General features: G+C 60.4%; 49 protein-coding genes. 28 read left to right on the plus strand and 21 right to left on the minus strand.

The annotated features are described in order from the left end of the window. Positions 1 to 109: 109 nt before the first annotated feature. Positions 110 to 1,456 carry an aromatic acid/H+ symport family MFS transporter gene (locus ACW9HW_RS07805; RefSeq protein ID WP_457399258.1) on the minus strand — a complete coding sequence of 449 codons (1,347 nt, stop codon included), beginning with the start codon at positions 1,454 to 1,456 and terminating at the stop codon, positions 110 to 112. A 123-nt stretch (positions 1,457 to 1,579) separates the two neighbouring features. After that, positions 1,580 to 2,422: a pca regulon transcriptional regulator PcaR gene (gene pcaR, locus ACW9HW_RS07810; protein ID WP_095195401.1), complete on the minus strand. Its 843-nt coding sequence runs from the start codon at positions 2,420 to 2,422 to the stop codon at positions 1,580 to 1,582. A gap of 688 nt (positions 2,423 to 3,110) precedes the next feature. Here pcaR and ACW9HW_RS07815 point away from each other — a divergent pair. Both ACW9HW_RS07815 and ACW9HW_RS07820 read left to right on the plus strand, forming a co-directional pair. After that, complete coding sequence (locus tag ACW9HW_RS07815; RefSeq protein ID WP_008056863.1) at positions 3,111 to 3,311, plus strand: hypothetical protein; 201 nt, start codon at positions 3,111 to 3,113, stop codon at positions 3,309 to 3,311. A gap of 376 nt (positions 3,312 to 3,687) precedes the next feature. Continuing rightward, a complete protein-coding gene (locus ACW9HW_RS07820; RefSeq protein WP_095195400.1) occupies positions 3,688 to 5,163 on the plus strand; it encodes an inorganic phosphate transporter in 1,476 nt (491 codons plus the stop codon). A gap of 263 nt (positions 5,164 to 5,426) precedes the next feature. Here the strand turns inward: ACW9HW_RS07820 and ccoM are convergent, their stop codons facing one another. The 3 genes from ccoM to ACW9HW_RS07835 all read right to left on the minus strand — a co-directional run bounded on the left by ccoM (position 5,427) and on the right by ACW9HW_RS07835 (position 6,301). Next, positions 5,427 to 5,543: a cytochrome c oxidase subunit CcoM gene (gene ccoM / locus ACW9HW_RS07825; RefSeq protein WP_008056860.1), complete on the minus strand. Its 117-nt coding sequence runs from the start codon at positions 5,541 to 5,543 to the stop codon at positions 5,427 to 5,429. 142 nt (positions 5,544 to 5,685) lie between these two features. Further along, the gene (locus ACW9HW_RS07830) at positions 5,686 to 5,901 is read right to left on the minus strand and encodes a hypothetical protein (RefSeq protein WP_457399300.1); all 216 of its coding nucleotides are present in this window, start codon (positions 5,899 to 5,901) and stop codon (positions 5,686 to 5,688) included. A 58-nt stretch (positions 5,902 to 5,959) separates the two neighbouring features. Beyond that, entirely contained in the window at positions 5,960 to 6,301 is a 342-nt protein-coding gene (locus tag ACW9HW_RS07835; RefSeq protein ID WP_095195399.1) for an aspartate-semialdehyde dehydrogenase, read from the minus strand. Between the two features lie 218 nt (positions 6,302 to 6,519). Here ACW9HW_RS07835 and rapA point away from each other — a divergent pair, with 218 nt between their 5' ends. Continuing rightward, positions 6,520 to 9,366 carry an RNA polymerase-associated protein RapA gene (gene rapA / locus ACW9HW_RS07840; RefSeq protein WP_095195398.1) on the plus strand — a complete coding sequence of 949 codons (2,847 nt, stop codon included), beginning with the start codon at positions 6,520 to 6,522 and terminating at the stop codon, positions 9,364 to 9,366. 151 nt (positions 9,367 to 9,517) lie between these two features. Here rapA and ACW9HW_RS07845 read toward each other — a convergent pair whose 3' ends face one another. Continuing rightward, a complete protein-coding gene (locus ACW9HW_RS07845) occupies positions 9,518 to 10,867 on the minus strand; it encodes a spinster family MFS transporter (protein WP_457399261.1) in 1,350 nt (449 codons plus the stop codon). 290 nt (positions 10,868 to 11,157) lie between these two features. Between ACW9HW_RS07845 and ACW9HW_RS07850 the strand changes: the two genes are divergently transcribed. Next, positions 11,158 to 13,374 (plus strand): putative bifunctional diguanylate cyclase/phosphodiesterase, encoded by a 2,217-nt coding sequence (locus tag ACW9HW_RS07850; protein WP_457399298.1) that lies wholly within the window; start codon positions 11,158 to 11,160, stop codon positions 13,372 to 13,374. Here ACW9HW_RS07850 and ACW9HW_RS07855 read toward each other — a convergent pair. Further along, a complete protein-coding gene (locus tag ACW9HW_RS07855) occupies positions 13,331 to 14,227 on the minus strand; it encodes an NAD(P)-dependent oxidoreductase (RefSeq protein WP_457399263.1) in 897 nt (298 codons plus the stop codon). The two genes, ACW9HW_RS07850 and ACW9HW_RS07855, sit on opposite strands and share 44 nt — an antisense overlap. 197 nt (positions 14,228 to 14,424) lie before the next feature. Between ACW9HW_RS07855 and ACW9HW_RS07860 the strand changes: the two genes are divergently transcribed. Then, positions 14,425 to 16,620 (plus strand): hypothetical protein, encoded by a 2,196-nt coding sequence (locus ACW9HW_RS07860; RefSeq protein WP_095195395.1) that lies wholly within the window; start codon positions 14,425 to 14,427, stop codon positions 16,618 to 16,620. 268 nt (positions 16,621 to 16,888) lie between these two features. On the opposite strand, the gene ACW9HW_RS07865 is transcribed toward ACW9HW_RS07860, so the two are convergent. Further along, positions 16,889 to 17,194, minus strand: coding sequence for a DUF2288 domain-containing protein (locus ACW9HW_RS07865; protein ID WP_095195394.1), 306 nt, complete (start codon positions 17,192 to 17,194; stop codon positions 16,889 to 16,891). Positions 17,195 to 17,543: 349 nt separating this feature from the next. Here ACW9HW_RS07865 and ACW9HW_RS07870 point away from each other — a divergent pair, with 349 nt between their 5' ends. The 5 genes from ACW9HW_RS07870 (at position 17,544) to ACW9HW_RS07890 (ending at position 22,546) form a co-directional block, all read left to right on the plus strand. Then, positions 17,544 to 18,671 (plus strand): branched-chain amino acid ABC transporter substrate-binding protein, encoded by a 1,128-nt coding sequence (locus ACW9HW_RS07870; RefSeq protein WP_095195393.1) that lies wholly within the window; start codon positions 17,544 to 17,546, stop codon positions 18,669 to 18,671. A 232-nt stretch (positions 18,672 to 18,903) separates the two neighbouring features. Further along, positions 18,904 to 19,827, plus strand: coding sequence for a high-affinity branched-chain amino acid ABC transporter permease LivH (gene livH / locus ACW9HW_RS07875; RefSeq protein ID WP_095195392.1), 924 nt, complete (start codon positions 18,904 to 18,906; stop codon positions 19,825 to 19,827). Continuing rightward, positions 19,824 to 21,080 carry a high-affinity branched-chain amino acid ABC transporter permease LivM gene (locus tag ACW9HW_RS07880; protein ID WP_095195391.1) on the plus strand — a complete coding sequence of 419 codons (1,257 nt, stop codon included), beginning with the start codon at positions 19,824 to 19,826 and terminating at the stop codon, positions 21,078 to 21,080. The genes livH and ACW9HW_RS07880 overlap by 4 nt, the downstream gene beginning before the upstream one ends. Then, positions 21,077 to 21,844 carry a high-affinity branched-chain amino acid ABC transporter ATP-binding protein LivG gene (gene livG, locus ACW9HW_RS07885; RefSeq protein ID WP_095195390.1) on the plus strand — a complete coding sequence of 256 codons (768 nt, stop codon included), beginning with the start codon at positions 21,077 to 21,079 and terminating at the stop codon, positions 21,842 to 21,844. Before ACW9HW_RS07880 ends, livG begins: the two co-directional genes overlap by 4 nt. Continuing rightward, a complete protein-coding gene (locus tag ACW9HW_RS07890; protein ID WP_057716104.1) occupies positions 21,845 to 22,546 on the plus strand; it encodes an ABC transporter ATP-binding protein in 702 nt (233 codons plus the stop codon). It begins immediately after the preceding gene. Between the two features lie 183 nt (positions 22,547 to 22,729). Here ACW9HW_RS07890 and ACW9HW_RS07895 read toward each other — a convergent pair whose 3' ends face one another. Further along, a complete protein-coding gene (locus ACW9HW_RS07895; protein WP_457399266.1) occupies positions 22,730 to 23,638 on the minus strand; it encodes a LysR family transcriptional regulator in 909 nt (302 codons plus the stop codon). A gap of 105 nt (positions 23,639 to 23,743) precedes the next feature. Between ACW9HW_RS07895 and ACW9HW_RS07900 the strand changes: the two genes are divergently transcribed. The 3 genes from ACW9HW_RS07900 (at position 23,744) to ACW9HW_RS07910 (ending at position 26,912) form a co-directional block, all read left to right on the plus strand. Beyond that, complete coding sequence (locus tag ACW9HW_RS07900; RefSeq protein WP_095195388.1) at positions 23,744 to 24,343, plus strand: short chain dehydrogenase; 600 nt, start codon at positions 23,744 to 23,746, stop codon at positions 24,341 to 24,343. A 194-nt stretch (positions 24,344 to 24,537) separates the two neighbouring features. Beyond that, complete coding sequence (locus ACW9HW_RS07905) at positions 24,538 to 25,203, plus strand: COG3650 family protein (RefSeq protein WP_457399268.1); 666 nt, start codon at positions 24,538 to 24,540, stop codon at positions 25,201 to 25,203. Between the two features lie 95 nt (positions 25,204 to 25,298). Next, positions 25,299 to 26,912 (plus strand): NAD(P)/FAD-dependent oxidoreductase, encoded by a 1,614-nt coding sequence (locus ACW9HW_RS07910; RefSeq protein ID WP_457399270.1) that lies wholly within the window; start codon positions 25,299 to 25,301, stop codon positions 26,910 to 26,912. A 118-nt stretch (positions 26,913 to 27,030) separates the two neighbouring features. Here ACW9HW_RS07910 and ACW9HW_RS07915 read toward each other — a convergent pair whose 3' ends face one another. Further along, positions 27,031 to 28,125, minus strand: a complete 1,095-nt coding sequence (locus ACW9HW_RS07915; RefSeq protein WP_137807052.1) for a PLP-dependent cysteine synthase family protein — start codon at positions 28,123 to 28,125, stop codon at positions 27,031 to 27,033. Positions 28,126 to 28,363: 238 nt separating this feature from the next. On the opposite strand from ACW9HW_RS07915, the gene nhaA reads away from it, so the two are divergent. Then, complete coding sequence (gene nhaA, locus ACW9HW_RS07920; RefSeq protein WP_457399272.1) at positions 28,364 to 29,551, plus strand: Na+/H+ antiporter NhaA; 1,188 nt, start codon at positions 28,364 to 28,366, stop codon at positions 29,549 to 29,551. Between the two features lie 85 nt (positions 29,552 to 29,636). Here the strand turns inward: nhaA and ACW9HW_RS07925 are convergent, their stop codons facing one another. Next, positions 29,637 to 30,101: an outer membrane lipoprotein gene (locus tag ACW9HW_RS07925; protein WP_095195383.1), complete on the minus strand. Its 465-nt coding sequence runs from the start codon at positions 30,099 to 30,101 to the stop codon at positions 29,637 to 29,639. Between the two features lie 166 nt (positions 30,102 to 30,267). Between ACW9HW_RS07925 and ACW9HW_RS07930 the strand changes: the two genes are divergently transcribed. Next, a complete protein-coding gene (locus ACW9HW_RS07930) occupies positions 30,268 to 30,504 on the plus strand; it encodes a hypothetical protein (protein ID WP_457399274.1) in 237 nt (78 codons plus the stop codon). A gap of 5 nt (positions 30,505 to 30,509) precedes the next feature. Here the strand turns inward: ACW9HW_RS07930 and pdxH are convergent, their stop codons facing one another. The 5 genes from pdxH to dinG all read right to left on the minus strand — a co-directional run bounded on the left by pdxH (position 30,510) and on the right by dinG (position 38,531). Then, the gene (pdxH, locus tag ACW9HW_RS07935) at positions 30,510 to 31,157 is read right to left on the minus strand and encodes a pyridoxamine 5'-phosphate oxidase (RefSeq protein ID WP_457399276.1); all 648 of its coding nucleotides are present in this window, start codon (positions 31,155 to 31,157) and stop codon (positions 30,510 to 30,512) included. 24 nt (positions 31,158 to 31,181) lie between these two features. Next, positions 31,182 to 32,297, minus strand: a complete 1,116-nt coding sequence (locus ACW9HW_RS07940; protein WP_457399278.1) for an OmpA family protein — start codon at positions 32,295 to 32,297, stop codon at positions 31,182 to 31,184. A 115-nt stretch (positions 32,298 to 32,412) separates the two neighbouring features. Further along, positions 32,413 to 33,558, minus strand: coding sequence for a serine hydrolase domain-containing protein (locus tag ACW9HW_RS07945; protein WP_457399280.1), 1,146 nt, complete (start codon positions 33,556 to 33,558; stop codon positions 32,413 to 32,415). Between the two features lie 225 nt (positions 33,559 to 33,783). Next, a complete protein-coding gene (locus ACW9HW_RS07950) occupies positions 33,784 to 36,291 on the minus strand; it encodes a beta-galactosidase (RefSeq protein ID WP_457399282.1) in 2,508 nt (835 codons plus the stop codon). Positions 36,292 to 36,386: 95 nt separating this feature from the next. Continuing rightward, a complete protein-coding gene (dinG, locus tag ACW9HW_RS07955; RefSeq protein ID WP_207262809.1) occupies positions 36,387 to 38,531 on the minus strand; it encodes an ATP-dependent DNA helicase DinG in 2,145 nt (714 codons plus the stop codon). Between the two features lie 99 nt (positions 38,532 to 38,630). Here dinG and ACW9HW_RS07960 point away from each other — a divergent pair, with 99 nt between their 5' ends. Beyond that, complete coding sequence (locus tag ACW9HW_RS07960) at positions 38,631 to 39,095, plus strand: CopD family protein (protein ID WP_457399283.1); 465 nt, start codon at positions 38,631 to 38,633, stop codon at positions 39,093 to 39,095. 118 nt (positions 39,096 to 39,213) lie between these two features. On the opposite strand, the gene ACW9HW_RS07965 is transcribed toward ACW9HW_RS07960, so the two are convergent. From ACW9HW_RS07965 to ACW9HW_RS07980, 4 genes are all read right to left on the minus strand, one after another. After that, entirely contained in the window at positions 39,214 to 39,972 is a 759-nt protein-coding gene (locus tag ACW9HW_RS07965; protein WP_457399285.1) for a collagen-like protein, read from the minus strand. Further along, positions 39,965 to 40,243 (minus strand): DUF1145 domain-containing protein, encoded by a 279-nt coding sequence (locus ACW9HW_RS07970; protein ID WP_095195374.1) that lies wholly within the window; start codon positions 40,241 to 40,243, stop codon positions 39,965 to 39,967. Before ACW9HW_RS07970 ends, ACW9HW_RS07965 begins: the two co-directional genes overlap by 8 nt. Positions 40,244 to 40,390: 147 nt before the next feature. Then, positions 40,391 to 41,104, minus strand: a complete 714-nt coding sequence (locus ACW9HW_RS07975) for an OmpA family protein (RefSeq protein ID WP_095195373.1) — start codon at positions 41,102 to 41,104, stop codon at positions 40,391 to 40,393. 89 nt (positions 41,105 to 41,193) lie between these two features. Beyond that, positions 41,194 to 41,889, minus strand: coding sequence for an OmpA family protein (locus ACW9HW_RS07980; protein WP_095195372.1), 696 nt, complete (start codon positions 41,887 to 41,889; stop codon positions 41,194 to 41,196). A gap of 190 nt (positions 41,890 to 42,079) precedes the next feature. Here ACW9HW_RS07980 and ACW9HW_RS07985 point away from each other — a divergent pair, with 190 nt between their 5' ends. From ACW9HW_RS07985 to ACW9HW_RS08000, 4 genes are all read left to right on the plus strand, one after another. Continuing rightward, positions 42,080 to 42,577 (plus strand): DUF6231 family protein, encoded by a 498-nt coding sequence (locus tag ACW9HW_RS07985; protein WP_095195371.1) that lies wholly within the window; start codon positions 42,080 to 42,082, stop codon positions 42,575 to 42,577. 4 nt (positions 42,578 to 42,581) lie between these two features. Further along, positions 42,582 to 43,058 carry a YchJ family protein gene (locus ACW9HW_RS07990; RefSeq protein ID WP_095195370.1) on the plus strand — a complete coding sequence of 159 codons (477 nt, stop codon included), beginning with the start codon at positions 42,582 to 42,584 and terminating at the stop codon, positions 43,056 to 43,058. 80 nt (positions 43,059 to 43,138) lie between these two features. Next, positions 43,139 to 43,633 carry an LEA type 2 family protein gene (locus ACW9HW_RS07995; protein ID WP_457399288.1) on the plus strand — a complete coding sequence of 165 codons (495 nt, stop codon included), beginning with the start codon at positions 43,139 to 43,141 and terminating at the stop codon, positions 43,631 to 43,633. Further along, complete coding sequence (locus tag ACW9HW_RS08000; RefSeq protein ID WP_034146774.1) at positions 43,630 to 43,830, plus strand: SEC-C metal-binding domain-containing protein; 201 nt, start codon at positions 43,630 to 43,632, stop codon at positions 43,828 to 43,830. The genes ACW9HW_RS07995 and ACW9HW_RS08000 overlap by 4 nt, the downstream gene beginning before the upstream one ends. Positions 43,831 to 44,033: 203 nt before the next feature. Here the strand turns inward: ACW9HW_RS08000 and ACW9HW_RS08005 are convergent, their stop codons facing one another. After that, on the minus strand, positions 44,034 to 44,588 hold the full coding sequence (locus tag ACW9HW_RS08005) for a cysteine hydrolase family protein (RefSeq protein ID WP_457399290.1): 555 nt from the start codon (positions 44,586 to 44,588) through the stop codon (positions 44,034 to 44,036). A 191-nt stretch (positions 44,589 to 44,779) separates the two neighbouring features. On the opposite strand from ACW9HW_RS08005, the gene ACW9HW_RS08010 reads away from it, so the two are divergent. The 8 genes from ACW9HW_RS08010 (at position 44,780) to ACW9HW_RS08045 (ending at position 54,707) form a co-directional block, all read left to right on the plus strand. Continuing rightward, a complete protein-coding gene (locus ACW9HW_RS08010) occupies positions 44,780 to 47,230 on the plus strand; it encodes a penicillin acylase family protein (protein WP_457399292.1) in 2,451 nt (816 codons plus the stop codon). 192 nt (positions 47,231 to 47,422) lie between these two features. Next, the gene (locus tag ACW9HW_RS08015; RefSeq protein WP_457399293.1) at positions 47,423 to 48,457 is read left to right on the plus strand and encodes a ligase-associated DNA damage response exonuclease; all 1,035 of its coding nucleotides are present in this window, start codon (positions 47,423 to 47,425) and stop codon (positions 48,455 to 48,457) included. Next, a complete protein-coding gene (locus ACW9HW_RS08020; RefSeq protein ID WP_457399295.1) occupies positions 48,454 to 50,142 on the plus strand; it encodes an ATP-dependent DNA ligase in 1,689 nt (562 codons plus the stop codon). The genes ACW9HW_RS08015 and ACW9HW_RS08020 overlap by 4 nt, the downstream gene beginning before the upstream one ends. A gap of 365 nt (positions 50,143 to 50,507) precedes the next feature. Next, a complete protein-coding gene (locus ACW9HW_RS08025; protein WP_095197438.1) occupies positions 50,508 to 51,290 on the plus strand; it encodes a transporter substrate-binding domain-containing protein in 783 nt (260 codons plus the stop codon). Between the two features lie 56 nt (positions 51,291 to 51,346). Continuing rightward, positions 51,347 to 52,075, plus strand: coding sequence for an ABC transporter permease (locus ACW9HW_RS08030; RefSeq protein ID WP_095197439.1), 729 nt, complete (start codon positions 51,347 to 51,349; stop codon positions 52,073 to 52,075). Further along, entirely contained in the window at positions 52,072 to 52,782 is a 711-nt protein-coding gene (locus ACW9HW_RS08035) for an ABC transporter permease (protein ID WP_095197440.1), read from the plus strand. Before ACW9HW_RS08030 ends, ACW9HW_RS08035 begins: the two co-directional genes overlap by 4 nt. 28 nt (positions 52,783 to 52,810) lie before the next feature. Further along, positions 52,811 to 53,929 (plus strand): succinylglutamate desuccinylase/aspartoacylase family protein, encoded by a 1,119-nt coding sequence (locus ACW9HW_RS08040; protein ID WP_095197441.1) that lies wholly within the window; start codon positions 52,811 to 52,813, stop codon positions 53,927 to 53,929. Positions 53,930 to 53,942: 13 nt separating this feature from the next. Further along, complete coding sequence (locus ACW9HW_RS08045) at positions 53,943 to 54,707, plus strand: ABC transporter ATP-binding protein (RefSeq protein ID WP_095197442.1); 765 nt, start codon at positions 53,943 to 53,945, stop codon at positions 54,705 to 54,707. Positions 54,708 to 54,768 lie beyond the last annotated feature (61 nt).

Consider the following 54,768-nt stretch of genomic DNA (forward strand, 5'->3'; position numbering starts at 1 on the left):
ATGTGGATAAGGGGAAGGGCTCGCTCCCACAAGGAAACGCGATCAACTGTGGGAGCGAGCCTGCTCGCGAAGAGGCCATCAAAATCACCCGAGATTCTGGATCAGCACCTCAAGTCGCATCCGCATGACTGACTACGCCCTTGATCACCACCGCCGCCGTCGCCAGCGCCGCCGGAATCACTAACGCCGTCAGCACTTGCTCGAAGTTCCAGCCCAGCCCCAGCAGCGTGGCGCCCATCCAGGCCCCGAGAATCGCGCCGAAACGGCCAATGCCGAGCATCCACGACACGCCGGTGGCGCGCCCCTGGGTCGGATAAAAACGCGCGGCCAGCGATGGCATCGCCGATTGCGCACCGTTGACACACATACCCGCCACCAGCACCAGAGTCGCCAACAGCGTGATACTGCCCAGGCTCTGCCCCACCGCGTAGGCAAACACCCCGGCCAGCAGGTAGAAAATGCCGATGACCTTGTGCGGATTGAACCGGTCCATCGCCCAACCCACGCCCACTGCGCTAAGCACACCACCGAACTGGAACAATGCACCGATGAACGCCGCTTGCTCCATGCTTGCGCCGCTGTCGCGCATCAGGGTCGGCAACCAGCTGGTCAGCAGATAAACGATCACCAACCCCATGAAGTAGGTCAGCCACAACAACAAGGTGCCGACGCTGTAGGTGCCTGAGAAGATCACCGCAAACACGTTGCGCGCCTTCACGGTTTTCTGTTCCGGCACGCTGAAGCTCGCGGCCTGGGCGACCACCGTCGGGTCGATGGGCGCCAGCGTCTTGCGCACTTTGTCGGTGCCGTGGTTACGGACGACAAGGTAGCGCGCCGATTCCGGCAGCCAGAACAGCAAAACGACGGCAAGGATCAGTGGCAGAATCCCACCGATCAACAGCAGGCTGTGCCAGCCGAACGCCGGAATCAGCTTGGCCGAAATGAATCCGCCACCGGCCATGCCGAGGTTGAAGCCACAGAACATGCTGGTCACCAGCAGGGATTTCTTGCGCTCCGGGGTGTATTCCGAGAGCAGTGTGGTGGCGTTCGGCATCCCGGCCCCCAACCCAAGGCCGGTGAGGAAGCGCAGCACCAACAATTGATCGACATTGGTGCTGTAAGCCGAAGCCAGGCTGAACGCTCCGAACAACAACACGGCGCCCACCAGTACGACTTTTCGTCCGAAACGGTCAGCCAACGGGCCGGAGCCCAGTGCGCCGAAAACCATGCCGATCAATGCCGCACTCATCACCGGGCCGAGGCTGGCGCGGTCGATGCCCCAGTCCTGAGACAGGGCCGGCGCGATGAAACCCATGGCCGCGGTGTCGAGGCCATCGAGAAAGACAATCAGGAAACACAGGATCACGACGCGCCACTGGTAGCGCGAAATGGGTTGAGCATTGATGAAGGACTGCACGTCGAGGCAGTTTCCTACAGCAGACTGAGGCTGGTTCATTATTTTTATTCCATGGATCGCAGTCGAACGGGGCCAGCCGACGCTGGCGCAGCCGCGACAGTAATAATCCAGAGGAAACAGCGTCAATTCAGTAAACGCGACTCTGTGCGTTTATCGAACAGCTTAGGCAAACAGCTGGGCGCTCAGATCGCGGCTTGCGCTTAACAAACCGGGGAGAAACCGCTGCTCCAGTTCGTTACGGCTGACCCGTCCTGCATGAGTGCTGACGTTGAGGGCCGCGACCACCTGACCGGAAGCGTCGTACACCGGAACGGCAATCGAACGCAGACCCTGCTCAAGTTCCTGGTCGACGATGCACCAACCTTGTTGCCGTACCTCCTGCAAACATTCGAGCAATGCTTCGGGGGTATGAATGGTGCGACTGGTCTTGGCCTGCAGGTCGGCGTGGTCGAGGTACTCCCCCAGCGACGTGTCGTCCAGGGCGGCCAGCAGGATCCTGCCCATCGACGTGCAATACGCCGGCAGCCGACCGCCCACCGAGAGGTCCACAGAAATCAGACGCTGGGTGGTCGCCGAGCGGGCTATATAGAGAATGTCGTCACCTTCCAGGGTGGCCATGTTGCAGGCCTCATGCAATTGCTCGCTCATGCGGTCCAGGTACGGCTGGGCAGAAACTGCCAGCGGCGTCGAGGAAACATAGGCATGGCCCAGGGTCAGCACCTTGGGCAGCAATGAGTAAGTGCGGCCGTCGGTGGTGGCGTAGCCGAGTTTGATCAGGGTATGCAGGCAACGTCTTACCGCGGCGCGGGGAATTTCCGTGCGGTGGCTGATCTGGGCAATGGTCAGGTGCCGCTTGCGCTCCTGGAACGCCTGCACGACGGCCAGCCCACGGGCCAGGGAGGTCATGAAATCCGGGTCACCGGTCAGGGCCTGGATCCGTTTGGCTGGCGATGCGACGATCGGCGGTGCCACTGAAGCGAAGGAATTGCGCAGTTGATCGTTCATATAAGGTCCTTTTCCCACACGGATCAGCGACTATTACAAGCGGCATGGGCCCGGCAAACAAGCCCGGCCAACCAAGATTGGGCGATTATCGAACCATCGACCGATAATCGCAATCGACTTCCACTACCTCCCAGCCTGCCAACGAGCCGGAATACGCACCTTTGCGTATGTTTTCGCGCAAACCTGAAGGCCGATTTAAAGGTGCATATAATTGCCCTAAGTTGTTCGACTTAATGGCGCCAGAAAGGCAGCGTCGCACACTGACATCAGCCAACGCACTAGTTGCCGGTAAAAGTTGCGGCCAACCAAAACAATCACACATCAAGATCTACTTTTAACTCTTTGGCGATAGTGTTCTGTGAATCGCTCGCTATAATGCAAATCAGTAGCCAGGCGATTTTTTACTCGCCGATCCCGCTACCCGGTGGCGCGATGTTCCATCGCTGCTGCCCCCGGCAAGCGTCCGACGCTGACTGCACCCGCATCGCCAACGCGCTCGCCGAAACAGGAAACTGATGCTACGTCAGCTATTTATCTCTGGTGCCGTGGCCGCCTGCAACATGGACGTACTGATCACCCTGCCGTAAAAACGATGCCTTTGTGGGCGTTGTCCTTCCGACGAGTGTGGTCAATACATTGAACGCAGCGCGTTTCACCAGAATTCATCTCAACTCAATCAGGTAGCACTGTGACGAAAGACGAACTGCGCGCGGAACTTGAGCGCCAGGAACAACGTTACAAGGAAGTTTACGGCGGGGAAGTCACCACCTACGCCGCCCAGCCCGAACCGGAACGCAAACCCTGGCGTAAACGCGCCACCGTTCAGGATCAGGTATTCAAGCAAGAACTGGAAAAAATGGAAAAGGAACTCAAAGCCGAAGAGCCATGAGCACCTCGGCTTGAATCCTTCCAGGGTCTGCGTTTGCTCCCGTTAAAAGCGGGGTGTATTGATGTTGCCTTTTGCGCCCGCTACGAGCGGGCCGCGGCTACCTTGCCCATCTGACAGGGTAAAAGGCTCATATCTGACTCTCTCTTCAGAAATTTCACACAAGCGTTCAAATCCCTCCTTCACACGAGTGAAACCCTTGTGGCGACAGCGTTTCCAAAGAAATTCAACGACTTGCAAGCCCCGAAAAATCACCGGGGCTCAGGGCGCGGCTGCAAAATAATTCGTTGAAGAATGTTACCGATGAGCAGCTAGTGCATCGATTGACAGTCTTTTCTGGCATAATCGCGCCCCCTTATGACCGGGTCAGAAAACCTTCATGATCGATTTATTCAGCGGACTGGATGCTTGGGTGCTTGTGAGCCTCTTGCTCGCCCTGGCTTTTGTCCTCGCCTTCGAGTTCATCAATGGATTTCATGACACCGCTAACGCGGTAGCCACTGTTATCTACACCAAAGCGATGCCGCCTCATCTGGCGGTGTTCTTTTCCGGTGTGTTCAATTTCCTCGGCGTGTTGCTGGGCGGCGTTGGCGTGGCGTATGCCATCGTTCACCTGCTGCCGGTGGAGCTGCTGATCAACGTGAATACCGGCCATGGCCTGGCGATGGTGTTCTCGTTGCTCGCCGCAGCCATCACCTGGAACCTGGGCACCTGGTACTTCGGTATCCCCGCCTCCAGCTCCCATACGTTGATCGGCTCGATCCTCGGCGTGGGCCTGGCCAACGCCCTGATCAACGATATTCCGCTGGCCGACGGGGTGAACTGGCAAAAGGCGATCGATATCGCGATGTCGCTGGTGTTCTCGCCAATGGCAGGTTTCCTGATCGCCGCGCTGGTACTGATCGGCCTCAAATGGTGGCGTCCGCTGTCGAAGATGCACAAGACGCCGGAACAGCGCCGCAAGATCGACGACAAGAAACACCCGCCGTTCTGGAACCGCCTGGTGCTGGTGATCTCGGCCATGGCCGTGAGCTTCGTGCACGGTTCCAACGATGGTCAGAAAGGTATCGGCCTGATCATGCTGGTGCTGATCGGTATCGTGCCGGCGCAGTTCGTTCTTGACCTGAACAGCACCACCTACCAGATCGAGCGTACCCGCGACGCCACCTTGCACTTGAGTCAGTTCTACAAGCGCAATGCTGACTCCCTGGGCGAGTTCCTGGCCCTGGGCAAAAGCGTTTCAGGCGATCTGCCGGAGAAATTCCGCTGCAACCCGCAACAGACAGAACCCACCATTGACGCCCTTCTGGGTACCCTCAAGGGTGTAGCTGACTACCACTCGCTGTCGTCGGAAAGCCGCATCGAAGTACGTCGCTACCTGCTGTGCCTGGACGATACCGCGAAGAAAGTCGCCAAGTTGCCTGGCCTCGCCCCCCGTGAAAAGGCTGACCTGGACAAACTGCGCAAAGACCTGACCACCACCACCGAATACGCCCCGTTCTGGGTGATTCTGGCGGTTGCCCTGGCCTTGGGCCTGGGTACCATGGTTGGCTGGAAGCGCGTGGTATTGACCATCGGCGAGAAAATCGGCAAGCAAGGCATGACCTACGCCCAGGGCATGTCGGCGCAGATCACCGCCGCGTGCATGATCGGCATGGCCAACATCTTCAGCCTGCCGGTGTCCACCACCCACGTCCTGTCCTCGGGCGTCGCCGGGACCATGGTCGCCAACAAAAGCGGCCTGCAAGGCGGCACCGTCAGAACCATCCTGCTGGCCTGGGTACTGACCCTGCCGGCCACGGTCGCCCTGTCGGCCGGCCTGTTCTGGCTGGCTTCAAAGGCACTGGGTAGCTGATACGCAGTTGTACGAAAAAGGCGCGCTCCGTGAGGACCGCGCCTTTTTTATTGCTGTCTGTCACCACGAAACAACTGTGGGAGCGAGCCTGCTCGCGAAAGCGGTCAAACAGACGCCATTTTCATTGCGACGACTTCCGTCTTCGCGAGCAGGCTCGCTCCCACAGTGAACTCTGCGAAGGCCGATAGATTTTCGCAGGCAAAAAAAAAAGGGCAACCGAAGTTGCCCAAAATGCCTTGCGTGCTCATTGCATCCAGAAAGACCTACGGTTTTTTCCGCTTGTGCGAATCCTTCCAGATAAAAAATCCGAACCCTGCAAAAAACACCAGCATGAGGCTGACGGTCAGCACTCCGGCGATCACCACGTTGTCGAAAAACATGACGCGTCTCCTGCAGTTGCCCTGTTGCGATGGGGTTAAGTTAACCAATCGGGCAGGAGAGAATATTGACCGGGATCAATGTTGCCCGGGACCGGGCATATAAGGAGGGGAAAACTGACCTGCATCAATCGATGCCGGGGGTTCAACGCTTTTTCGGCTTGTTCTTCGATTTGGTTTTTGGGCTTTTCTTCGCTTTCCCCAACGGCATGGCCTGTTCGAACGCCTGGCGCACTTCATTCAGGCGTTTGTCGTTAAGGTCATGGACACGCTTGGCGCGTTCGGCGTTGAGGTCGATCAGCTTGTCGTCTTGGCTCATGGCGTTCAGTGCATCGCTGGAAATGAAATTCAGCTGCCGCATCGTTCGGCAGGGTTGCGCCAATAATGAGGTCTGGCGACGGCGCTGACCAGCCACATCCTCAAATCTCGATATCGACCCACAAGCCCTGGCGCGGCTGGTCTTCCATCAGCGGCGCCACCGGTACGGTATTGTCGGCATTGAGTTCGTCTCCGGGGATCGCCAAGTGCGCTTCTGGATCATCATCAGCTTCACGCCGGCGCCGCTCGCGCTCTTGCTGTCGACGCTGTTCCTCGCGCAATAACAGAACGGCTTCTTCGCGGTCGCGGTTTTTCAGGTCGATGGTGCTGTCGGTGGAACTCTCCTGCATCGGCACCACAGGCGCGATGTCCGGGCGCGGGCGAACCGGGTCGTGCTGGGAAGTGATCGGCACGGCACTCAGGGGGAGCATCGGTGGCAGCATATAAATGGGTCTCCTGTCAGCAGGCTGTCGGCTGCGGGAATGGCGACTTGAGCCATCGGTCGCAAACTGTGACCCAATTGGCACTCGTGGGTGCCGCAGTCCACGCACCGCCTGTAAGTGGGCTAACGTAAACCCGAGAGTTTTTCTGAGAGTCCTTTGGCCCTCAAGCCCTCATTCCGTTAAGATAGCCCGCTTTTTCAAGGTGGGAGTCAGGCAGCATGGCGCAGCAGTATCAACCGGGGCAACGCTGGATTAGTGACAGCGAAGCCGAGCTGGGTTTGGGCACCGTTCTGGCACAGGACGGCCGCTTGCTGACCGTGCTCTATCCGGCCACTGGCGACACCCGCCAGTACGCGCTACGGAATGCGCCCCTCACTCGTGTAAGGTTTTCGCCGGGTGACAGCATCACTCACTTCGAAGGCTGGAAACTGACCGTTCGCGAAGTTGACGACATGGACGGCCTGCTGGTCTACCACGGCCTCAACGCCCAGAACGAAGTGGTCACCCTGCCGGAAACCCAACTGTCGAACTTCATTCAGTTCCGCCTGGCCAGCGACCGCCTGTTCGCCGGGCAGATCGACCCGCTGGCCTGGTTCTCCCTGCGCTACCACACCCTCGAACACACCAGCCGCCAGTTGCAGTCCTCGCTGTGGGGCCTGGGCGGCGTGCGTGCGCAACCGATCGCGCACCAGTTGCACATCGCCCGTGAAGTCGCCGACCGTATCGCGCCACGGGTTCTGCTGGCAGACGAAGTGGGCCTGGGCAAAACCATCGAAGCCGGTCTGGTGATCCATCGCCAACTGCTTTCGGGGCGCGCCAATCGCGTGCTGATCCTGGTGCCGGAAAATCTTCAGCACCAGTGGCTGGTGGAGATGCGCCGCCGTTTCAACCTGCAGGTCGCGCTGTTCGACGAAGAACGCTTCATCGAAAGCGATGCCTCCAACCCGTTCGAAGACACCCAGCTCGCGCTGGTTGCACTGGAATGGCTGGTGGACGACGAGAAGGCCCAGGACGCGCTGTTCGCCGCCGGCTGGGATTTGCTGGTAGTCGACGAAGCACACCACCTGGTGTGGCACGAAGATCAGGTCAGCCCTGAATATTCGCTGGTCGAGCAACTCGCCGAAACCATTCCCGGCGTGCTGCTGTTGACCGCAACCCCGGAACAACTGGGCCAGGACAGCCACTTTGCCCGTCTGCGCCTGCTCGACCCGAACCGTTTCCATGACCTGCACGCCTTCCGCGCCGAGAGCGAAAACTATCGTCCGGTCGCCGAAGCCGTTCAGGAGTTGCTGGACAAGGGACGTCTGTCACCGCAGGCGCACGAGACCATCCACGGCTTCCTCGGCAACGAAGGCGAAGCGTTGCTGACCGCGGTCAACGATGGCGACACCGAAGCCAGCGCCCGCCTTGTGCGCGAGTTGCTGGATCGCCACGGCACCGGCCGCGTGCTGTTCCGTAATACCCGTGCCGCGGTGCAGGGTTTCCCGGAGCGCAAACTGCACCCGTATCCGCTGCCGTGCCCGGACGAATACCTCGAACTGCCACTGGGCGATCACGCCGAACTGTATCCGGAAGTCAGCTTCCAGGCCCAGCCGGACGCCAACGAAGAAGAACGCTGGTGGAAATTCGACCCGCGCGTCGAGTGGCTGATCGACCAGTTGAAAATGCTCAAGCGCACCAAGGTCCTGGTGATCTGCGCCCACGCCGAAACCGCCATGGACCTGGAGGACGCCCTGCGCGTGCGCTCCGGCATTCCGGCCACGGTCTTCCACGAGGGCATGAACATCCTCGAGCGTGACCGCGCCGCCGCTTACTTCGCCGACGAAGAATTCGGCGCGCAAGTGCTGATCTGCTCGGAAATCGGCAGTGAAGGCCGCAACTTCCAGTTCTCCCATCACCTGGTGCTGTTCGACCTGCCGTCCCACCCGGACTTGCTGGAACAGCGGATCGGTCGTCTGGACCGCATCGGTCAGAAGCACACCATCGAACTGCACGTGCCGTACCTGGAAACCAGCCCGCAAGAGCGCCTGTTCCAGTGGTACCACGAAGCGTTGAACGCGTTCCTCAATACCTGCCCGACCGGCAACGCCTTGCAGCATCAGTTCGGCCCGCGCCTGCTGCCGCTGCTGGAAGAGGCCGACGATGGCGAATGGCAAACACTGATCGACGAAGCCCGTACCGAGCGTGAGCGCCTGGAAGCCGAACTGCACACCGGCCGTGACCGCTTGCTGGAGCTCAATTCCGGCGGTGCCGGTGAAGGAGAGTCGCTGGTTGAAGCGATTCTTGAGCAGGACGACCAGTTCGCCCTGCCGATCTACATGGAAACCCTGTTCGACGCTTTCGGCATCGACAGCGAGGACCATTCGGAAAACGCCCTGATCCTCAAGCCGAGCGAAAAAATGCTCGATGCCAGCTTCCCGCTGGGCGACGACGAAGGCGTGACCATCACTTACGACCGCAACCAGGCGCTGTCCCGCGAAGACATGCAGTTCATCACCTGGGAACACCCGATGGTGCAAGGCGGCATGGATCTGGTGTTGTCCGGTTCCATGGGCAACACCGCCGTTGCGCTGATCAAGAACAAGGCGCTGAAACCCGGCACCGTATTGCTGGAACTGCTCTACGTCAGTGAAGTGGTTGCCCCGCGCTCGCTGCAACTGGGCCGCTACCTGCCGCCGGCCGCATTGCGCTGCCTGCTCGATGCCAACGGCAATGACCTGTCGGCCCGAGTGTCGTTCGAGACCCTGAACGATCAACTCGAAAGCGTACCGCGCGCCAGCGCCAACAAGTTCATCCAGGCCCAGCGCGATCAGTTGACGCCACGGATCAACGCCGGCGAAGACAAGATCTACCCGCGTCACGCCGAACGAGTGGCGGAGGCGCAACGTCGCCTGGCGGCTGATACCGATGAAGAACTGGCACGCTTGACCGCATTGCAAGCGGTCAACCCGACCGTACGCGACAGCGAACTGGTTGCCCTGCGCAAACAACGCGAGCAAGGCCTGGCCATGCTCGACAAGGCTGCGCTGCGACTGGAAGCGATCCGGGTGTTGGTGGCGGGTTAACCCCCCTGCTCCACCGGCAAACAAGAAGGCCCGCAGCGATGCGGGCCTTTTTTTGTACATGACTTTTGTGATGTTTGTGATGGCCCCTTCGCGAGCAGGCTCGCTCCACAAGTCATTCCCCCTGTGGGAGCGAGCCTGCTCGCGAAAGCGATTACGCGGGCGCCGCAGAACCTTCAGGCTCAACCACAGCGACCAACCCCTCTTTCATCCGCTTGGCATCCCTTACAAAACACCGCGAAGCCAACACCAGAAACACCATGGTGAAAAACAGTGCCACCGGAATCAGGTACATCGCATCATGCAGACCGACCGCCTTGAACGCCTCGGTCATCTGCTCGGCACCCGCCGATAACATGGCCGTGTGCGCAAAGTGATCGGACAAGGCGCCGACCACCACCGGCCCCAAACCACCTCCCAACAGATACAACCCGGCGAAGAACAGCGCCATGGCCGTTGCCCGCAGACGCGGCTCGACCACGTCCTGGATCGCCGTGTAAACGCAGGTGTAGAAGTTATAGGCGAACAACCAGCCCACACTGAAAACGGCCACGAACACCCCGATCTCGATCCGCCCCGAATGCAGCGCCCACGCCGTGCACAAGGTAGAAATAATCAGACTGAACGCGGCGAACAGCAGACGACCATTGGCCACCCGCTGGTGGATCTTGTCCGCGATCCAGCCACCCAGGGTCAGGCCGACCAGTCCGGTTACGCCGACAATGACCCCGGTCGCCACTGCCGCTTCCTGCAATGGCATCAGGAAATAGCGCTGCAGCATCGGCACCAGAAACGAGTTACAGGCATAAGTCGCGAAGTTGAAGCACAGGCCGGCCAGCACCAGCCACAGGAAGGTCGGCACCGCCAGGACACGGCGAATCGGCCGGTCAACCTTCTCTTGCGACACCTGCACGCTTTCGGCGGCACCGCGCTTGGGCTCCTTGATGTAGAACATGAAGACCGCCAGGATCAACCCCGGCACCGCGGCGATGAAGAACGGCGCACGCCAGCTGTCGAACGCCTTGACCATCGCGCCGATGGTGAAGAATGCCAGCAACAGCCCCAACGGCAGCCCCAGCATGAAAATCCCCATGGCCCGCGCCCGGCGATGAGCCGGAAACAAGTCGCCGATCAGCGAGTTGGCAGCCGGCGCATAGCTGGCTTCACCGATGCCGATGCCCATGCGCACGATCAGGAAGCTCCAGAAGCTGCCGACCATGCCATTGACCGCCGTCAGTCCGCTCCATGCGGCCAGGCCCCACCCCATCAGTTTGCTGCGCGAACCGGTGTCGGCCATCCGCCCCAGGGGCAGGCCGGCGATCGCGTAAACGATGGTGAACGCCGTGCCGATGATCCCCAGTTGAAAATCGCTGAGGTGCCATTCCATGCGAATCGGTTCGATGATGATGGCCGGGATGGTGCGGTCGAAAAAGTTGAACAGGTTGGCCAGGAACAGCAGGAACAGAATGCGCCAGGCATTCGCCGCTTGGGTCGAGTTCTGCATGGGTCCGTCTCTTTTATTGTTATGGGGCTTCACTGCCAGCGCATCCGAGCCCGGAACCTGCAATCTAGTCAGGCCCGCCAACGCTGTCTGTAATTATTCGTAAAGCTGATACCTGTCCATGGCGCCCGGAGCTGCTCATGCAACGACTTATTTCCAAACGCTCTAACGTTCATTCCAAAATGGTAGACACCAATTTGCCACTACCGCTTGCGATCCGTACCTGACCTCTATACTTCAGGACATTCGCCGGCGTTGCTTGCACCGGTCAGGGAATCAACATGGGGCATGCTATGGAGTGGCTTGGTCTGCATTTCATTACCGAGCTGCCAGAGAGCGGGCAGGTCATACTCAATTGCATACATGACCCTTTTCTGGTGCTACTGGCTTATCTGGTCGCCTGTGCCGGCAGCTTTGCCACGCTGGACATGGCCGAGCGCGTCGCCCATGCGGAAAAACCCGCCTCCCGACGCCTATGGCGCTGGGTCGGTGCCGGGTGCCTGGCCGGCGGGATCTGGGCCATGCACTTCATCGGTATGCTGGCGTTCCAGGCGCCGGTCAATGTGCATTACCATCTACCCATCACCCTTGCCTCCCTGTTGATCGCCCTGCTGGCTTCATGGCTGGCGATGCACACGCTCAGCCGCCCGGCCTTGAACTTCTGGCAATGCCTCAAAGCTTCGATCTGGATCGGCCTGGGCATTGCCACCATGCATTACGTAGGCATGTCCGCCCTGCGCTCGCCAGCGATAACCTACTATCAACCGACCTTGTTCGCCCTCTCCATCGTGGTGGCGATTGGCGCCAGCCTCGCGGCATTGCTGCTGGCGAATTACTTGCGCAACGGCGCCGGGATGTTCCATCAGTTGCTCAAATACAGCGCCAGCCTGGTACTCGGGACAGGCATCATCAGCATGCATTTCACCGGCATGGCCGCCTTCAATCTGGTACTGCCCACCGGTAGCCTCGTGATCCAACCCGGGGAAAACAACCATCTGCAGTTGGGCCTGACGGTCGCGGTGATGACGCTGCTGATCATCGGCAGCAGCGTCAGTGCGGCGCTGGCGGACAAGAAGCTGCAACACAAGGAGCATGACCTGCAGCGGGTCAACTCACTGCTCACCCAACTGGATCAGGCCCGCATGTCGCTGCAACAGGTGGCGCACTACGACCCTTTGACCAACCTGATCAACCGCCGCGGTTTCAACCAGCTGTTCGCCGAGAAACTCATCGAGAAAACCCATGGGGGCGGCATGCTCGCCGTGTTGTTCCTCGACATCGACCATTTCAAGCGCATCAACGACAGCCTCGGTCACGACGCCGGCGACGAGTTGCTCAAAGTGATCGCCAGCCACATCAAAGGCTCGGTGCGCAGCCATGAAGACGTGGTGGCGCGCTTTGGTGGCGACGAGTTCTGCATGCTCATCAACCTGCATGATCGCGAAGAAGCGCGGCACATGGCGCAGCGGATCATGTTGAAAATGAAGGAGCCCATTGAGTTGGCCGGACGGCGCATGGTCATGACCACCAGCATCGGCATCAGCCTGTTTCCCGATGACGGCAAGACCTGTGACGAGCTGCTGAAAAACGCCGACCTGGCGCTGTACCAATCCAAGGGCAGTGGGCGCAATGGCCTGAATTTCTTCAGTGCCAATCTCAAGGCCCGTGCCACGCTGGAGCTGCAACTGGAGGAAGAGCTACGCCATGCCCTGCGCGAAGACACCGGCCTGATGCTCTATTACCAACCGATCTACGACTTGAAAACCGGCCAGGTGAGCAAGCTTGAAGCATTGATTCGCTGGCAACACCCGGTCCACGGATTCCTCGCACCCGACCGCTTCATCCCCCTCGCCGAGGCCAACGGCCTGATCACCGAACTGGACAACTGGGTGCTGCGCAAAGCCTGTGAAGACCTCGGTGAGTTGTCGCGCCAGGGATGCGAAGCCCTGAAGATCGCCGTGAACTGCTCGCCCCTGAGCCTGGCGCGCGAGGAACTGGCGGGGCAAATCGAACAGGCATTGCGCAGCGCGGGAGTCGCGCCGCAACGACTGGAGCTGGAGGTGACCGAAAATGCCCTGATGGGCAATATCGCCGACACCCTGGTACTGCTGCGACAGATCCGCGCCTTGGGCGTGTCGCTGTCGATCGATGATTTCGGCACCGGATACTCGTCCCTGGCCTATCTCAAGCGCTTGCCGCTGAACACGCTGAAAATCGACCGTTCGTTCATTCAGGACATTCCCAAGTCGACCCAGGACATGGAAATCGTCCAGGCGATTATCGCCATGGCCCACACTCTGCATCTGGACGTGGTCACCGAAGGCGTCGAAACCTTCGAGCAATACCAGTTTCTCGAATGCCACGATTGCGACTTTGTTCAGGGTTACCTGCTCAGCCGGCCGGTGCCGCTGGCTGAATTACGTCCGGTACTGAACGAAATCAACCAGCGCAGGCACACCTACACCCTTACCTCGTTGAATCTGCTGCACGGTACATCTGCACTAATGTAGACGGGTCTTTTTCCAGGAACCCCTGCCCGCCATGCAGTCGCATCAGCTGCGCCGCCAGGCCGCTGATCGGTGTCGCCGAACCCTGCTCGCGGGAAAACTTCACCGCCGTGTCCAGATCCTTGAGCAAGGTCCGCACATGCCATTTCACCGGTTCGAAACGGCTCTCGGCCATTTGCGGGGCGAGGATCTGCAACGGTTTCGAATCGGCAAAACCACCGGCCAGCGCCTCGGCGATCAGGCTCGCATCGACACCGGAACGCTCCGCCAGCGCCACCACTTCGGCAATCACCAGCGCATTGCAGGCGACGATCATCTGGTTGCAGGCCTTGGTCACCTGCCCGGCTCCGACAGCGCCCATGTGGGTCACGCGTTGGCCCAGATTCAACAACACGGGCTTGATGCGTTCGAGATTCGCCGCGTCGCCACCGACCATGATCGCCAGGCTCCCCGCCTCGGCACCGACCACGCCACCGGACACCGGCGCGTCAAGCCAGCCCATGCCGGTCCGGCTGGCAAGCTCTGTTGCCATTTCCCGCGTCGCGGTGGGTTCCAGGCTGGAGAAATCCACCAGCAACTGGCCGCTTTTCGCGCCTTCGACCACCCCGGTCGCGCCAAACACCACTTCACGCACCACCGAGGTATCCGCCAGGCACAACATCACCAGGTCCGCGTGCCGGCACAACTCAGCCGGTGTCGCGACCTGGCGGGCACCCGCCTCGACCAGCGGCGCGCATTTGGCCGGATTGCGGTTCCACACCGTCAGCGGATAACCCGCCGCCAGCAGGCGCCGACACATCGGCAGCCCCATCAGACCGATTCCGGCAAAACCCAACGAAGGTAGTGTTGACATCATTTTGCCTCTTTTTGATTAAAGATCGCCGAATATCGGCCGATTCATCATGACTCAGGAAAGGATTCCCCCGAGCGACGCTCAGGCCACGGCTCTGACGCTTGGGCCAAATACGCGCTGATAAAAGACGCGAGTTCTCATCCGTGACGGTTCGACGACAGCGTGTCGCCCGACCAACCAGCCCAGGTACATGGCGAACAATGACTTCCAAAAACAATCCGGCCACTGCGGTATCCGACCTGACCTTGAGCCCCGCGGCGAACAGCCCTTCATCGTCGAAGCCATTGCTCCCGTCACGCCCGCTGGCGACCCAGCAATACCTGTACTTCACCGAAACCAACACCGACCGCATCCTCGACAACCTCGACGGCCTGCGCGACATGGTGTTCCCGCGTCCACCGCACCTGGAAGGCGACAACGAACAGCACAGCGACCAGGAATTCCCGTCAGTGTGCCTGATCGGTCTGGGCCGCTGCGGTTCGAACATCGCGCTGGATGTCGCGGAGCTTGTATACAACGCCCGCAAGTTCTACCTCAACGAATTCAACAGTGAAGACCGCCTGTCGGCGGACAAGCGCTATGCCGAAAAAGGCTACAGCCCGGCCCAATGGATTCGCACCAACCTGCGCCTGATGCCGAACAAGGCGACCAAACCGGTGTTCCTGGTAGAGCCGCTGGTGATGCTCGGCGACCTCGACAAAGACATCGCCGGTCGCATCCGTTTCTCGCGCAAGGGTGAAAAAAGCGGTTTCCTGCGCGACTACAGCAAAATGAAAATCATGGACTTGTCGGAAGTCCACGCCGGTGGCGCCGGTAACGCGCCGATCCTCGGCCAATACCTGGCCAAGATCATCCTGAACAAGGACACCCAGCGCTTCTCCAGCCCTGACTGGAAGATGATTCACTCGTACCTGATCGACAGCTGCGGCATCAAGGCCAACCAATCGCGCCTGTACTTCTCGATCTTCAGTGCCGGTGGCGGTACGGGGTCGGGCATGGCTTCGGAATTCGGCCTGGCCCAGCAACACTCGTACATGAACAAGACCTTCGACACCAAGCCGATGGATGAGCACGACAGCAAGAGCGGTCACTCCTTCGTCTTCGAGCCGATTTTCACCAGCGGCATCTGCGTACTGCCGAACATTTCCGATCACCGCAGTGAAATGTCCGAAGCGCTGCACATCAACGCCGGTCGGCTGCTGTGTAAATACCTGTCGGAAGAGTGGGACTTCTCCTACAACTTCGCCAACGAAGACAGCAGCGAAGCCAGCGTCATGGGCCGTATCCGCCCGTGGAACGCGATGATGCTGATTTCCAACGACATCATGCGTTACGCCGAAGAAAGCGACGACGGCAACATCCAGAACATTGATGTCAATGCCATGGAGAAGCACGCCAACCAGTACATCTCGCAGCAGATCTTCAACATTCTGACGGCGCAAGCGGTAACGACCGACTACGACCAGAACTATTTCCGTCGCGCCGGCATCGACATCGGCGAAACCATTCGCCTGGACGCCAACGACCTGTTCATGAGCCTGGCCGGCCCGGTGGCGATTGCCTACGCCGAGTCCGTGGTTCCGGAAACCCCGGCGCCTACCAGCGACAAGTTCAAGGTGTTCGAGAAAGAGCCGCAGCGCCTGAACATCGACGATCTGTTCTTCCGCTCCATCGACCTGCCGCACTTCAACAAGGTCACCCAGGCCATCGAAGGCATCAGCCTGCTGCCGATCGAGTCCAAGCGCTATCGTGCGTCGCTGGAGCAGTACAAGAATTCCGGCTACGACGCGGCGGCCCTGCACGACCTGCACTTCTTCAAGAACTGCTCGTCGGTGGTGTCGATCGTTTCGCTGCCGAAGGACTACAAGCTGTCCTACATGGACCTGAACCGGTTGAAGACCCATCTCAACAACCTGTTCCCCAATACCACGCTCAAACGCTACGCACTGGTAATCGGTGCCTCGGCCAACCTGTCGCTGACCACCCTGATCGCCAAGAGCCCGTGCCTGTCGGACGACTTCCTGACGCTGATCGTGGCCTTCATCAAACGTTGCTTCGCACGCAGTCCGTACCGTTTCGACGAAACCCTGGATAACTCGATGCTGGACTTCATCGTCAACGAAGAGTTCGACGAAGCGCGGATTGATGACTTGCTCAACGAGTTCGAGAACCCGGCGAAGATCCTCGATACCAACTGGTACGCGATCAAACCGATGTACGAGAAGAAATACCGCGAGCTGATCAACGACAAGGACAAGTTTGTCTCGATCAACGACATTCGTTTGTCGCGCGATTGCGTGAAGAAAGCGATCAAATACCTGCGTGAGATCTACCGTCACCGCATCGGCAAGACCAAGGTTATTTCGCTGAATAACCACACAGGCAAAACCTTCTAAACCGCGTCGTTCCCTTCGCGAGCAGGCTCGCTCCCACAGGATTCAGTGATGATCTTGGGAGAGCGAGCCTGCTCGCGAAGACCTCCTCGGATTCACGCAATCCCAACATCCAGAAACAATTGAGCAGCCCTCAGGCTGCCCGCTCAACTGTTCCCGTTACGTTTACGTCACCGTGAAGCTGTGGCTTTTCTCTACGGCAACGTGCCATCACGCTACTCGGCTACACACTTTTGGTCAGCGGCGACGCGCACCAAACAAGTGCATGCATTCAGGCCTTTGCTCTTTCCTGGATCAGGATCCACGGCGAAACCACCACTGCCCACAACTGCGGATCCCGTTCGAAAAGATCCAGCGCCCGCGTTTCAGACAGCTTGGCGACCTTGTCGCAGGCCAGCCAGGCAGCGACTTTCTCACCTTCGTCGGTGGCCACGGCCTCGGCGGCAGCGATCAAATCCAGGCCGGGGTCGACCCACAATAGGGCACCCTTGGCAAAGAACGGCTCCAACTCCTTCCAGGTAATAGATGCGGTTTCACCAAGCAGCTTGGCATAGAGGGTGCTAGGTTCTTCAGTCATGGGTCCGGTCCGGAAAAGAAATTGACGCAATGATAACGTCGGTGGTCTGGCAGAAAAACCCAGAAGCAATTTGCATCACTGAATGAAAAGAGCAGGAAAGCCAAGGAATGCACGGAATCTGGCTATAAGCCCGTCAACGCCCCGCCGCAATTCTGACTTTTTCTTTCAAAAAAGCGACACCCCCAAGTTTTGCCCCCTGGCGCCAGCTTCCCAGGCTGACAATCGGCGCTCTACACTGTACCGGTACAGTTGCCGAGGGGCTTTTCCGGGGAATGTCGTAGATACTGACCCGGTTCTGCTGCCGACGGCGCCAGGACTATAAAAACTACAACAGTAAGAGTGGAGCACTATGACTAAGGCTACTAAGCAGATTTCCAAACTGTTTGCCGCTATGGTTCTGGCCGGGGTTGCCAGCCATTCGTTCGCAGCTGACACCATCAAGATCGGCATCGCCGGCCCTAAAACCGGCCCTGTAGCCCAATACGGCGACATGCAGTTCAGTGGCGCCAAAATGGCCATCGAACAGATCAACGCCAAAGGCGGCGTAGACGGCAAGAAACTCGAAGCCGTTGAATACGATGACGCCTGTGATCCAAAACAAGCGGTAGCGGTCGCGAACAAAGTCGTCAACGACGGCGTTAAATTCGTGGTCGGCCACCTGTGCTCCAGCTCCACTCAACCGGCTTCGGACATCTACGAAGACGAAGGCGTGATCATGATCACTCCGGCTGCCACCAGCCCGGACATCACCACCCGTGGTTACAAAATGGTGTTCCGCACCATCGGTCTGGACAGCGCCCAGGGCCCTGCCGCCGGTAACTACATCGCCGATTTCGTAAAACCGAAAATCGTTGCTGTCCTGCACGACAAACAGCAATACGGTGAAGGCATCGCCACTGCCGTCAAACAAACCCTCGAGAAGAAAGGCACCAAGGTTGCCGTGTTCGAAGGCATCAACGCCGGCGACAAAGACTTCTCCTCGATCATCGCCAAGCTCAAGCAAGCCAACGTCGACTTCGTCTACTACGGCGGCTACCACCCGGAGCTGGGCCTGATCCTGCGTCAAGCGGATGAAAAAGGCCTGAAAGCCAAGTTCATGGGTCCGGAAGGCGTGGGTAACGATTCGATCTCGCAGATCGCCCAGAAGTCCTCCGAAGGCCTGCTGGTGACCTTGCCGAAATCCTTCGACCAGGATCCGGCCAACGTCGCCCTGGCTGACGCGTTCAAAGCCAAGAAAGAAGACCCGAGCGGTCCGTTCGTGTTCCCGGCCTACTCGGCTGTGACCGTGATCGCCGACGGCATCAAGGCTGCCAAGTCCGAAGACTCCGCCAAAGTGGCTGAAGCCATCCACGCCGGCACCTTCAAGACGCCTACCGGCGACCTGAGCTTCGACGAGAAAGGCGACCTGAAAGACTTCAAATTCGTGGTTTACGAGTGGCACTTCGGCAAACCAAAAACTGAAGCCAAGCCTCAGTAAGGCCTTGCCTGACTGACTGCCAATAAAGCCCACGGCGTGCCGTGGGCTTTGTTTTACGAACGTACCTGGGCCGCGCTGGCGTGATCCGCTAGTCTCCCCACCTGAAAATCTCAAAACCGTCATCAGCGGTTCGCTGGCAAACCCCGAGTCCGAAGTGGATGCAGATCCACGGGATCGGGCGGGAAAATGACTCCACCAGTGAAATGCGTATCAGGTTTTTAGGAGCGCTGTAATGCCTGACATCTATCACTTCTTCCAACAGCTGGTTAATGGTTTGACCATTGGCAGCACGTATGCCCTGATCGCCATCGGCTATACGATGGTTTACGGCATCATTGGAATGATCAACTTCGCCCACGGCGAGGTGTACATGATCGGCTCCTACGTGGCGTTCATCGCCATCGCCGGGCTGGCCATGATGGGACTCGACAGTGTTCCGCTGTTGATGACCGCCGCTTTCCTGGCGACCATCGTTGTCACCAGTGCCTACGGCTACAGCATCGAACGGATCGCCTACCGCCCCTTGCGCGGCAGCAACCGTCTGATCCCGCTGATCTCCGCCATCGGCATGTCGATCTTCCTGCAGAACACGGTTCTGCTGGCGCAAGACTCCAAGGACAAATCCATTCCCAACCTGATTCCGGGCAACTTTGCCTTCGGGCCAGGTGGCGCACATGAAGTGCTGATTTCCTACATGCAAATCGTGGTGTTCGTGGTGACCCTGATCGCCATGCTCGGCCTGACGCTGTTCATCTCCCGCTCTCGCCTGGGTCGCGCCTGCCGCGCCTGTGCCGAAGACATCAAGATGGCCAACCTGCTGGGTATCAACACCAACAACATCATCGCCCTGACCTTCGTCATCGGTGCCGCGCTGGCGGCCATCGCGGCCGTGCTGCTGAGCATGCAATACGGCGTGATCAACCCGAACGCCGGTTTCCTGGTCGGCCTCAAGGCCTTCACCGCCGCGGTACTGGGCGGTATCGGCAGCATTCCGGGCGCCATGCTCGGCGGGCTGGTACTGGGTGTGGCAGAAGCTTTCGGTGCCGATATCTTCGGCGACCAGTACAAGGACGTCGTAGCCTTCGGTCTCTTGGTTTTGGTGTTGTTGTTCCGGCCAACCGGCCTGCTGGGCCGTCCGGAGGTTGAGAAAGTATGACTAGGAATCTTAAACAGGCGTTTTTCAGCGCCTTGCTGGTGTGGGCCGTGGCCTACCCGGTACTGGGTCTGAAGCTGACCATCGTCGGTATCCACCTCGAAGTCCATGGCACCAGCACCGCGACGCTGATCACCATCGCCGTGTGCTCGGTGCTGATGTTCCTGCGTGTCTTGTTCGACCAGCAGATCAGCTCGGCCTGGCGCTCCTCGCCAGGCATGCCGCTGATCCCGGCCAAGGCCACCAACTTCCTGACCCTGCCGAGCACCCAACGCTGGTTCATCATTGCGTTGATCGCCGGTGCGCTGATCTGGCCGTTCTTCGGCTCTCGCGGCGCGGTGGACATCGCGACACTGGTGCTGATCTACGTGATGCTCGGCCTGGGCCTGAACATCGTGGTCGGCCTGGCCGGCCTGCTCGACCTCGGTTACGTCGGCTTCTACGCCGTCGGCGCCTACAGCTATGCGCTGCTGTCGCACTACTACGGCCTGAGCTTCTGGATCTGCCTGCCGATTGCCGGCCTGATGGCGGCCACCTTCGGCTTCCTGCTCGGTTTCCCGGTGCTGCGTCTGCGCGGCGACTACCTGGCGATCGTGACCCTGGGCTTCGGTGAAATCATCCGTCTGTTCCTGCGTAACCTGACCGGCCTCACGGGCGGTCCGAACGGCATCAGCAACATCGAGAAACCGACGTTCTTCGGCCTGACCTTCGAACGTAAAGCCGCCGAAGGCATGCAGACTTTCCACGAGTACTTCGGCCTGGCATACAACTCGATCAACAAGGTGATCTTCCTTTACCTGGTTGCATTGCTCCTGGCACTGGCTGCGCTGTTCGTCATCAACCGCCTGCTGCGCATGCCGCTGGGCCGCGCCTGGGAAGCACTGCGCGAAGACGAGATCGCCTGCCGTGCACTGGGTCTCAACCCTACCGTGATCAAACTGTCGGCCTTTACCCTGGGCGCCAGTTTTGCCGGTTTCGCCGGTAGCTTTTTCGCTGCCCGTCAAGGCCTGATCACGCCGGAGTCCTTCACTTTCATCGAGTCGGCGATCATCCTCGCCATCGTGGTACTGGGTGGCATGGGCTCGCAGCTGGGTGTGATCCTGGCCGCCGTGGTGATGATCCTGTTGCCGGAAATGATGCGTGAGTTCAGTGAGTACCGCATGCTGATGTTCGGTGCCTTGATGGTACTGATGATGATCTGGCGCCCTCAGGGTCTGCTGCCCATGCAACGTCCTCACATGGAGCTGCGCAAATGAGCCGCGAGATCCTTAAAGTAGAAAACCTGAGCATGCGCTTCGGCGGCTTGCTGGCGGTCAACGGCGTTGCCTTGAGCGTGAAAGAGAAACAAGTGGTTGCACTGATCGGCCCCAACGGCGCCGGCAAGACCACCGTGTTCAACTGCCTGACCGGCTTCTACAAGCCGAGCGGCGGCAGCATCCTGCTGGACGGCGAGCAGATCGAAGGCCTGCCGGGCCACAAGATCGCTCTCAAAGGCGTGGTGCGTACCTTCCAGAACGTGCGGCTGTTCAAGGACATGACCGCGGTCGAGAACCTCTTGATCGCCCAGCATCGTCACCTGAACACCAACTTCCTGTCCGGCCTGTTCAAGACCCCGTCGTTCCGCAGAAGCGAGCGCGAGGCCATGGAATATGCCGAGTACTGGCTGGACAAGGTCAACCTGCGTGAATTCGCCAACCGTCCGGCCGGCACCCTGGCCTACGGTCAGCAACGTCGCCTGGAAATCGCCCGCTGCATGATGACCCGTCCGCGGATCCTGATGCTCGACGAACCGGCCGCCGGCCTGAACCCGAAGGAAACCGAAGATCTGAAGGCGCTGATCAGCGTGTTGCGTGAAGAGCACAATGTCACCGTGCTGCTGATCGAACACGACATGAAACTGGTCATGAGCATTTCCGACCATATCGTCGTGATCAACCAGGGCACGCCTCTGGCCAACGGTACGCCGGATGAGATCCGCGACAATCCTGAAGTGATCAAAGCCTACCTGGGGGAAGCGTAAATGCTGCAGTTCGAAAACGTTTCCACCTTCTACGGCAAGATCCAGGCCCTGCACAGCGTCAACGTCGAAGTCCGCCAGGGCGAAATCGTGACCCTGATCGGCGCCAACGGTGCCGGCAAGTCCACGCTGCTGATGACCCTGTGCGGTTCGCCTCGGGCCCACAGCGGCAGCATCCGCTACATGGGTGAAGAACTGGTTGGCCAGGACTCCTCGCAGATCATGCGCAAGAGCATCGCCGTGGTTCCGGAAGGTCGTCGGGTGTTTTCCCGCCTGACCGTGGAAGAGAACCTGTCCATGGGCGGTTTCTTCACGGCCAAGGGCGACTATCAGGAACAAATGGACAAGGTCCTCGGACTTTTCCCACGCCTGAAAGAGCGCTTCAACCAGCGCGGCGGCACCATGTCCGGCGGCGAACAGCAGATGCTGGCCATCGGCCGTGCGCTGATGAGCAAGCCCAAGCTGTTGCTGCTCGACGAACCGTCGCTGGGCCTGGCTCCGATCATCATCCAGCAGATCTTCGACATCATCGAACAACTGCGCAAGGACGGTGTGACGGTGTTCCTGGTCGAGCAGAACGCCAACCAGGCGCTGAAAATCGCTGACCGTGCCTACGTGCTGGAAAACGGCCGGGTGGTGATGACCGGCACCGGTGAAGCGCTGCTGACCGATCCGAAAGTGCGTGACGCCTACCTCGGTGGCTGAGCCTTTGCGGTAAACAAAAAAACGGCCTTCGCGGGCCGTTTTTTTTGCGCCAATCTCAACAGCGACGTTGCCCCCCTGTGGGAGCGAGCCTGCTCGCGAAAGCGGTGGGACATTCAACATTGATGTATCTGACACGTCCCCATTCGCGAGCAGGCTCGCTCCCACAGGATGTGCGCTTGCGGTTTATAGCCGATCCAGCGCTTCCCCACTGCGCTTGAACCACCCCATCAAATAATCCGCCAGCACCTGCGTGCGTTTCGGCAAGCCGCCTTGATACGGATGCACCAGGTACATCGGCATGCTTCGGGTCTGATAGTCACGTAACAGCCAGCGCAAACGTCCGTCAGCCAATTCCGCCGGCAGCAGGTAAGACGGCAAACGGGCAATACCGGCGCCGGCCAGGGCAGCTTTCTTCAGCAGGTTGTAATGGTTGCTGGCGAACGGCCCGGAGACCCGTACCCGCAGCAGTTCGTGTTGCTGGTGATACAGCCACTCCTCACGACCGCTGTAATGACTGTTGAGCAGGCATCGGTGTTCGGCCAACGCTTGGGGTGTCTGCGGTTCACCGTATTGCTCCAGATAGGCCGGGCTCGCGCAGGTCATCTCGTGCCAGGCCAGCAGCGGACGCGCCACCAGTCGCTGGTCATTGGCCACGTCAGAGCGGATCGCCAGATCGAAGCCGTCGCGCGCCAGTTCGCGGTAACTGTTGTTGAGCTCCAGTTCGATCTGCACCTCGGGGTACTTGGCCGAGAATTCCAGCAGCAGGCCATCAAAGAAGGTTTCTCCCAGCGACACCGGAACTGTCATACGGACCGGACCGGCCATATCGTCCTTCAATCGCGCCAGGGCCTGACGTGCCCTTTCCACTTGTACTACAAGCGCCTGGGCTTGTGGCAACAACGCCGCACCGGCTGCCGTCAGGCTCAGGCGTCGTGTGGTGCGTTGCAACAACACCACGGCAAATTGCGTTTCCAGTTGGCTGATACGCTTGGACAGCTGCCCCTTGCTGCAACCGAGCTGCTGGGCGGCCAAGGTAAAACTGCCCGCTTCGACCAATACGGCGAACGCCGCCAGATCATCCATTTCACTCATGGATTGTTTCCATTTGAAAACCAAAGGTTGCCTATTAGCGCGCTTATCAGCAGAAAAAACCACCCTAAACTGAAGCCACATTCAATCCAGTGGAGGAACGGCAACATGAAAATTCTTTTGATCGGCGCAGGCGGCACCATTGGTTCGGCCATCGACAAGGAACTGTCTCAACGCCACGAAATCGTGCGCATCAACCGCAACAGCGGCGACTTTCAGGTGGACATCAGCGACAGCGCCTCGATTCGCAAACTGTTCGAGCAAACCGGCAAGTTCGACGCGTTGATCAGCGCCGCCGGCAACGTGACCTTCGCCCCGTTGGATGAGATGACCGAAGAGAGTTTTGCCCTGGGCCTGAAAGACAAGCTGATGGGCCAGGTCAATCTGTTGCTGATCGGCCGCGAGTTTGCCAATGACGGCGCGTCGTTCACCTTCACCACCGGTGTGCTCAGCCACGACCCGATCCGCAGTGGTGCCTCGGCAGCGCTGGTCAACGGCGCGCTGGACAGCTTCGTCCGTGCCGCCGCCATCGAACTGCCACGCGGCCTGCGGGTCAACTCGATCAGCCCGAACGTGCTGGTCGAAGCCATGGGTAAATACGCCCCGTACTTCCGCGGCTTCAAACCGGTTCCTGCGGCGGATGTGGCATTGGCCTACGCCAAGAGCGTCGAAGGCTTGCTGACCGGCCAGACCTTTCACGTCGGCTAACACAACACCCTCCCTGTAGGAGCGAGCTTGCTCGCGATGGGCGTTAACGATGGCGAGGGCTATCTGAATGAACGCGGCGTCTTCATGTTTTTCGCGAGCAAGCTCGCTACTACAGGGTGATTGATACCCATCGCCAGGGTTGTGATGGAGGATCAGGCTGAGTAACGTGGCGGCACTTGTCAGGAGACCCCAAGATGCGTGTTGCCCGTTCCTTAGTCCTTGTTGCCCTGCTCCCCTTGTTCGCAGCCTGTCAGTTGCTCGACGGTTCGCGTGAAAGCGCCTCTCATGTGGGCCAGACCCGCATGCAAGGCCAGTTGAGCGCCGCCGACGGCAAACTGTTGTTCCAGCCTTGCGGCGAACAACGTCGTTATTCTGTCAACGACACGGGCGGCACCAGCGTCCTGCAACAGGCCGCGAGCCTGGCCGATGCCCAGGGCAAGTTGTTTGCCGATGTGCGCGGGCGGATCGTTTCCAGTACCGGCGACGGTCAACTCGACATTGAACAGCTGTATCGCATCGAGCAGACAGGTCACGCCTGTGACGATCCCGACTTCAAAAAGCTGATCCTGCGCGCGACTGGCCATGAGCCCGAGTGGAGTGTGAGAGTCAGCGGTAAAGGCATGATCATCGACCGCGTCGCCCAACCACCCTTGGCCGTCCCCTACGTCGAAGAGCAACTGGGCGATGGCCGCTTCAATCTCAGTACCGAAGCCAATAATCAACACATCGAACTGTGGGTCGCGCCGCAACGCTGCGTCGACAGCAGCAGCGGCAGCGTCCTGCACATGAGTGCCGAGCTGCGGATCGACGGCCAGGTGCAACGCGGTTGCGGGTATTTCGGCGGATCGCGCGACGACTGATCGTTTAAGCCTCACGGCACCCGGTCTTTGCGGCTTATAATCGCCGCCTTCAAACGCCCTGGCGCAGTTGTGCGCCCCGCGAACCGGATCCCGTCATGTTACGAATCACTGAACTCAAGCTGCCGATCGACCATCCCGATGAAGACTTGCGCCCTGCCATCGTGCAACGCCTGGGCATCGCCAGCGATGATCTGCTCGACTTCACCTTGTTCAAGCGCAGCTACGATGCGCGCAAAAAATCCTCCGAGCTGTGCTTCATCTACACCATCGACCTCAACGTTCGCGATGAGGCTGCGGTGCTGCACAAGTTCGCCGATGACCGTAACGTCAACGTGGCACCGGATGTCAGCTACAAAATGGTTGGCCAGGCGCCGACCGACCTGAGCGCGCGTCCGATCGTCGTCGGCTTCGGACCCTGCGGCATTTTCGCCGGGCTGCTGCTGGCGCAGATGGGCTTCAAGCCGGTCATCCTCGAGCGCGGCCCCGATGTGCGCCAGCGCACCAAGGATACCTGGGGCCTGTGGCGCAAAAGCGTACTCAACCCCGAATCCAACGTGCAGTTCGGCGAAGGCGGTGCGGGGACGTTCTCCGACGGCAAGCTCTACAGCCAGATCAAGGACCCGAAATTCCTTGGCCGCAAAGTCCTGCACGAGTTCGTCAAGGCCGGTGCGCCGGAAGAAATCCTCTACGTCAGCAAACCGCACATTGGTACGTTCCGTCTGACCGGCGTCGTGGAAAACATGCGTGAAGAGATCCGCGCCCTCGGCGGTGAAGTGCGCTTTCAGCAGCGGGTCACCGACGTGCTGATCGAAGACGGGCAACTGGTCGGCGTCGAACTCCACGGCGGCGAGCAGATTCATTCGAAACACGTGATCCTGGCCCTCGGCCACAGCGCCCGGGACACGTTCCGCATGCTTCACGGCCGCGGCGTGTACATGGAAGCCAAGCCGTTCTCGGTCGGTTTCCGTATCGAGCACCCGCAGTCGCTGATCGACCGCGCGCGCCTGGGCAAGTACGCCGGTCACCCGAAACTGGGCGCCGCCGACTACAAACTGGTGCACCACGCCAAAAACGGCCGCTCGGTCTACAGCTTCTGCATGTGCCCGGGCGGCACCGTGGTGGCGGCAACGTCCGAGCCGAACCGCGTGGTCACCAACGGCATGAGTCAATACTCGCGTAACGAACGCAACGCCAACTCCGGGATCGTCGTCGGGATTACCCCGGAAGTCGACTATCCGGGCGGTCCGCTGGCCGGTATCGAGCTGCAGGAACGCCTGGAGTCCCACGCCTACGTGCTGGGCGGCAGCAACTACGAAGCACCGGCGCAACTGGTCGGCGACTTCATCGCGGGCAAGCCGTCCACCGAACTGGGCAGCGTTGAACCGTCCTACAAACCTGGCGTTGCCTTGGGTGACTTGGCGCTGGCCCTGCCAGCCTTCGCCATCGAAGCCATTCGCGAAGCCTTGCCGGCATTCGAGAAGCAGATTCGCGGTTACTCGTTGCACGACGCGGTCTTGACCGGAATCGAGACCCGCACCTCGTCGCCACTGCGGATCACCCGTAACGAGTCGATGCAGAGCCTGAACGTGAAGGGCTTGTTCCCGGCCGGTGAAGGCGCGGGTTATGCGGGGGGGATTCTGTCGGCGGGAGTGGACGGGATTCGGATTGCGGAAGCAGTTGCCCGAGACATTCTCGGCATCGAGGCCTGATACAAATCCCCTGTGGGAGCGGGCTTGCTCGCGAAAGCGGTCGATCAGTCAACATCGGCGTTGAATGACACTCCGTCTTCGCGAGCAGGCTCGCTCCCACAATGGTTCTTCAGCGTTCTCAGATATTGGCGCGCAACACGCTGGCCGGCAACGCCACGCCCTGTTCGACGCTCGCCGCTACCACTGCCATCAACCCGCTCAACTCATACCCCTCGGCCTTGAGCCATTTCTGGTCGTAGTAAGTCGTGGCATAGCGCTCGCCGCTGTCGCACAAAATCGCCACGATCGACCCCGTCTCCCCTGCTGCCGCCATTTGCTGCGCCGCCATCAGTGCGCCGATCAGGTTGGTTCCGCTCGATCCGCCGACATGTCGGCCCAACCGCTCGGCCAGGTAATGCATGGCCGCCAGTGACAACGCGTCCGGCACCTTGACCATCGCGTCGATCACCTTGGGCAGGAACGACGCTTCCACCCGTGGCCGGCCAATGCCTTCGATTCGCGAACCGTGATCCAGGCGCAGGCTGGCATCGCCGGTCAGGTAGTAATCGAAAAACACCGAACGCTCGGCATCGGCACACAGCACGCGCGTGCAATGTTGGCGATAGCGCACGTAGCGCCCCAGGGTGGCCGTGGTGCCGCCGGTGCCGGGGCTGGAAATCAACCAGCTCGGCTCCGGATGCTTTTCGAAACGCATCTGCTGGAAGATCGATTCGGCAATGTTGTTGTTCGCCCGCCAGTCGGTGGCGCGCTCGGCATAGGTGAACTGGTCGATGAAATGCCCATCGTGTTCCCGCGCCAAGCGTTCGGACTCCGCGTAAATCTGTGTCGGATCGGCAACCAGGTGAGTCTGGCCACCGTAGAAAGCAATCTGCGCGATCTTCTCTTTGGACGTGCTGGCCGGCACCACCGCAATGAACGGCACCCCCAGCAAACGGGCGAAATACGCCTCGGAAATCGCCGTCGAGCCACTGGACGCTTCAATCACCGGCGCGCCGGGCTTGAGCCAGCCGTTACACAACGCATAGAGAAACAATGACCGGGCCAGGCGATGTTTGAGACTGCCAGTGGGATGGCTGGATTCGTCCTTGAAATACAACTCGATGCCCGGAAAACCCGGCAGCGGCAAAGGAATCAGGTGGGTGTCGGCGCTGCGCTGGAAGTCGGCTTCGATGATCCGGATGGCTTCGCGGGCCCACTGTCGGTTGTCGCTCATGTTGGTTTTCTCGTTGGCTCGGGCAGGAGTCTGGCTCAATCACCAAGCTTAGGAAAAATCCTACATCCCGCACAGGTACAGCTGAAGTTCAATACGCCTGGCAACTGCTAGGCTCAGCTGCGTTGGAGAAAGGCTGCTTGTAACGACATATAACAAAAAAGAATATAACTTTTGTTTTAACTTCTAAGGGCACGGGTTAGGGTGTTCGACCTTTTGAATCGATTAATGGAGAGCGACTTTGCCTCTGCGTAGCACTTTCACGCGTTTCTTTCAGTTGGAAGCTGCCAGCGGTCTTCTGTTGATCGCCGCAGCCATTCTGGCTTTGATCATCAACAATTCCTCGCTGTCGTGGCTGTACAACGGTTTGCTGGACACGCCCGTGGTGGCCCAGGTCGGTGCGCTGAAGATCGCCAAACCGCTGCTGCTGTGGATCAACGACGGCCTGATGGCCCTGTTCTTCCTGCTGATCGGCCTGGAAGTCAAGCGCGAAGTCCTCGACGGGCAACTGTCCAAGCCGTCGCAAATCGTCCTGCCCGGCGCGGCCGCCATCGGTGGCATGGTGGTACCGGCGCTGATCTACTGGTTCCTCAACCGTGACAACCCGCCGGCCCTGAGCGGCTGGGCGATCCCGACTGCCACCGACATCGCTTTCGCCCTTGGCGTGCTGGCGCTGTTGGGCAAACGGGTTCCGGTATCGTTGAAGCTGTTCCTGATGACCCTGGCGATCATCGACGACCTCGGCGCAATCATCATCATTGCGATCTTCTATTCCGGTGCGCTGTCGACCCTGTCCCTGGCGCTGGCCGCGGCCTGCATCGCGGCGCTGATCGGCATGAATCGGTTCGGTGTGGTCAAGCTCGGGCCGTACATGATCATCGGCCTGATCCTCTGGGTATGTGTACTCAAGAGCGGTGTGCACGCCACACTGGCCGGTGTGACCCTGGCTTTCTGCATTCCGCTACGCACGAAAAACGCCGAACCCTCTCCACTGCTGACCCTGGAGCACGCCCTGCATCCATGGGTGGCCTACGGCATCCTGCCGCTGTTCGCCTTCGCCAACGCCGGCCTGTCCCTGAGCGGCGTGACCGTCGAAAGCTTCACCCATCACGTGCCAATGGGCATTGCGGTCGGCCTGCTGCTGGGCAAAACCCTCGGCGTGTTCGGCCTGACCTGGCTGGCGGTGAAATCCGGCATCGCCGCCCTGCCCCAAGGCGCCAACTGGGGCCAGGTGCTGGGCGTGGCGATCCTCTGTGGCATCGGCTTCACCATGAGCCTGTTCGTCGGCTCCCTGGCCTTCGTACCTGGCGCCAGCGAATACGCCGGGATGGATCGGATGGGGATTCTGACCGGTTCGATACTGGCGGCGTTGATCGGTTATGCGGTGACGGCGGCGGCGAGTCGCAAGAACGCGCTACAACAGGTTTAGCCAAAGACACCACCATCCCTCGCCACAGGCAAAAAAAACCCCGACCAGTCACCCGGTCGGGGTTTTCTTTTACCTGTATTCCCGCTTAGTGCGTAACGCGGCTTGTACCGTCAACCGTGGCAATACGCACACGCTCGCCAACACGGAACACTTCGTTTTCCTGCACCTGCTGCACGTAGGCGCGCATGCTGCCGTCGTCTTCGCGCACGGTGATTTCAACACCTTGAGTACGGGTCAGGCCTTCTTCGGCCGCCGAGCCCACCAGGCCGCCGGCCACTGCGCCGATGACCGCAGCCACGATGCTGCCTTTGCCGCCACCGATGGCGCTACCACCGACACCACCGACCGCCGCACCCGCCAGGCCGCCGATCGGGGTTTTGGTGCCTTCGATTTTCACCGGGCGCAATGCTTCGATGGTGCCCATGCGAACCGTCTGCACGCGACGCGCTTCGTCACGGGAGTAGGAGTCACCGGTCAGGCTCGATTGGCAGCCAGTGAGCAACATCGCCATCGTGGAAAAGGAAGCAACCAGCAGAACAGACTTACGCATAGCATCAACTCCAAAGGACAGGTAACCATTAAACTCCGCAGCTTGACGCCTGTCACGGCATCGCCCGGATAAAATTGTTTCGATTCAGGCCTTGTACAGGCACTTAAACGAATTCATCACACGGTAGCGGCAAATTTCGCAATTTGCGCTGCGGCACAGGATTTTCATGGATTACTTTATCATTGTCGTCACCACCGCCGCCGGTCTGTATTTCCACTGGTGGCTTTACGTGCGGATCAAACGCTGGATGGACCGCGACCTGGCGTTAGCGCTGGCCGGAGGCGACGAACGCAAAAAAGCGTTCATGCTCCAGCAACTGGCGAACGCTCAAGCGCAAAAGATCAAGCGTCGAGACCTGCCGCAATGGCTGGAAGCCGCTGCGGCAGACTATCCCGACCGGTAGACGCTTCAGGGGGCCAGACGTTCAAGAATCCAGTCAGCGCCTTGAGAGCGATAGTTGAGGCGATCATGCAGGCGGCTCGAACGGCCTTGCCAGAACTCGATGCGCTCCGGCAGCAAACGATAACCGCCCCAGTGTTCGGGGCAGTGAGGCTGGCTGTCGCTGAAACGTTGCTCGGTGTCCTTGAGTAGTGCTTCGAGCTCGGCGCGACCGGCAATCACCCGGCTTTGCGGTGAAGCCCAGGCACCGAGGCGACTGCCCAGCGGGCGAACCTGATAGTAAGCATCAGATTCTTCAGGCGTGACCTTCACCACCCGCCCTTCGATGCGCACCTGGCGCTCCAGGGTCGGCCAGAAAAAGGTCATCGCCGCGAACGGGTTCTCAGCCAGTTGCTGGCCCTTGGCGCTGTCATAGTTGGTAAAGAAGGTGAAACCCTGGGCATCCAGGCCCTTGAGCAACAGGATCCGGCAATGCGGCCGACCGTCCTGATCGACAGTGGCCAAGGTCATGGCGTTGGCTTCCACCGGTGCCTGCTCGGTTTTCACCGCGTCGGCGAACCATTGGTGGAACAGCGCGAACGGCTCGGCCGGGGCTTGCGCCTCGGTCAGGCCATCACGGGTGTAATCGCGGCGCATATCAGCCAGGGCCTTGGTCATGGCGCATTCCTTTTGGTTAACAAATCACTTCTTTGTGGTATCGGCGGCGGCGACTTTTTTCGTATCAGCTGCGGCTTTGGCGGGTGCAGTCTTCTTCGCCGGGGTCGCGGTTTTAGCCGGTGCCTTTTTTGCCGGGGCCTTGGCGGCTTTCTTGGCTGGCGCTTTTTTCGCCACGGGTGCAGCCGCTTTCTTCGCATCGGCGGGCGCTGGACTCACAGGCTTGGCAACCGGCTTGACGTCCTGGGCCGCCACCATGCGCACAGGTGCCGGGGCAGGCATGTTGTACTTGCTGAGCAAGGCGACCATGGTGTTTTGCGGAGTCACCAGCAGCTCCACGCGGCGGTTCAGGGCACGCCCTTCAACGCTGTCGTTGGCGGCACGCGGGGCTTCACTGCCCATGCCGCGCAGCATCAGACGATCGCGCTGCAGGCCGCTGAGACGGAAAATCGCTGCAACCGACTGGGCGCGCTCCTGGCTCAGCTTGACGTTGGCCGGTGCGGCACCCGAGGTGTCGCTGTGGCCTAGCACCAGAACGGCAGTTTTAGGGTCGGCTTCAAGAATTTTCGCCACGCGGGTGAACGGACCGAGGGTAACGGGCAACAGCATGGCCGGGCGGTCCGGGTTGAACGAGCCTTCGACCGGCGCCGTCACCACCAGCACGTTTTCACGGCGTTCCAGTTGCAGGTTGCTGTCCTTGATCGCTGTGCGCAGACGCGGTTCATAGTCGTCGAGCCAGGCCTGGGTGACTTTCGGATCCGGCATAGGTACGGCTTTGGCCGTGGTTGTTTCCTTGCCGCCGAACGGCCACCACCAACTACCACCCGACTCGGCACCAGCCTTGGCCACTTCAACCGGTTTGGCTTCAGGCTTCACTTCAGGCTTGGCTGCAGTCTTGTCGGCGAGCTTGTCGGTTTTGTCATCGGAGCCGAACGGCCAATACCAGGGGCTGCTGCTTTCTGTCTTGGCCACCGGGGCGCTCGCCGCAGGCTTCAACGGTGCGGGAGCCGATTCTTTGACCGCGACCTTGTCAGAGGAGCCGAACGGCCACCAGCTGCCGCCGTCCGCATCACTTTTCGGATTCTGTGCGCAACCGGTAATAGCGAAGCACAGTGCCAAGGCGAGGGTTGGTTTGGTTGACATTGGATATCCACAAAAATGAAGTCAAAAAATGATCAGGCCGATTCGGCCTGCATAAACAAATGATTTGAAACTAAAAAGGCTCTCCGGTTCCGGACCTGGGACCTTCGAGCGGGATTTACAGACAAGTGGCCAGTACCCGCACAAGCTTTTGTGCGCGCGGATCCATCAAGACGTACGGCCCCAGCGTATTTGTCACAAAACCGAAAGCCACATCGTGCTCCGGGTCAGCAAAACCGATTGAACCGCCGGCGCCCGGATGCCCGAACGCTCGCCGGCCAAGGCCGAAAGTGGCATTGGGTACATCCGGCTGATCGAGCATGCAGCCCAGGCCGAAACGGGTCCGGGTCAGCAGGGTCTTGTCCTCGCCCAGGCTGTGCTCACGGGTCAACTCGTCAAGCATTTCGCCTTCCAGCAGGCTGCCATCGAGCAAGCCGGCATAAAACCCGGCCAGGCTGCGGGCATTGCCGTGGCCATTGGCCGCTGGTTGCTGCATGCGCCGCCACTCCGGCTTGTTGGTGCTGGTCAACACCGACGGCGGGTTGGTGAAGGCACGGGTGGTCATGGCAGTCGGTTCGCGCATGGTCACTTGCAGCAGGCGCTGGGCCGCGGCATCGCCAGCGTTGCCCTTGCCACGGGCGATGTGCGCCACACGATGAAACTCTTCATCGGCCAGACCGACGTGGAAGTCCAGCCCCAGCGGCTTGGCCACCCGGGCCACGATGGATTCACCCGGCCCGCGTCCGTCGGCACGCCGCAGTAATTCGCCGATCAGCCAGCCATAGGTGATTGCCGCATAGCCGTGCCCCTCGCCCGGTGTCCACCAGGGCGCTTCGGCAGCCAGGGCGCCGACCATGGTTTGCCAGTCGTAAAGCGCTTCGGGGGCCAGCAACTCGCGCAGCGCCGGTAGACCGGCCTGATGGCACAGCAGTTGGCGCAGGGTCACGGACTCTTTACCGGCCGCGGCAAACTCGGGCCAGTAGCGGGCAACCGGTGCATCCAGTTGCAGCTTGCCTTCGGCCACCAGTTGCAGGGCGGTGACGGCGGTGAAGGTTTTGGTGCAGGAGAACAGGTTGGCGATGGTATCGCTGTGCCAGGCCTCGGCGCCGTCCTTGTCGGCGGTGCCGGACCACAGGTCGAGAACGGTTTCGCCGCCGATGCGGATGCACAACGCCGCGCCACGTTCCTGAGGATCGTCGAACAGCGCCGCAAACGCCTCACGCACTGCCTCGAACTTAAGCTCGTAATGACCCTGAATCTGCACCCGCAACTCCCCGGTAAACGCTTTACAAAGTGGCCCGCATTGTTCCAGCCCTTGAGGGTTTTGGGAACAGGGGCGGGCCGGGCGGTCAATCGCCCTCAGAAATGATCGGAAATTTTTGTCGTCTGTTCAGATGCCTTCGCGAGCAGGCTCGCTCCCACAATGGCTCAACGCGAACCCTGTAGGAGCGAGGCTTGCCCGCGAAGAACGATAACGCGGTCTCAGGTGTTAATGACCACTACCGGAATGCCCACCCGCATGCCCGGCGCCCTTCCCCGGACCTTTGCCGGCTTCGGCCTTGCGCCCGCCTTCGGCGTCATGACGGGCTTTATCCGCGTCGGCGCTGGCCTTCTGCGCCTCTTTGCCCAACTGATCGATGGCCGCCAGGTTGCTTTTGCGCACGCTGTCGACAAAGCCCTGGAATGGCAGATCGGTAATGCCCACCAGACCGAAATGCCCGTTTTCGCCATCCAGCAGGCGCCCGGTCACAGGTTGGTCGAAATACTGGAACCAGTGCACACCGACAATCGACGGCTCGCTCAGCGCCTGTTTGAGGAAGTTCGCATAGGCCGGGCCACGGTCTTCTTCCTTCGGCAATTGCGTCACGCCACCCCAGAACGGACCGCGATCAGTCGAGCCGAAGTTGAACTCGGTGATCAGCACCGGTTTGTCGAGGCTGCGCAATTTGGCGAAGTCGTAACCGTCCTGGGGTTGCAGGGTGTACATGTTGAAGCTCAATACATCGCAATACTGCGCGCAGGATTCAACGGCCTCCGGGGTGCTGATGGCAAAGCGGCCACCGAGCAACATCTGGTTCGGTGCGTGCCATTTGAGCGAGTCGGAAATGGTCTTGAAGTAAGTGTCGGCGAAGACCTTCTGGAAGTATTTGAAGTCGGCCTCGATTTCCGGGTGTTCGGCACTCGGCAGGGGCGGCACGAAACCAGGGTCCTCCATCAACTCCCAGGCGGGCAGATCGATACCCCAGGCTTTGGAAAGACCCGCCTGGTTACGGTACTTGTCGCGCAGTTGCTTGAGGAACGCGCGTTTGGCCGGTACGTCGGTGGTCATTTTCAACGTGCCGTAGGCCAGCGCGTAACGGGCTTTCGGGTCGTCACCAGGACCGGCCCAGGCCAGTTCGTTGTCGGCGAAATACCCGATCAGCCAAGGATCGTCGCGATGGTCGCGGGCGGCGATGGCCACGGCGCGTTCGGTGGCCATGGCGAAACGCGGGTCAAACGGGTCAGGCATGCCGCCCCACCAGTCGTTGCCAGTACTGATGCTGGCGTAATCGCCGACGATCGACAGCGGCAGGGTGTATGGCACGCGTTCAGCGTCACCCAGCGCTGGTGCGCTCCAGTTGCCAACGGTGTTGAAGCCCCAGGCCTGCAGGCGATCAAGGGTCTGGCCGGCCCAGCGCTTTTCGTCGAGAGCCACTTTGCACGGTTCGGCCGGCGCGGGCTCGGCCGCTTTCGCCGCCGTCGCCTCCACGGCATCAGCCTTGGCGGCTTCGGCGACACCGGATTCGGTCGACGCAACAACCGGCTTCTCGGCGGCCTTCTCTGCCACTGCCTCTACCGCATCGGCCTTGGCAGCCTCGGCAACCCCGGCCTTGGTATCGCTGCCCAGTGCACAAGGGTCGCCGTACAGGCGTTGCAGATTGGCGCCATAGAAGTCGTACCAGCGGCCGAAATTGAAACCTCGGCCCTGATCGACACCGTTGCCACCACGGTTATCGCCCTCACCGAAATGATTGGCCAGCGGCTCGTCAGCCTTGGGCAGGGATTCGAACATCCCTTCGCGACCGGCAATGTAGGTCTGGTTGACGTCCGCTGCGACGGTGTTGACGCCCAGCGAATAGAACGGATACCCCAGCGGAGTTAGCAGATACCAGCGGCCATCGCGCTTTTCGCTGCGAAAAAAACCGCTGCCCTTGAATGCCGGGCCCTGGGTCCAGCCTCCGAACTTGTCCAGCGATGCCTTATTGCGCTCGGCCAGCCAGGTTTTCAGTTGTTGCTGTTCCTTGGCGGCGGCGTTTTTCAGTTGCTCATCACTGCTGACTTTTTCCGGCCATTTGGCCCGGGTCGATTGGCCGTAGGCGTCCACCAGCCCACCGTAAACGGCTTGGGTGACCGCTTCGCCATCCTGTACGCCGAAGCGTTCAAGCAAAATGCTTTGAGCCGCTTTCGGTTGATCCATCGACAGGCTGACCGACACCACCTGGCTGCGATTGAGATCACCGCTGCTGCTGGCCAGCAATACACGCTGCCCATCCACCGTCGTCGGCATCGGTGGCCCGGCCTTCATGCCCTGGCTCAGCGGCGAAGTCGGCACCAGTGGCACCAACAATGTCTGCGTCGGACCTGCCGGCAGGTCGATGCGGCTGACCAGGGTCTTGCCGTCGTTGCTCTGGATTTGCACATAGAGGGTGATCGGCCAGTTCATCGCGCTCTGGATGCGAAGGCTCATCATCCCCGATTGCGACCAGTCCCAGGCGCCGGCCTGCGGGGCCAGGCGCAAGGTCGGCCGGGCGACCGGGTTGAACGTCACCCGACGCAACACTTCGCCTTCGGCGGTTTGTTCGGCGTTGGCTTGCGGCAGGTCGGCGTTCTCGGTCGAGACGCGCACCACATCCGCGGGGCGAACAAAGTTGAACAGGGTCTGCTGACCGGCAGGCGCCGCCAACAATGGGCCAGCGAAGATCAAGGCAAAAACGGCAGGCAGCGAACGGCGAATCATGAGAAGGAAATTCTCCCTAACGACCTCGATGGGCCAGTGGAAAAGCGATGACAGAGAGATAGACAACGCGGCGGGCAGAATTGCCCACCGGCGTATCAGGAAATTTCACGACGGAAGGGAGGCAACGCATTGAGGATCGCCTTGCCGTAGCGCTGGGTGACCAGGCGTCGGTCGAGCAAGGTGATGGTGCCGCGATCTTCTTCGGTACGCAGCAAGCGCCCGCAGGCCTGGACCAGTTTCAGCGAGGCGTCCGGTACGGAGATTTCCATGAACGGATTGCCACCGCGCGCCTCGATCCACTCGGCCAGCGCCGCTTCGACCGGATCATCGGGCACCGAGAACGGAATCTTGGCGATCACCACGTGTTCGCAATACGCACCGGGCAAGTCGACCCCTTCGGCGAAACTTGCCAGGCCGAACAGCACGCTCGAATCCCCGCCATCGACCCGCGCCTTGTGCTTGTTCAGGGTTTCCTGTTTCGACAGGTTGCCCTGGATGAACACCTGCTTGCGCCAGTCGCGATCGAGACCGTCGAACACGTCCTGCATCTGTTTACGCGAAGAGAACAGCACCAGCGTGCCCCGTGAGCCTTCGACCAGTTCCGGCAGATCACGGATGATCGCCGCGGTATGCGCGGCCGCATCCCGGGGATCGGCATTGAGGTTCGGCACCCGCAACACACCGGCGTCGGCGTGATGGAACGGGCTCGGCACCACGGCGGTCACGGCTTTTTTCGGCAGGCCGGCGCGCATGCGGAAGCGGTCGAAGGTGCCGAGTGCGGTCAATGTTGCCGAGGTCACCAATGCGCCGTAGGCCACGTTCCACAAATTGCGCCGAAGCATTTCCGCCGCCAGGATGGGACTTGCGTTGACCTCGATGTCGAACAGCGAACCGCTTTCGGCGAGGGTCAGCCAGCGCGCCATGGGCGGGTTGTCTTCCGGGTCTTCGACGGTGAACGCGGTCCACAACTCCCAGTTGCCCGAAGAACGGGACAGCAGGCTGCCGAACAGCGGATACCACTCCTCGGCCTGATTGCTGGCGATACCGATATTGACCTCGCCGTCCATGCCTTCCTTGAGCAAATCGGTGAGGCGGGTGAACAGGTCGGTCAAGCGGGCAAAGCCTTTCTTCAATTCGATGCCCATCTCGCGCATGTGCTCGGGAATCACCCCGCCGACGAATCGGTGACGCGGTCGCTCGCGCCCCTCGACGTCTTCGCCGGGCTTGAAATCGGCGATCTGCTCGCAAGCGGTGAACATGAACTGCTGCTGGGTCTTGATCTCCCGCGCCAGCTCCGGCACCTGCTCGATCAGCTTGCCCAGATCCCCCGGCAGTGGGTGTTGGGCCAGCAGCTTGGTGAGGTTCTTGGCAGTGGTTTCCAGCCAGTCGGCGGTGGAGCGCAGGCGCGTGTAATGGGCGAAGTGGCCGATGGCCTTGTCCGGCAGGTGATGGCCTTCGTCGAACACATAGAGGGTGTCGCGCGGGTCCGGCAGCACTGCACCGCCACCCAACGCCAGGTCGGCCAGCACCATGTCGTGGTTGGTGACGATGACGTCGACCTTGCCCATGCCTTCGCGTGCCTTGTAGAAGGCGCACTGGCCGAAGTTCGGGCAATGCCGGTTGGTGCACTGGCTGTGATCGGTGGTCAGGCGCGCCCAGTCGGCATCTTCCAGGGCGGTGGACCAACTGTCGCGGTCACCGTCCCATTTATTACCGGCCAGCTTTTCGATCATGCTGGTAAACAGCTTCTGGCTGGCCTCATCCACCTCGATCTTGAAGCCTTCCTCTTCGAACAGCTGCGCCGTGGCGGTTTGCGCATGGCCTTCCTGAAGCAGCATGTCGAGCTTGGACAGGCACATGTAGCGTCCGCGCCCCTTGGCCAGGGCGAAACTGAAGTTCAGACCGCTGTTGCGCATCAGGTCGGGCAGATCCTTGTAAACGATCTGCTCTTGCAGGGCGACGGTGGCCGTGGCGATCACCAGGCGTTTGCCGGCGGCCTTGGCGGTGGGAATGGCCGCCAGGCTGTAGGCCACGGTCTTGCCGGTACCGGTGCCGGCCTCTACCGCGACAATCGCGGGCTCGCCACTGCGCCGACCTTCGTCGTCGGTGTCGATGTCCCCGAGAACCTTGGCGACTTCAGCGATCATCAGGCGTTGGCCGTAGCGCGGCTTGAGGCTCTTGGCTTCGAGAAAACGCGAATAGGCGCCCTGGATCGTGGTTTTGAGTTCAGTGCTGATCATGGATTGTCGGGCGCAAAAAACGCTGGATAAATTTTCAGTAGTTCGGATCGGCCGCTATCATACCCCGCTAATTAATCCCGCGCAGAACGGAGTACCCGAATGACCGCTTTTAGCCTTCTTTATAGCCTGCATGTCCTCGCCGCGCTGGTGTGGGTGGGCGGGATGTTTTTCGCCTGGATGGTCTTGCGCCCCGCGGCGTTCAAGGCGCTGGAGGGGCCCGCCAGGCTGAAGCTGTGGCTGGAAGTGTTTCAAGGTTTTTTCCGCTGGGTCTGGGTGGCGGTGGTGCTGTTGCCCGTCAGCGGCGTGGGCTTGCTGAATCTGCACTTCAACGGTTTTGAACTGGCCCCGCGTTATGTGCAGGTGATGATGGGGTTGTACGTGGTGATGACGGCACTGTTCATCCGGATTCAGGCGTTGATGCTGCCGGAGCTGCGCGCTGCCGTGGAGGCGCAGGATTGGCCGGTTGGGGCGGCGGTGTTGGGGCGGATTCGTCGGGTGGTGGGGATTAATCTGATAGTCGGGCTGGCTGTGGTGGCGATTGCTGCGGCGCGGCCGATGTTCTAAAAGCTTCGCGGGCAAGCCTCGCTCCTACAGGTTTTGAGTCGATCACAACTCAAGATCTGTAGGAGCGAGGCTTGCCCGCGAAGGCAATTGATCAGGCGACACGCATTTCAGAAACGGACTACAACCGCTGCACCGTCACCGCCCCCGCCGCTCCCGCCGGCCCCGGATGCCCATCAGCGCCAGGCTTGCCGCTCTTGCCACCATCGGCTTTATAGATGACACAGCCCTTGGCCTTGCCGCCCGCCCCCGGCTTGCCGCCAGGCCCGGCCAGGCCACCGGCACCGCCAGCCACCTGGACGTTGATCAGGTCTGCCGGGTAATCGCTTGGCACTGCCAGTTTGACCAACGCCCCCGGCGCTCCTGGCTGACCGTCACTGCCGTCACTGCCATCGGCACCGCGACCCGCCTGGCCCCAGGCGCAACCCGGCGCCTGGCCATTGGCCCCGTCGAGTCCGACGAACCCAGGCGCACCCGCACCGCCGCGAGCATCCACCAACAACTGCGGCGCATTCAAAGCCTTGATCTGCAGATTCAGATTGCGCCCTGAACGGGCAGCTTTCTGGTAAGTGCCTGGCGCACCGCGAGCGGTGATCTGGCTGCCCTCGGACAACTGGGCACGGCTGACCTTCAGTTCCAGCGCCTGTTCACTGGGCACGATCGCGATCCGCGCATCACGCCCCAGGTGCAATTCGCCGACGGTGACTTCGGTGACGTTGGAGGGAATGAGCAATGTGCCGTAGTCGGCCACTTCCAGGCGTTCCAGCTTCAAGGTGCTGGCGGTGTTGGGCAGGCGCATCAGCGAGTTGGTTTCGACGCTCACCACCTGGGCGCAGGCCAATGGGCTGATGAGTGCGGCGAGCAGACAGAGTTTACGCATGGGAAGCCTTAGGTGCGGTGGGAGCGGGAATGGTTTGCAGGTGAAAAACGCCGAAAATGATGATTTTCAGGCGATCGCGCCATGGGTGAGCGCGCCCCCTGAGGCTGCGAAAGCACAACAGCGCTTCAAGCAGATGGAGAGTCGCCAACAGGCCACCGGCCAGGTTGACCAGCGAGTGCAGCGGATGGATAAACGGCGTGAGCAGATTGACCAGCACCACCGACCAGAACAGCAGGGTCAACAGCTTCCCCAGCCCCCATAGCACCTTCATACGCCCCCCGATGAGAATTATTCTTTGCGCGCACAGTAACGGCTTCCACGCGGGATAAGCCAGAGGGCAAACGAAAATTCTTCATGAAGGCCGCCGAATGGCCGTCGCAGTGATGCGATTTTTCACCCGACGGCTCTATTTCGCGGTTCAGCGATTGATGTGCAACTCCACGCGACGGTTTTTCGCACGGCCTTCTTCTGTCTCGTTATCGGCCACCGGCTGACTTTCACCCTTGCCTTCGCTGGTGAGCTTGCCCGGCGTCACGCCCTGGCTCAACAGGTACTGCGCAACGCTGCTGGCACGTCGTTCCGAGAGGGCCTGATTGTAGGCATCGGCCCCGACGCTATCGGTATGCCCCACCACCTTGATACTCACCACGTCGGCGTCCAGCAGTTTGCTCATGATCGAATCGAGCTGGCTCTGCGCGTAGGGGGTCAGGTCGGATTGATTGAAGCCGAAAAACACGTCATTGCTCAACGTGATGACTTCAGGCTGTGCGGGCTCCGCTGGTTTCTCGCTGACCGGGTATTGCGGCAGCGGGCAACCGTGATGTTCTACAGGGGTATTGGCCGGGGTGTCGGGGCAGCGATCGCGTCGATCGAAAACGCCATCGTCATCTTCGTCGCCGTCCTGGGCATAACAGATCAAACCACCGCTCAAGATACCGAGCGCCGCTCCACCGGCCGCCCAACCGCTACTTCCAATAGCGCCCAGGCCTCCGCCGACCAGCCCGCCAATGACGCTGCAGATCGGCCAGGTACGTTGATTGAGGGGGGCGGTGCCATCACTGTGAGTAGCGCAACCGGTCAACAGGCTGCCAAGCAGCAGAACCGGCAAGACGGTCCGTGTGAGATTGGTCATTTTGAAAGCTCCTGTGTCACCGGCCAATGCCGGTCACACAGGAGTAAAGACCCGCATCCGCGACTGCACAAGCCGCGGATGCGAGGGACCTAACGCTCGATTTTGATTTCCGTGCGACGGTTCTGTGCACGGCCGTCGGCGGTTTTGTTATCGGCAACCGGCTGACTTTCACCGGCACCGGCAACCGACACGAAGTTGCTGCGCGGCACGCCTTGCTCGATGAGGTACTCAACCACCGAGTGCGCGCGTTTATCCGACAGTTTCTGGTTGTAGGTATCGCTGCCCACGCTGTCGGTATGGCCGGTAACGGTCAACCGGGCTGTAGGGGCCTCCGCTTTCAAACGAGTGGCGATCTTGTCGAGTACCAGTTTGTCAGACGGAGTGAGTGTGGCTTTGTCGAACTGGAAGTGAACATCGCGGATGACGATGGTTTCTTCCTTGACTACGACGACCTCTTCAACCACTGGAGCTGGAACTGGTGGAGGGCAACCATCGGCATCGACCTTCACGCCTCGAGGCGTACCTGGGCACTTGTCGCGACTATCCGGCACGCCGTCGCCGTCTTCGTCGCCATCACCGTGAACCCAGCAATAGGCCGCCGCTGTACCGCCGACCACCAATGCTCCCCAACCAGCCCATGACGAACTTTCGATCGCACCAAGGCCCGCACCCGCGACACCACCGACTGCCGCACAGATCGGCCAGTCGGTTTTCTGCAAACCTGCACAACCAGTCAACACACTGGTTAGCAGAACCAGGGGTAACGCTGTCCGAACTATGCTCATCTAGTTTTCTCCTGAAGGATCGGCTTAGAACCGATTCAGGGAGTAAAGACCGGAGTTTAAAACTCCGCCAGCAATAGGCCATTGCTGTTTTGTCCCGTATTCACGGGGGAACGACACTTTTACGGCAAACCCGCTCTAGGCTCGAACTGGCGGGCAGGCTAGTCTTGGCAGATCTGAGTGAGGATCTTCGATGATTGCAGGTATTTCTTCGCGTACGCCGCAACAGGCGCTGGCCGCTTTGCTGGATCGTTACGCCCCTTCGCGCCTGTTGCTGATTGGCGCCAGCGAGTTCCCCGCCCTTGAAGCCTTCAAGCTCGCGCACCCGGACAGCTGTGTGGCGCACGCGGCACCCGGGGCGTTGCCTGCCGAACTGGCGGCGCGCCGGTTTGACCTGGCGCTGGTGGTCGACTGCCTCGAACACCTGCCCAAACGCGCTGGTCTGAATTTGCTCGGCGGCATCCGCAACCTCAATGCCAGCCGCATCGCGGTACTGGCCGACTTGCCGGCCAGCGGCTGGCAGGAAACGGATTTTTTCTCCCTGGCCCTGCAAGCCAGTGAACGCTTCCAGCGCGACGATCAGGTACTGACCCTGTTCACCTATGATCTGCTTGATTACAAACAAGTGCCCGACTGGCTCAACTCGCGGTTCTGGGCCAATCCGGAAAACTTCGGGAAATATTGGTGGTAACGCAATGAGTACATCCATTTGCCCTTGCGGCAGCGGCACCCTGCTCGACGCCTGCTGCGGTCATTACCATGCCGGCCATCCGGCCCCTTGCGCCGAAGCCTTGATGCGTTCGCGTTACAGCGCCTATGTGCTTGGCCTGATCGATTATCTCGTGGCCACCACCCTGCCCGCCCAGCAGGCCGGGCTCGATCGGCAATCGATCAGTGACTGGAGCGCCCAAAGCACCTGGCTGGGCCTCGAAGTGGAAAGCTCCGAAGTGCTTGGCGGCCAGCCGGAACACGCTTTCGTCACTTTCACCGCACGCTGGCACGATGGCAGCGGTGAACACAGTCATCGCGAACGCTCGTCGTTCGTACAGAACGCCGGCCGCTGGTACTTCATCGACCCCACCGTCCCACTCGACATCGGGCGCAACGACGCCTGCCCTTGCGCCAGCGGGCAGAAGTTCAAGAAGTGCTGTTCGGGGTATTTCGGCGCATGAGGTGATGCGCTTGAAAGATCGCGGCCAAAGGCTGCGATCTTTTAACGACTAGACTGGGGATCAAGGAGGACAACACCACCATGATCACCCGACGACTCACACACTATCTGCTCACCCTGACCTTTTGCCTGGGGCTCGGCGGCTGCGCCTCCTGGTTCAGCACCGATGAACCGGACCCCGAGGTGCATCTGGTCAAGGTTGAAGTGGTGCGGGCCAAGCTCATGGAGCAGAAATTCGTACTGCACTTTCGCATCGACAACCGCCGAGACAGCGAGCTGACCGTGCGCGGCCTGGAGTATCGCATTCACCTGGCTGATATTCTGCTGGCCGAAGGCGAACATGAACACTGGATCACCGTCGACCCCAAGGCCAGTCGTTTCTATAAGGTGCCGATCCGCACCAACCTGTGGCCCAAGGTCAGAGACCTGGTCAAACAACTGAAAAGTCCCGAGCAGGCCATTCCCTATCGACTGGAAGGTGAGATGGAAACCGGTTTATTCATCGCCCACTACGTGCACCTGACGCGTAATGGCGTAATAATCCCCGCCGATCTAATTCCGGAGCAACCCCGATGACCCAGCAACCCCATGTCCATGGCCCTGACTGCAACCACGATCATGACCACCATGATCACGACCATGGCCATGTCCACGGCCCGAACTGCGGCCACGCCCACCAGGAACCGGTGCGCAACGCCCTGAAAGACGTCGGTCGCAACGACCCTTGCCCATGCGGCAACGGCAAGAAATTCAAGAAGTGTCACGGCGCCTGATGCTTCGGGCGAAGAGTTTCTTCGCCTGTTGAATCGCTTTCGCGAGCAGGCTCGCTCCCACAGTGGATCTGTGCCAGACACACACTTTGTGTAGGCGAGCAGATTTAATGTGGGAGCGAGCCTGCTCGCGAAGAACTAGAAAACGCCGCGTTGAACCTGTAAGCACGCGTTATCGTTAACGACCATCGCGAGCAAGCTCGCTCCTACAACGTCAGGATCTGCACGCTGCTGACCACGGTCGCGTACTCCCCATGCAGATTCCCCAGCGACATCCCATGCACCTCCTCGGCTGACCGGGCATGACCGAAGAAATCGGTCTTGTCGAAGGTAAAGCACGCATCCTCCACCACCCACGTATCAAACCCCAGATTGCCCGCCGTTCGCGCCGTGGATTCCACCGAGTTGTGGGTCGCCACGCCCACGATGACCAACTGCCCGATCCCCGCTTCGCGCAACCCTGCCTCCAGTGCCGTCGAACAAAACGCATCCGGCACCTGCTTCTGAATCAGTTGCTCGCCAGGCAATGGCCGAAACCGCTCCTGAAACTCCACACCTGATTGCTGTGGCCAGAACACCGAGTCTTTCGAGCGGGACAAGTGCTGCACGTGAACGATCGGTCGCCCGCTGCGGCGCCAATAGCCCAACAGATCCAGGATGCGCTCCTCGGCTTGAGGATTATTCCGGCGACCCAGTCTGGGATGGAGGATGCCTTTCTGTTGATCGATGATGATCAGTGCTGCGTTTGTCTTGAGCTCCATGCCGACTTTTCTCACCCTGATAAACTGAATTTTCGTACTTCAACATCACAATCCAGCGGCAGGCAAGCCTGAAACGCAATCAGGATGACTTGGACAAATCCTGAAATAAGATCTTCCCCCGCTTGCGCCGCCCCCTCCTGCTCACTAACGTAGCGACTTTATTGCGCTACCACCCCCGCAGGAGCTTTGCCATGGCCTCGCCAGCCCTTACACATTTTCTACCCCGGTTCGGCGTTGCCGCAGCAGTGGCGGGGGTTTTGAGCCTGACCGGTTGTCAGAGCTTCAATGCCCAGGACACCCTGCCGCCCACAGTGGGCGTACAACCGTTAAAGGGGCTGGCACAGAACGTTTCGGTGCGCCGCAATGCCATGGGCATGCCGTTGATCGAAAGCAGCACGTTCCATGACGCGCTGTTTACCCTCGGTTACGTGCACGCCAGCGACCGCATCACGCAAATGGTTACGCTGCGTTTGCTGGCCCAGGGGCGCCTGGCCGAAATGCACGGTTCGGACCTGCTGGATGCCGACCGCTACATGCGTGCAGTCAACCTGAAGAAAAGCGCCGCTGAGTTGTACAAGGCGTCTTCGCCACGCCTCAAGCGCTTCTTTGAAGTCTACGCCCGCGGGGTAAACGCTTACCTGTTCCGCTACCGCGACAAACTGCCGGCTGACCTCACCGCCAGCGGTTACAACCCTGAATACTGGAAGCCGGAAGATTCGGCGCTGATTTTCTGCCTGCTGAACTTCAGCCAGTCGGCCAACCTGCCCGAAGAGATTTCCACGCTGGTGCTGGCCCAAACGGTGACCACCGACAAGTTGCCGTGGCTGACGCCTTCAGCGCCTGACGAAAAACTGCCGTTGGCCGAAAGCGAAAAGCTGCAAGGCTTAAAGCTCAACGGACAACTACCGGGCCTGGTGGAGATCAGCAAAGCCACAGGACAGCTCTCTGACCTGAATCTGCTGGGCGCCACTTCCTCGAACAACTGGGCCATTGCCCCGCAACGCAGCCGCAGCGGTAAAAGCCTGTTGGCCAGCGACAGTCATGGCCCGATGGGCGTGCCGTCGTTGTTCAGCTACGTACAGATTCGCGCACCGAAGTACCAGGCCTCCGGTGTGACCATCGCCGGCTTGCCGATGGTGCTGGGCGGGTTCAACGGCAAAGTGGCGTGGAGCATGACCACGGTCATGGGCGACAACCAGGACCTGTTCCTGGAGAAAATCAAACGTCAGGGCAATGGCCTTGCCTACGAATCCAATGGCAAATGGACGCCTGCGATCGTGCGCAACGAAACCTATTTCGTCAAAGGCCAGCGGCCGATTCGCGAAGCGGTGTACGAAACCCGCCATGGCCCGCTGCTCAACAGCGCCCAGGGTCTGGCCCAGGGCAGCAGTTTCGGCATGGCCCTGCAGACGCCGAACTTCACCGACGACAAAACCCTGGACGCGTTTTTTGACCTGTCCCGTGCACAGAACGTCGAGAAGGCCTCGGATGCCAGCCGCGAGATCCGCGCCATCGCCTTGAACCTGGTGTTTGCCGACGCCAGCAATATCGGTTGGCAGGTCACCGGCCGCTACCCGAACCGCCGCGAAGGCGAAGGTCTGCTGCCCTCACCGGGCTGGGAAGGACGCTACGATTGGGACGGTTACGCCGACCCGATGCTGCACCCCTACGATCAGGACCCGGCGCAAGGCTGGCTCGGCACCGCCAATCAGCGGGTCATTCCCCATGGCTATGGCATGCAACTGTCCAATTCCTGGTCGGCGCCTGAACGTGGCGAACGCCTGGCCGAACTGGCCGGCGCGGGTAAACATGACACCCGCAGCCTGATTGCCATGCAGTACGACCAGACCACCACATTCGCCGCCAAACTGGAAAAGATGTTCGAAGCGCCAGGCATGGCTCAACCGCTCAAGCAGGCCATCGAAGCGCTGCCGGTTGCCGATCGCGGCAAGGCGCACGAAGCCTATACCCGGTTGATGGCGTTCGACGGCAAACTCAGCCCGACCTCTGCCGACGCGGCAATCTACGAGCTGTTCCTGCAAGAAAGCACCAAACAGATCTTCCTCGACGAACTGGGGCCGCAAAGCAGCCCGGCGTGGAAAGCCTTCATCGCCAATGGCAAGTTGTCATACGCCGCACAGGCCGATCACTTGCTGGGGCGCGAGGACAGTCCATTCTGGGATGACGCGCGCACCGCGCAGAAGGAAGACAAGCCGGCCATCCTCGCACGCAGCCTGGCCGCGGCGATCAGCGCCGGCGACAGTCAGTTGGGCGGCGATCACAAGGCCTGGCAGTGGGGCAAACTGCACCGCTACGAATGGAAGAACAGCAGTGGCCAGACCGTGCGCGGTCCGCTGCCGGCCGGCGGCGATCACACCACGCTCAACACCGCCGCGTTCGCCTGGGGCCAGGATTTCAACACCACGCTGGTACCGGCCATGCGCTTTATCGTCGACTTCGGCCAAGCCGAACCGCTGACAGGCCAGCTCGCCACCGGCCAGTCCGGCAACCCGGCCAGCCCGAACTACCTGAACAGCATCGACCCATGGGTCAAGGGGCAATACATGAGCTTGCCGATGCAACCGCAGAACTTTGACCGGGTATACGGAACCAAGCGATTGACCCTGACACCGGGGAAGTAACACCGGGTAAAAAATGTGGGAGCGAGCCTGCTCGCGAAGGCGGTGGTTTAGTCAATAAGACGTTGACAAGGAGAGCCCCCCCGCGAGCAGGCTCGCTCCCACAGTTGAACGGTGTTGTTCATGAAATCCCGATAGAACTTCTCGCCTCGCGCGAACCTCATAGCTAACAAGTGCCTCCAGTTGGGCAACAACATGGATCTTGTTATCGCGCGTCCCGAAGGTTTGTACTGTCCCGCGGGGGATTTCTATATCGACCCGTGGCGCCCGGTCGAGCGTTCGGTCATCACCCACGCCCATGGCGACCATGCGCGCAGCGGTAACCGGCACTATCTGGCGGCGGCGCCCGGCGAAGGGATTCTGCGCGCGCGATTGGGACAGGACATCAACCTGCAAACGCTGCCCTATGGCCAACGCTTGCTGCACCACGGCGTCACCTTGAGCTTTCACCCCGCCGGCCACGTACTCGGCTCGGCCCAGATACGCCTGGAATACGGCGGTGAAGTCTGGGTCGCTTCCGGTGATTACAAAATCGAGCCCGACGGTACCTGCGCGCCGTTCGAGCCGGTGCGTTGCCACACGTTTATCACCGAATCGACCTTCGGCCTGCCGATCTATCGCTGGCAACCCCAGGCGCAGGTCTTCGCCGAAATCAATCAGTGGTGGCAAGCCAATGCTGGCGAAGACAAGACCAGCGTGCTGTTCTGCTACGCCTTCGGCAAGGCCCAGCGCATCCTCCACGGCATCGACGCCAGCCTCGGACCGATCCTGGCCCATGGTGCGGTTGAGCCACTGAACCGTGTTTATCGCGAGAGCGGCGTCTACCTGCCGCCGACGCTGTATGCCGGCGACGTCAAAAAGAGTGACCCGATCATGCGCAAGGCGCTGGTCATCGCCCCACCCTCGGCTGGCGGCAGTACCTGGATGCGCCGCTTCGGCGATTACAGCGACGGTTTCGCCAGCGGCTGGATGCGTCTGCGCGGTACCCGTCGGTGGCGCGGCGTGGATCGTGGTTTCGTGCTGTCCGATCACGCTGACTGGCCCGGCCTGCTCTGGGCCATCGAGCAGACCGGTGCCGAACGGGTGATGGTCACCCACGGCTCTGTCGCGGTGCTGGTGCGCCACCTGCGCGAAAAAGGCCTCGACGCCCAAAGTTTCAATACCGAGTACGGCGATGACGAAGAAGAACCTCAAACCACTGAACCCGAGCACGTCGAGGTACTGCCATGAGGGCTTTCGCCGAGTTGTACGCCGAACTCGATGCCACGACATCGAGCAACGCCAAACTGGCGGCCATGCAACAGTACTTTTCTCAGGCCGCCCCGGAAGATGCCGCATGGGCGGTGTATTTTCTGTCCGGAGGACGACCCAGGCAGTTGGTCCCGGTGCGCATCCTGCGGGAACTGGCGGTGGCGTATTCAGGCCTGTCGCCGTGGTTGTTCGACGAGAGTTATCAGGCCGTGGGCGATCTGGCGGAAACCATATCGCTGGTGCTGCCCGAAGTGCCCCACACGTCCACTGACGGGCTGGCGGTATGGATTGAAGACAAACTGCTGCCATTGCGCGGCGAATCTCCCGAGGTGCTGGCCGAACAGCTCCCCAGGCTCTGGTTGCAACTGGACCGCGCCAGCCTGATGCTCTGCATCAAATTGATCACCGGTAGTTTCCGCGTCGGCGTCTCCAAGTTGCTGGTAACCCGCGCACTCGCCGCCATGGCTCATCTGGACAGCAAACGCGTGGCGCAACGCCTGGTGGGTTACACCGACCTGTCCAACCGTCCGAGCGCGGCCAGTTACTTGAAGTTGATCGCCACAGAATCAACCGACGAGCATGCCCAGCGCGGTGGCCAGCCGTATCCATTTTTTCTCGCCCATGCCTTGGCGCAACCGGTCGAACAATTCGAAGCACTGCTCGGCCCGGCCAGCCATTGGCAAGTGGAATGGAAATGGGATGGCATCCGCGCCCAAGTGGTCAAGCGCGCCGGGCGACTGTGGATCTGGTCGCGGGGTGAAGAATTGGTCACCGAGCGTTTTCCCGAACTGGAGAGCCTGATCCACTGCCTGCCCGACGGTACGGTGATCGACGGGGAAATCTTGGCCTGGAAAGCCGATCACCCTGGAACCGAGGACGCCTTCAACCCTCAATCGCCGTCATCACCCGCCGTGCAACCTTTCGCCTTGCTGCAGCAACGGATCGGCCGCAAAACCCTGAGTAAAAAGATCCTGAGCGATGTGCCAGTGGTCATCCTCGCCTACGACTTGCTGGAATGGGCCGGCGAAGACTGGCGCAACCAGCCGCAGGCCCGGCGTCGCGCGCAACTGGAACAGGTCATCGCCCACAGCAACCACCCGGTGTTGCTCGCTTCGCCGTTGCTCACCGGCGATGACTGGTTCGACCTCGCCCGGCAACGCGAAGCGTCTCGCCGACTGGGGGTCGAAGGCATGATGCTCAAGGCCCGCGATGCGCTCTATGGCGTTGGCCGGACCAAGGACGTTGGCGTCTGGTGGAAATGGAAAGTCGACCCGTTCAGCGTCGACGCTGTGCTCATTTATGCGCAACGCGGTCACGGACGCCGGGCCAGTCTATACAGCGATTACACCTTCGCCGTGTGGGACGGTCCACCAGGCGCCAGCGCACGCGCGCTGGTGCCGTTCGCCAAGGCTTACTCGGGGCTGACCGATGAAGAAATGCGCCAGGTCGACAATATCGTGCGCAAGACCACGGTGGAGAAATTCGGCCCGGTGATCAGCGTCAAACCCAGCCTGGTGTTTGAACTGGGGTTCGAGGGGATTGCCTTGTCCAAGCGGCACAAGAGCGGGATTGCGGTGAGGTTTCCGCGGATGTTGCGCTGGCGGCAGGACAAAACGGTTGAGGAAGCGGACAACCTGGCGACCTTGCAAAATTTGCTCGGCTGACGAGCCCTTGTGGCGTGGGGTTATCTGTGGCGAGGGGATTTATCCCCGTTGGGTTGCGCAGCAACCCCCAAATCTCAGTGTGGTCACAAAGGCTGGGACTGCTTCGCAGTCCAACGGGGATAAATCCCCTCGCCACAAGCAAGCTCCCTCGCCACAGGGATTTGCGACTGCCTGATCCATATCAGTGCAGGCTTTCCACCGCGCCCGTTTTCGTGCACTAATCCCATCCGGCAATTTCCCGAAAACCTTTTAAACGCTTGTTCGGCACTCTGGTTCGGAAATTGCTACTTTCATTAGGTCTTACGCTTACCAGTAACAATAATTCTGCGCCACAAGCGCTCATATTGGTTCTTAGGGATTGAATAATGAAAAAAGCATTGCTGACCCTTTCTGCACTGGCATTGTGCGTCGCTGCTGGCTCTGCGCTGGCAAAGGAATACAAGGAATTGCGTTTCGGCGTTGACCCTTCCTACGCACCGTTCGAGTCGAAAGCGGCCGACGGCAGCCTGGTGGGCTTCGACATCGATCTGGGCAACGCAATCTGCGCCGAGCTGAAGGTCAAGTGCAAATGGGTCGAAAGCGATTTCGACGGCATGATTCCGGGCCTCAAGGCCAATAAATTCGACGGCGTGATCTCTTCGATGACCGTCACCCCGGCCCGCGAAAAAGTCATCGACTTCTCCAGCGAACTGTTCTCCGGCCCAACCGCCTACGTGTTCAAGAAAGGTTCCGGCCTGACCGCAGACGTCGCCTCGCTGAAGGGCAAGACCGTAGGCTACGAGCAAGGCACCATCCAGGAAGCCTATGCCAAAGCCGTGCTGGACAAGGCGGGCGTGAAAACCCAGGCCTATCAGAACCAGGACCAGGTGTATTCGGACCTGACTTCCGGTCGTCTCGATGCCGCGATCCAGGACATGCTGCAAGCCGAACTGGGCTTTCTGAAGTCGCCAAAAGGCGAAGGCTACGAAGTCAGCCAACCGGTCGACAGCGAACTGCTGCCATCCAAGACGGCGATCGGTATTAAGAAAGGTAACACCGAGCTGAAAGCGCTTTTGGATAAAGGTATCAAAGCGTTACACGATGATGGCACCTACGCCACTATTCAGAAGAAACACTTTGGCGATCTGAATCTGTACAGCGGCAAATAATGCCCGGCGCCCATCTCGCGATGGGCGCTTTTTTCATCCGATCAGGTTGCTGATTTATGTTCGAAAACCTCCTGCAAAATCTGGGGCTCTCAGCCTTCAGCCTCCAGGGCTTCGGTCCGTTGCTGATGCAAGGCACCTGGATGACCATCAAATTATCGGCGATGTCGCTGCTGGTGGCCGTGTTGCTCGGTCTGCTCGGCGCCAGTGCCAAACTGTCGAAAGTCAAATTGCTGCGCCTGCCTGCCCAGTGCTACACCACGCTGATTCGCGGGGTGCCGGATCTGGTACTGATGCTGCTGATCTTCTACAGCCTGCAAACCTGGCTGACATCGCTCACCGACTACATGGAATGGGAATACATCGAGATTGACCCGTTCAGCGCCGGCGTACTTACCCTGGGCTTCATCTATGGCGCGTACTTCACCGAAACCTTCCGTGGGGCCATCCTCTCAGTGCCTCGCGGCCAGGTCGAAGCGGCCACCGCCTACGGACTCAAACGCGGCCAGCGGTTCCGCATCGTGGTGTTCCCGCAAATGATGCGCTTTGCCTTGCCGGGTATCGGCAACAACTGGATGGTCATGCTCAAGGCAACCGCGCTGGTGTCGATCATTGGCCTGGCCGACCTGGTCAAGGCCGCCCAGGATGCGGGTAAAAGCAGCTATCAACTGTTCTACTTCCTGGTACTCGCCGCCCTGATCTACCTGGTGATCACCAGTGCCTCCAACATCATTCTGCGCTGGCTCGAACGCCGCTACGCTGCCGGTACACGGGAGGCCGTACGATGATCGAACTCCTGCAGGAATACTGGAGAGCCTTCCTTTACACCGACGGTCAGAACATCACCGGCCTGGCCATGACCCTGTGGCTGCTGAGCGCTTCGATTTTCATCGGCTTCATCGTATCGATTCCGCTGTCCATCGCCCGGGTTTCACCGAACGTCCTGATTCGCTGGCCGGTGCAGTTCTACACCTACCTGTTCCGTGGCACGCCGCTGTATATCCAGCTGCTGATCTGCTACACCGGGATCTACAGCCTGGCCTCGGTGCGTGAGCAACCGCTGCTCGACAGCTTTTTCCGCGATGCGATGAATTGCACCATCCTGGCCTTCGCCCTGAACACCTGCGCCTACACCACGGAGATTTTCGCCGGGGCGATCCGCAGCATGGCCCACGGTGAAGTCGAAGCGGCCAAGGCCTACGGCCTGACCGGCTGGAAGTTGTATGCCTACGTGATCATGCCTTCGGCCCTGCGTCGCTCGTTGCCGTATTACAGCAACGAAGTGATTCTGATGCTGCATTCGACCACCGTGGCGTTCACCGCGACCATCCCTGATGTGCTGAAAGTCGCGCGGGATGCCAACTCGGCAACCTTCCTGACCTTCCAGTCGTTCGGCATCGCCGCGCTGATCTACCTGACCGTCACCTTTGCGCTGGTCGGCCTGTTCCGTCTTGCCGAACGCCGATGGCTGGCCTTCCTCGGGCCGACCCACTAGGGCTCAACACTGCTTCAGGAAACAAGAGATGCGCCACCAGATTCATGACCTGCAGTCTCCCCTGCCGGGGACCGCACGCCAGATCCACAGCTTCCACTTCGGCCCGACCTCGGCCCGAGGCAAGATCTACATCCAGTCGTCCCTGCACGCCGATGAAATGCCCGGCATGCTGGTGGCCTGGCACCTCAAGCAACGCCTGGCGGAGCTGGAAGCCGCCGGCTGCCTGCGCAGCGAAATTGTCCTGGTGCCGGTCGCCAACCCGGTCGGCCTGGAACAAGTGCTGATGGATGTACCGCTGGGCCGCTACGAGCTGGAAAGCGGGCAGAACTTCAACCGCTGGTTCGTCGACTTGAGCGAAGAGGTCGGCAACGACATCGAAGGCCAACTCGGCGAAAATCCGCAACGCAACCTCCATCTGATCCGCAACAGCCTGCGTCAAGCACTGGCACGCCAGACCGCCAGCACCCAGTTGCAATCCCAGCGCCTGACCCTGCAGCGGCTGGCCTGCGATGCCGACATGGTGCTGGACCTGCATTGCGATTTCGAAGCGGTCGCGCACCTGTACACCACGCCCGAAGCCTGGCCGCAGGTCGAGCCGCTGGCGCGCTACATCGGTTCCGAAGCCAGCCTGCTGGCCACCGATTCCGGCGGTCAGTCGTTCGACGAATGCTTCACCCTGCTCTGGTGGCAATTGAAGGAGCGCTTCGGCGAGCACTTCGATATTCCACTGGGCAGTTTTTCGGTCACCGTCGAACTGCGTGGCCAGGGCGACGTCAATCACCCACTGGCCAGCCTCGACTGCCAGGCGATCATCGACTACCTGATTCACTTCGGTGCGATTGCCGGCGAACCGGCGCCCCTGCCCGACCTGCCCTACCCGGCCACGCCGCTGGCCGGTGTCGAACCTGTGGCCACGCCGGCCGGCGGCCTGCTGGTGTTCACCGCACTGCCGGGGGAATACCTGGAAGCCGGGCAACTGATCGCCGAAATCATTGACCCGATCTCCGACCGTGTCACACCGGTCCATTGCACCGCCGCCGGGTTGATGTACGCCCGTTCGCTGCGCCGCATGGCCACCGCCGGCATGGTGATCGCCCACGTCGCGGGCGCCGAAGCCTATCGCAGCGGCTACCTACTTTCGCCTTGAGGATGCTTGTTCCATGTACAAACTGACCATTGAAGGCCTGCATAAAAGCTATGGCGATCATGAGGTGCTCAAAGGCGTTTCGCTCAAGGCCAACACCGGCGACGTCATCAGCCTGATCGGCGCCAGCGGCTCGGGCAAAAGTACCTTTCTGCGTTGCATCAACTTTCTCGAACAGCCCAACGACGGCGCCATGAGCCTCGACGGCCAGGCGATTCGCATGGCCAAGGATCGCCATGGCATGCATGTCGCCGATCCCGATGAACTGCAAAGGATCCGCACCCGTCTGGCCATGGTGTTCCAGCACTTCAACCTGTGGAGCCACATGACCGTGCTGGAAAACATCACCATGGCCCCGCGCCGGGTGTTGGGCTGCAGCAAGCAGGAAGCCGAAGACCGTGCCCGCCGCTATCTGGACAAGGTCGGGTTGCCGGCACGGGTGGCCGATCAGTACCCGGCGTTCCTCTCCGGCGGTCAGCAGCAACGCGTGGCGATTGCCCGGGCGCTGGCCATGGAACCGGAAGTCATGCTGTTCGACGAACCGACCTCGGCGCTCGACCCGGAGCTGGTGGGCGAAGTGCTCAAGGTGATCCAGGGCCTCGCCGAAGAAGGCCGGACCATGATCATGGTCACCCACGAAATGAGCTTCGCACGCAAAGTATCGAGCCAGGTGCTGTTTCTGCACCAAGGCCTGGTGGAAGAAGAAGGCGCACCGGAAGACGTGCTGGGCAATCCGAAGAGTGAACGCCTGAAGCAATTCCTGAGCGGTAACCTCAAGTAACCGCCCCGTCCCCCTGTAGGAGCGAAGCTTGCTCGCGAAGGTGTGTCAGGCACCACGGTGT

This window comes from Pseudomonas sp. SDO5532_S415 (genome assembly GCF_054071155.1).

Coding starts and splice junctions, on each gene's coding strand:
- ACW9HW_RS07805 (WP_457399258.1), bottom strand. CDS start 1,456: ATGAACCAGCCTCAGTCTGCTGTAGGAAACTGCCTCGACGTGCAGTCC.
- pcaR (WP_095195401.1), bottom strand. CDS start 2,422: ATGAACGATCAACTGCGCAATTCCTTCGCTTCAGTGGCACCGCCGATC.
- ACW9HW_RS07820 (WP_095195400.1), top strand. CDS start 3,688: ATGATCGATTTATTCAGCGGACTGGATGCTTGGGTGCTTGTGAGCCTC.
- ccoM (WP_008056860.1), bottom strand. CDS start 5,543: ATGTTTTTCGACAACGTGGTGATCGCCGGAGTGCTGACCGTCAGCCTC.
- ACW9HW_RS07830 (WP_457399300.1), bottom strand. CDS start 5,901: ATGCGGCAGCTGAATTTCATTTCCAGCGATGCACTGAACGCCATGAGC.
- ACW9HW_RS07835 (WP_095195399.1), bottom strand. CDS start 6,301: ATGCTGCCACCGATGCTCCCCCTGAGTGCCGTGCCGATCACTTCCCAG.
- rapA (WP_095195398.1), top strand. CDS start 6,520: ATGGCGCAGCAGTATCAACCGGGGCAACGCTGGATTAGTGACAGCGAA.
- ACW9HW_RS07845 (WP_457399261.1), bottom strand. CDS start 10,867: ATGCAGAACTCGACCCAAGCGGCGAATGCCTGGCGCATTCTGTTCCTG.
- ACW9HW_RS07850 (WP_457399298.1), top strand. CDS start 11,158: ATGGAGTGGCTTGGTCTGCATTTCATTACCGAGCTGCCAGAGAGCGGG.
- ACW9HW_RS07855 (WP_457399263.1), bottom strand. CDS start 14,227: ATGATGTCAACACTACCTTCGTTGGGTTTTGCCGGAATCGGTCTGATG.
- ACW9HW_RS07860 (WP_095195395.1), top strand. CDS start 14,425: ATGACTTCCAAAAACAATCCGGCCACTGCGGTATCCGACCTGACCTTG.
- ACW9HW_RS07865 (WP_095195394.1), bottom strand. CDS start 17,194: ATGACTGAAGAACCTAGCACCCTCTATGCCAAGCTGCTTGGTGAAACC.
- ACW9HW_RS07870 (WP_095195393.1), top strand. CDS start 17,544: ATGACTAAGGCTACTAAGCAGATTTCCAAACTGTTTGCCGCTATGGTT.
- livH (WP_095195392.1), top strand. CDS start 18,904: ATGCCTGACATCTATCACTTCTTCCAACAGCTGGTTAATGGTTTGACC.
- ACW9HW_RS07880 (WP_095195391.1), top strand. CDS start 19,824: ATGACTAGGAATCTTAAACAGGCGTTTTTCAGCGCCTTGCTGGTGTGG.
- livG (WP_095195390.1), top strand. CDS start 21,077: ATGAGCCGCGAGATCCTTAAAGTAGAAAACCTGAGCATGCGCTTCGGC.
- ACW9HW_RS07890 (WP_057716104.1), top strand. CDS start 21,845: ATGCTGCAGTTCGAAAACGTTTCCACCTTCTACGGCAAGATCCAGGCC.
- ACW9HW_RS07895 (WP_457399266.1), bottom strand. CDS start 23,638: ATGAGTGAAATGGATGATCTGGCGGCGTTCGCCGTATTGGTCGAAGCG.
- ACW9HW_RS07900 (WP_095195388.1), top strand. CDS start 23,744: ATGAAAATTCTTTTGATCGGCGCAGGCGGCACCATTGGTTCGGCCATC.
- ACW9HW_RS07905 (WP_457399268.1), top strand. CDS start 24,538: ATGCGTGTTGCCCGTTCCTTAGTCCTTGTTGCCCTGCTCCCCTTGTTC.
- ACW9HW_RS07910 (WP_457399270.1), top strand. CDS start 25,299: ATGTTACGAATCACTGAACTCAAGCTGCCGATCGACCATCCCGATGAA.
- ACW9HW_RS07915 (WP_137807052.1), bottom strand. CDS start 28,125: ATGAGCGACAACCGACAGTGGGCCCGCGAAGCCATCCGGATCATCGAA.
- ACW9HW_RS07925 (WP_095195383.1), bottom strand. CDS start 30,101: ATGCGTAAGTCTGTTCTGCTGGTTGCTTCCTTTTCCACGATGGCGATG.
- ACW9HW_RS07930 (WP_457399274.1), top strand. CDS start 30,268: ATGGATTACTTTATCATTGTCGTCACCACCGCCGCCGGTCTGTATTTC.
- pdxH (WP_457399276.1), bottom strand. CDS start 31,157: ATGACCAAGGCCCTGGCTGATATGCGCCGCGATTACACCCGTGATGGC.
- ACW9HW_RS07940 (WP_457399278.1), bottom strand. CDS start 32,297: ATGTCAACCAAACCAACCCTCGCCTTGGCACTGTGCTTCGCTATTACC.
- ACW9HW_RS07950 (WP_457399282.1), bottom strand. CDS start 36,291: ATGATTCGCCGTTCGCTGCCTGCCGTTTTTGCCTTGATCTTCGCTGGC.
- dinG (WP_207262809.1), bottom strand. CDS start 38,531: ATGATCAGCACTGAACTCAAAACCACGATCCAGGGCGCCTATTCGCGT.
- ACW9HW_RS07960 (WP_457399283.1), top strand. CDS start 38,631: ATGACCGCTTTTAGCCTTCTTTATAGCCTGCATGTCCTCGCCGCGCTG.
- ACW9HW_RS07965 (WP_457399285.1), bottom strand. CDS start 39,972: ATGCGTAAACTCTGTCTGCTCGCCGCACTCATCAGCCCATTGGCCTGC.
- ACW9HW_RS07970 (WP_095195374.1), bottom strand. CDS start 40,243: ATGAAGGTGCTATGGGGGCTGGGGAAGCTGTTGACCCTGCTGTTCTGG.
- ACW9HW_RS07975 (WP_095195373.1), bottom strand. CDS start 41,104: ATGACCAATCTCACACGGACCGTCTTGCCGGTTCTGCTGCTTGGCAGC.
- ACW9HW_RS07980 (WP_095195372.1), bottom strand. CDS start 41,889: ATGAGCATAGTTCGGACAGCGTTACCCCTGGTTCTGCTAACCAGTGTG.
- ACW9HW_RS07985 (WP_095195371.1), top strand. CDS start 42,080: ATGATTGCAGGTATTTCTTCGCGTACGCCGCAACAGGCGCTGGCCGCT.
- ACW9HW_RS07990 (WP_095195370.1), top strand. CDS start 42,582: ATGAGTACATCCATTTGCCCTTGCGGCAGCGGCACCCTGCTCGACGCC.
- ACW9HW_RS07995 (WP_457399288.1), top strand. CDS start 43,139: ATGATCACCCGACGACTCACACACTATCTGCTCACCCTGACCTTTTGC.
- ACW9HW_RS08000 (WP_034146774.1), top strand. CDS start 43,630: ATGACCCAGCAACCCCATGTCCATGGCCCTGACTGCAACCACGATCAT.
- ACW9HW_RS08005 (WP_457399290.1), bottom strand. CDS start 44,588: ATGGAGCTCAAGACAAACGCAGCACTGATCATCATCGATCAACAGAAA.
- ACW9HW_RS08010 (WP_457399292.1), top strand. CDS start 44,780: ATGGCCTCGCCAGCCCTTACACATTTTCTACCCCGGTTCGGCGTTGCC.
- ACW9HW_RS08015 (WP_457399293.1), top strand. CDS start 47,423: ATGGATCTTGTTATCGCGCGTCCCGAAGGTTTGTACTGTCCCGCGGGG.
- ACW9HW_RS08020 (WP_457399295.1), top strand. CDS start 48,454: ATGAGGGCTTTCGCCGAGTTGTACGCCGAACTCGATGCCACGACATCG.
- ACW9HW_RS08025 (WP_095197438.1), top strand. CDS start 50,508: ATGAAAAAAGCATTGCTGACCCTTTCTGCACTGGCATTGTGCGTCGCT.
- ACW9HW_RS08030 (WP_095197439.1), top strand. CDS start 51,347: ATGTTCGAAAACCTCCTGCAAAATCTGGGGCTCTCAGCCTTCAGCCTC.
- ACW9HW_RS08035 (WP_095197440.1), top strand. CDS start 52,072: ATGATCGAACTCCTGCAGGAATACTGGAGAGCCTTCCTTTACACCGAC.
- ACW9HW_RS08040 (WP_095197441.1), top strand. CDS start 52,811: ATGCGCCACCAGATTCATGACCTGCAGTCTCCCCTGCCGGGGACCGCA.
- ACW9HW_RS08045 (WP_095197442.1), top strand. CDS start 53,943: ATGTACAAACTGACCATTGAAGGCCTGCATAAAAGCTATGGCGATCAT.